Annotated in this window: 50 protein-coding genes, 1 tRNA gene and 4 pseudogenes; 14 read left to right on the top strand and 41 right to left on the bottom strand. The window is 34.0% G+C overall.

Going from position 1 to position 57,671, the window contains the following annotated elements; genetic code table 11:
* Positions 1–269: 269 nt before the first annotated feature.
* From BLV40_RS13375 to BLV40_RS13365, 3 genes are read right to left on the bottom strand one after another with little or no spacing between them, the layout of a single operon-like run.
* On the bottom strand, positions 270–1,670 hold the full coding sequence (locus BLV40_RS13375; protein WP_090690850.1) for a sensor histidine kinase: 1,401 nt from the start codon (positions 1,668–1,670) through the stop codon (positions 270–272).
* A gap of 1 nt (position 1,671) precedes the next feature.
* Positions 1,672–2,343, bottom strand: coding sequence for a response regulator transcription factor (locus BLV40_RS13370; RefSeq protein WP_026591393.1), 672 nt, complete (start codon positions 2,341–2,343; stop codon positions 1,672–1,674).
* Entirely contained in the window at positions 2,340–3,311 is a 972-nt protein-coding gene (locus tag BLV40_RS13365) for a lipoprotein (protein ID WP_090690848.1), read from the bottom strand. Before BLV40_RS13365 ends, BLV40_RS13370 begins: the two co-directional genes overlap by 4 nt.
* Positions 3,312–3,538: 227 nt before the next feature.
* On the opposite strand from BLV40_RS13365, the pseudogene BLV40_RS13360 reads away from it, so the two are divergent.
* Both BLV40_RS13360 and BLV40_RS13355 read left to right on the top strand, forming a co-directional pair.
* Positions 3,539–3,819 (top strand): annotated as a pseudogene (locus BLV40_RS13360) (hypothetical protein); the annotation flags it as partial.
* A gap of 458 nt (positions 3,820–4,277) precedes the next feature.
* Entirely contained in the window at positions 4,278–5,078 is an 801-nt protein-coding gene (locus tag BLV40_RS13355; RefSeq protein ID WP_026591395.1) for a CAP domain-containing protein, read from the top strand.
* Positions 5,079–5,288: 210 nt separating this feature from the next.
* Here the strand turns inward: BLV40_RS13355 and BLV40_RS13350 are convergent, their stop codons facing one another.
* The 11 genes from BLV40_RS13350 to BLV40_RS13300 form a co-directional block, all read right to left on the bottom strand.
* The gene (locus tag BLV40_RS13350; protein ID WP_090690845.1) at positions 5,289–5,894 is read right to left on the bottom strand and encodes a DUF1648 domain-containing protein; all 606 of its coding nucleotides are present in this window, start codon (positions 5,892–5,894) and stop codon (positions 5,289–5,291) included.
* Between the two features lie 99 nt (positions 5,895–5,993).
* Positions 5,994–6,908 (bottom strand): RluA family pseudouridine synthase, encoded by a 915-nt coding sequence (locus tag BLV40_RS13345; RefSeq protein WP_090690842.1) that lies wholly within the window; start codon positions 6,906–6,908, stop codon positions 5,994–5,996.
* A 100-nt stretch (positions 6,909–7,008) separates the two neighbouring features.
* Positions 7,009–7,425, bottom strand: coding sequence for a hypothetical protein (locus BLV40_RS13340; RefSeq protein WP_026591398.1), 417 nt, complete (start codon positions 7,423–7,425; stop codon positions 7,009–7,011).
* Between the two features lie 345 nt (positions 7,426–7,770).
* On the bottom strand, positions 7,771–9,966 hold the full coding sequence (locus tag BLV40_RS13335; protein WP_090690838.1) for an MMPL family transporter: 2,196 nt from the start codon (positions 9,964–9,966) through the stop codon (positions 7,771–7,773).
* Positions 9,967–10,188: 222 nt separating this feature from the next.
* Positions 10,189–10,836, bottom strand: coding sequence for a phosphatase PAP2 family protein (locus tag BLV40_RS13330; RefSeq protein ID WP_090690835.1), 648 nt, complete (start codon positions 10,834–10,836; stop codon positions 10,189–10,191).
* 59 nt (positions 10,837–10,895) lie between these two features.
* On the bottom strand, positions 10,896–11,945 hold the full coding sequence (locus tag BLV40_RS13325; RefSeq protein ID WP_026591401.1) for a polyamine ABC transporter substrate-binding protein: 1,050 nt from the start codon (positions 11,943–11,945) through the stop codon (positions 10,896–10,898).
* Between the two features lie 41 nt (positions 11,946–11,986).
* Positions 11,987–12,787, bottom strand: a complete 801-nt coding sequence (gene potC / locus BLV40_RS13320; protein WP_090690832.1) for a spermidine/putrescine ABC transporter permease PotC — start codon at positions 12,785–12,787, stop codon at positions 11,987–11,989.
* A 6-nt stretch (positions 12,788–12,793) separates the two neighbouring features.
* Positions 12,794–13,639, bottom strand: a complete 846-nt coding sequence (locus tag BLV40_RS13315) for an ABC transporter permease (RefSeq protein WP_026591403.1) — start codon at positions 13,637–13,639, stop codon at positions 12,794–12,796.
* Complete coding sequence (gene potA / locus BLV40_RS13310; RefSeq protein ID WP_090690830.1) at positions 13,636–14,619, bottom strand: spermidine/putrescine ABC transporter ATP-binding protein PotA; 984 nt, start codon at positions 14,617–14,619, stop codon at positions 13,636–13,638. Before potA ends, BLV40_RS13315 begins: the two co-directional genes overlap by 4 nt.
* Before the next feature lie 235 nt (positions 14,620–14,854).
* Entirely contained in the window at positions 14,855–16,222 is a 1,368-nt protein-coding gene (locus BLV40_RS13305) for an aldehyde dehydrogenase (protein WP_090690826.1), read from the bottom strand.
* A 257-nt stretch (positions 16,223–16,479) separates the two neighbouring features.
* Positions 16,480–18,867, bottom strand: a complete 2,388-nt coding sequence (locus BLV40_RS13300; RefSeq protein ID WP_090690822.1) for an immune inhibitor A domain-containing protein — start codon at positions 18,865–18,867, stop codon at positions 16,480–16,482.
* Between the two features lie 365 nt (positions 18,868–19,232).
* Between BLV40_RS13300 and BLV40_RS13295 the strand changes: the two genes are divergently transcribed.
* Both BLV40_RS13295 and BLV40_RS13290 read left to right on the top strand, forming a co-directional pair.
* Positions 19,233–19,364 carry an anti-repressor SinI family protein gene (locus BLV40_RS13295; RefSeq protein WP_026591407.1) on the top strand — a complete coding sequence of 44 codons (132 nt, stop codon included), beginning with the start codon at positions 19,233–19,235 and terminating at the stop codon, positions 19,362–19,364.
* Between the two features lie 90 nt (positions 19,365–19,454).
* Positions 19,455–19,778, top strand: coding sequence for a helix-turn-helix domain-containing protein (locus BLV40_RS13290; RefSeq protein WP_026591408.1), 324 nt, complete (start codon positions 19,455–19,457; stop codon positions 19,776–19,778).
* A gap of 97 nt (positions 19,779–19,875) precedes the next feature.
* Here BLV40_RS13290 and calY read toward each other — a convergent pair whose 3' ends face one another.
* The 9 genes and pseudogenes from calY to BLV40_RS13245 all read right to left on the bottom strand — a co-directional run bounded on the left by calY (position 19,876) and on the right by BLV40_RS13245 (position 26,279).
* Positions 19,876–20,469, bottom strand: a complete 594-nt coding sequence (calY, locus tag BLV40_RS13285; protein WP_026591409.1) for a biofilm matrix protein CalY — start codon at positions 20,467–20,469, stop codon at positions 19,876–19,878.
* 214 nt (positions 20,470–20,683) lie between these two features.
* Positions 20,684–21,340: a TasA family protein gene (locus BLV40_RS13280; protein WP_090690820.1), complete on the bottom strand. Its 657-nt coding sequence runs from the start codon at positions 21,338–21,340 to the stop codon at positions 20,684–20,686.
* Between the two features lie 78 nt (positions 21,341–21,418).
* A pseudogene (locus tag BLV40_RS13275) lies at positions 21,419–21,523 on the bottom strand (TasA family protein); the annotation flags it as partial.
* Between the two features lie 99 nt (positions 21,524–21,622).
* Positions 21,623–22,399, bottom strand: a complete 777-nt coding sequence (locus tag BLV40_RS13270) for a DUF4047 domain-containing protein (protein ID WP_090690817.1) — start codon at positions 22,397–22,399, stop codon at positions 21,623–21,625.
* Positions 22,400–22,580: 181 nt separating this feature from the next.
* Positions 22,581–23,168 (bottom strand): TasA family protein, encoded by a 588-nt coding sequence (locus tag BLV40_RS13265; RefSeq protein WP_026591411.1) that lies wholly within the window; start codon positions 23,166–23,168, stop codon positions 22,581–22,583.
* Between the two features lie 61 nt (positions 23,169–23,229).
* On the bottom strand, positions 23,230–23,805 hold the full coding sequence (locus BLV40_RS13260) for a signal peptidase I SipW (protein WP_026591412.1): 576 nt from the start codon (positions 23,803–23,805) through the stop codon (positions 23,230–23,232).
* Positions 23,806–23,940: 135 nt separating this feature from the next.
* Positions 23,941–25,227: a D-alanyl-D-alanine carboxypeptidase family protein gene (locus tag BLV40_RS13255; RefSeq protein WP_090690814.1), complete on the bottom strand. Its 1,287-nt coding sequence runs from the start codon at positions 25,225–25,227 to the stop codon at positions 23,941–23,943.
* A gap of 154 nt (positions 25,228–25,381) precedes the next feature.
* Positions 25,382–25,609, bottom strand: a complete 228-nt coding sequence (locus tag BLV40_RS13250; RefSeq protein WP_026591414.1) for a hypothetical protein — start codon at positions 25,607–25,609, stop codon at positions 25,382–25,384.
* A 118-nt stretch (positions 25,610–25,727) separates the two neighbouring features.
* Positions 25,728–26,279 carry a hypothetical protein gene (locus tag BLV40_RS13245; RefSeq protein WP_090690812.1) on the bottom strand — a complete coding sequence of 184 codons (552 nt, stop codon included), beginning with the start codon at positions 26,277–26,279 and terminating at the stop codon, positions 25,728–25,730.
* Between the two features lie 302 nt (positions 26,280–26,581).
* Between BLV40_RS13245 and BLV40_RS13240 the strand changes: the two genes are divergently transcribed.
* Positions 26,582–26,654: transfer RNA gene (locus tag BLV40_RS13240), tRNA-Val, on the top strand.
* A 130-nt stretch (positions 26,655–26,784) separates the two neighbouring features.
* Here BLV40_RS13240 and BLV40_RS13235 read toward each other — a convergent pair.
* From BLV40_RS13235 to BLV40_RS13215, 5 genes are all read right to left on the bottom strand, one after another.
* Positions 26,785–29,772, bottom strand: a complete 2,988-nt coding sequence (locus BLV40_RS13235; RefSeq protein ID WP_090690809.1) for a type I restriction endonuclease subunit R — start codon at positions 29,770–29,772, stop codon at positions 26,785–26,787.
* Positions 29,773–29,784: 12 nt separating this feature from the next.
* On the bottom strand, positions 29,785–31,110 hold the full coding sequence (locus BLV40_RS13230; protein ID WP_090690803.1) for a restriction endonuclease subunit S: 1,326 nt from the start codon (positions 31,108–31,110) through the stop codon (positions 29,785–29,787).
* Positions 31,107–33,116 carry a type I restriction-modification system subunit M gene (locus BLV40_RS13225; RefSeq protein WP_090690799.1) on the bottom strand — a complete coding sequence of 670 codons (2,010 nt, stop codon included), beginning with the start codon at positions 33,114–33,116 and terminating at the stop codon, positions 31,107–31,109. Before BLV40_RS13225 ends, BLV40_RS13230 begins: the two co-directional genes overlap by 4 nt.
* A 577-nt stretch (positions 33,117–33,693) precedes the next feature.
* Entirely contained in the window at positions 33,694–34,860 is a 1,167-nt protein-coding gene (locus BLV40_RS13220; protein WP_090690797.1) for a site-specific integrase, read from the bottom strand.
* 69 nt (positions 34,861–34,929) lie between these two features.
* A complete protein-coding gene (locus tag BLV40_RS13215; protein ID WP_090690794.1) occupies positions 34,930–35,139 on the bottom strand; it encodes a helix-turn-helix domain-containing protein in 210 nt (69 codons plus the stop codon).
* A gap of 513 nt (positions 35,140–35,652) precedes the next feature.
* Between BLV40_RS13215 and BLV40_RS13210 the strand changes: the two genes are divergently transcribed.
* The gene (locus BLV40_RS13210; protein ID WP_244525408.1) at positions 35,653–36,756 is read left to right on the top strand and encodes a hypothetical protein; all 1,104 of its coding nucleotides are present in this window, start codon (positions 35,653–35,655) and stop codon (positions 36,754–36,756) included.
* Positions 36,757–37,122: 366 nt separating this feature from the next.
* On the top strand, positions 37,123–38,223 hold the full coding sequence (locus tag BLV40_RS13205; RefSeq protein WP_090690789.1) for a hypothetical protein: 1,101 nt from the start codon (positions 37,123–37,125) through the stop codon (positions 38,221–38,223).
* 152 nt (positions 38,224–38,375) lie between these two features.
* Here BLV40_RS13205 and radC read toward each other — a convergent pair whose 3' ends face one another.
* From radC to BLV40_RS13165, 8 genes are all read right to left on the bottom strand, one after another.
* Complete coding sequence (gene radC / locus BLV40_RS13200; protein WP_090690786.1) at positions 38,376–38,885, bottom strand: RadC family protein; 510 nt, start codon at positions 38,883–38,885, stop codon at positions 38,376–38,378.
* Between the two features lie 181 nt (positions 38,886–39,066).
* Positions 39,067–39,387 carry a hypothetical protein gene (locus BLV40_RS13195; RefSeq protein WP_090690781.1) on the bottom strand — a complete coding sequence of 107 codons (321 nt, stop codon included), beginning with the start codon at positions 39,385–39,387 and terminating at the stop codon, positions 39,067–39,069.
* 369 nt (positions 39,388–39,756) lie between these two features.
* Positions 39,757–40,491: a hypothetical protein gene (locus BLV40_RS13190; RefSeq protein ID WP_090690778.1), complete on the bottom strand. Its 735-nt coding sequence runs from the start codon at positions 40,489–40,491 to the stop codon at positions 39,757–39,759.
* 120 nt (positions 40,492–40,611) lie between these two features.
* Positions 40,612–41,646 (bottom strand): hypothetical protein, encoded by a 1,035-nt coding sequence (locus BLV40_RS13185; RefSeq protein WP_090690775.1) that lies wholly within the window; start codon positions 41,644–41,646, stop codon positions 40,612–40,614.
* 207 nt (positions 41,647–41,853) lie between these two features.
* Entirely contained in the window at positions 41,854–42,885 is a 1,032-nt protein-coding gene (locus BLV40_RS13180; RefSeq protein ID WP_090690771.1) for a restriction endonuclease PLD domain-containing protein, read from the bottom strand.
* A 210-nt stretch (positions 42,886–43,095) separates the two neighbouring features.
* Positions 43,096–44,985, bottom strand: coding sequence for a UvrD-helicase domain-containing protein (locus BLV40_RS13175; RefSeq protein WP_170833660.1), 1,890 nt, complete (start codon positions 44,983–44,985; stop codon positions 43,096–43,098).
* Complete coding sequence (locus BLV40_RS13170; protein ID WP_090690766.1) at positions 44,972–47,068, bottom strand: ATP-dependent nuclease; 2,097 nt, start codon at positions 47,066–47,068, stop codon at positions 44,972–44,974. Before BLV40_RS13170 ends, BLV40_RS13175 begins: the two co-directional genes overlap by 14 nt.
* A gap of 748 nt (positions 47,069–47,816) precedes the next feature.
* Positions 47,817–49,232: a hypothetical protein gene (locus BLV40_RS13165; protein ID WP_090690763.1), complete on the bottom strand. Its 1,416-nt coding sequence runs from the start codon at positions 49,230–49,232 to the stop codon at positions 47,817–47,819.
* A gap of 1,064 nt (positions 49,233–50,296) precedes the next feature.
* On the opposite strand from BLV40_RS13165, the gene BLV40_RS13160 reads away from it, so the two are divergent.
* The 5 genes and pseudogenes from BLV40_RS13160 to BLV40_RS13145 all read left to right on the top strand — a co-directional run.
* Positions 50,297–50,812, top strand: a complete 516-nt coding sequence (locus tag BLV40_RS13160; protein WP_244525407.1) for a tyrosine-type recombinase/integrase — start codon at positions 50,297–50,299, stop codon at positions 50,810–50,812.
* 34 nt (positions 50,813–50,846) lie between these two features.
* Positions 50,847–51,584 carry a sugar phosphate nucleotidyltransferase gene (locus BLV40_RS13155; RefSeq protein WP_170833659.1) on the top strand — a complete coding sequence of 246 codons (738 nt, stop codon included), beginning with the start codon at positions 50,847–50,849 and terminating at the stop codon, positions 51,582–51,584.
* A 93-nt stretch (positions 51,585–51,677) separates the two neighbouring features.
* A complete protein-coding gene (locus BLV40_RS13150; RefSeq protein ID WP_090690759.1) occupies positions 51,678–52,463 on the top strand; it encodes a hypothetical protein in 786 nt (261 codons plus the stop codon).
* A 229-nt stretch (positions 52,464–52,692) separates the two neighbouring features.
* The gene (locus BLV40_RS29630) at positions 52,693–52,824 is read left to right on the top strand and encodes a hypothetical protein (RefSeq protein ID WP_280138901.1); all 132 of its coding nucleotides are present in this window, start codon (positions 52,693–52,695) and stop codon (positions 52,822–52,824) included.
* Between the two features lie 250 nt (positions 52,825–53,074).
* Positions 53,075–53,680, top strand: a pseudogene (locus BLV40_RS13145) (tyrosine-type recombinase/integrase); the annotation flags it as partial.
* 261 nt (positions 53,681–53,941) lie between these two features.
* Here BLV40_RS13145 and BLV40_RS13140 read toward each other — a convergent pair.
* Positions 53,942–54,577 carry a recombinase family protein gene (locus tag BLV40_RS13140; protein ID WP_244525405.1) on the bottom strand — a complete coding sequence of 212 codons (636 nt, stop codon included), beginning with the start codon at positions 54,575–54,577 and terminating at the stop codon, positions 53,942–53,944.
* A 345-nt stretch (positions 54,578–54,922) separates the two neighbouring features.
* Here BLV40_RS13140 and BLV40_RS29795 point away from each other — a divergent pair.
* Positions 54,923–55,015 (top strand): annotated as a pseudogene (locus BLV40_RS29795) (N-acetylmuramoyl-L-alanine amidase); the annotation flags it as partial.
* Positions 55,016–55,063: 48 nt separating this feature from the next.
* On the opposite strand, the gene BLV40_RS13135 reads toward BLV40_RS29795, so the two are convergent.
* The 4 genes from BLV40_RS13135 to BLV40_RS28600 form a co-directional block, all read right to left on the bottom strand.
* Positions 55,064–55,321, bottom strand: coding sequence for a hypothetical protein (locus BLV40_RS13135; RefSeq protein WP_090690757.1), 258 nt, complete (start codon positions 55,319–55,321; stop codon positions 55,064–55,066).
* Positions 55,322–55,445: 124 nt separating this feature from the next.
* Positions 55,446–56,072: an EndoU domain-containing protein gene (locus BLV40_RS13130; RefSeq protein ID WP_244525404.1), complete on the bottom strand. Its 627-nt coding sequence runs from the start codon at positions 56,070–56,072 to the stop codon at positions 55,446–55,448.
* A 374-nt stretch (positions 56,073–56,446) separates the two neighbouring features.
* Complete coding sequence (locus BLV40_RS13125) at positions 56,447–56,704, bottom strand: hypothetical protein (protein WP_090690754.1); 258 nt, start codon at positions 56,702–56,704, stop codon at positions 56,447–56,449.
* Positions 56,705–56,707: 3 nt separating this feature from the next.
* Complete coding sequence (locus tag BLV40_RS28600) at positions 56,708–56,845, bottom strand: hypothetical protein (RefSeq protein WP_244525403.1); 138 nt, start codon at positions 56,843–56,845, stop codon at positions 56,708–56,710.
* Positions 56,846–57,340: 495 nt separating this feature from the next.
* Here BLV40_RS28600 and BLV40_RS13120 point away from each other — a divergent pair.
* Positions 57,341–57,671: VaFE repeat-containing surface-anchored protein (locus BLV40_RS13120; RefSeq protein WP_170833658.1), on the top strand; the 331-nt coding region annotated here is incomplete at its 3' end.

Below are 57,671 nucleotides of genomic sequence, written 5' to 3'. Positions count from 1 at the left end.
AACAATTCAAACGCTTAAATAAGATAGCATCCATAACTATTTTAGAACGAATTAGTAAGAAGTACAAATGTTTTGTTCATAAAATCGCCAAATTTTTGTTATAGGTATCCAATTAATGGATATTTCAACCAGTAATAGTTTATATCTGGTATTTCTCCTATATGATTCGCCTTTATTTCCTATTTATATAGCATCTAAATAAAGTAGACTATCGCCAGTAGAAACTCCACTACTCACAAATAACTTGATAAAAAAGAAGCATGCTTTACTTAAAACATACTTTCTTCTTCATTTACATATAAGTTTATAATAACTGTCGTTCCTTTTCCTTTTTCACTTTCAACTCGCCACTCTCCACCATGGATATGCACAATTTGTTTGACAATCGCAAGGCCAAGGCCCGTCCCGCCATGCTGACGACTTCTCGCTTTATCCACCCGATAGAAACGTCCGCCAAGCTGCTCTAAATGTTCAGCATCAATACCAATTCCGGTATCTTGTATTTTCAATTCACACTGCCTATCTTTTTTCTTCAATTGTATAGAGATGTTACCATCTTGATTTGTATATCGAATCGCATTGTCTAGCAAGTTATGAAGTACTTGTTGCATTCTGTCTTCATCGATCATCACAATAATATCAGGATCAAGATCCTTTGAAATATACAACCGTTTTTCTATACATTTTAATTCATACGTTTCTAACACATCTTCAATAAGCTGTGCAAACACAATCGGTTGTTTTTTTAATGGAAAATGATCTCCTTCAAGTTGCGCCAAATCTAACAAATCATGAACAAGACGTTGCATACGACCAGCTTCTTTATGAATGAGCTGTGTAAATTTTGACTGTTGTTGTCCCTTTGCAACGCCATCCAATATCGCTTCACTATACCCCTTAATATAACTGAGCGGCGTCCGCAGTTCATGAGAAACATTTGCTAAAAATTCCTTGCGCTTTGTATCTTCCATTTCCAATGAATTTGCCATTTTATTAAATGCTTTTCCTAAACGACCTATTTCATCTTCCGACGAAATAGTAATACGTTCAGAAAAATCTCCCGTTGCCATATGATTCGCAACTCGTTCCATTTGTGAAAGAGGCTTTGTAATCGTAATAATAATTTTTCTACCAATCCAAACTGTAAGTAAAATCATAACGAAAGCTAATGGAGCTAAAATCAGTCCCATATCGTATATTAAATCTTTAATACTCTTTAATGGAATATATGAGTACACAATACCAACTAATTTCTTACCTTCTAAAACTGGAATGACAACCCCCATAATATTCCGATCAAAATGTTCTTCATATCCAACTTTTGTAACTGTCTTTCCATCTAACAATGTTTGTCTATCATTCTCACTAATAAGAGAATGATGATGTACATCAAAAGGTAAACAAGCACTTAAATCACGAGGATTGCTCACAAAAAGTACATCCGCACTCGCAATATGATCAAATGCTTGAACTTTTTCTCCAAACGCTAACGTACCTTCTTCCTTTTTATATTGAGATACAAGTCTTTTTCCTTCCATTACTAATGAATCTTCAATGTTTTGAACATATAACTTTTCATATGAATATAAGGACACGAAATAAAGAAAAGAAACTGTTACACATACTGCACATACTACCGTAAGCCAAAGCTTTTGTACCATCGTAAACATGTTACACCTCAAATTTATAACCTACACCCCAGACCGTTTGAATGTAGTTTCCACTTTCTCCAAGTTTTAAACGCATCGTTTTCACATGTGTATCTACCGTTCTCGTACTTCCTGCATAATCATATCCCCATACTTTTTCAAGCAATTGCTCACGGCTAAACACTTGTCCACTATGCTGACAAAGAAAATAAAGTAAATCAAACTCTTTTACAGTCAGAGAAATAGATTCCCCTTCCGTCTCAATCCGCCGGCTTTTTTCATTAATAACGATTGGACCGAATTGAAGTTCTTCTTGTTGCTCACGTTTCGTATATCGTCTTAATACAGCTTCCATACGAGCAATGAGTTCACCGGGACTAAACGGCTTCACAATATAATCGTCTGCTCCCATCCGTAAACCATTGACGCGATTCCATTCTTCACCTTTTGCTGTTAAAAAAATAATCGGTACATCCGATGATTTTCGGATTTCTTTACAGACTGAAATACCATCCATCTCCGGCATCATAATATCTAAAATAACAAAGTCATAATGCTCTGTATCAAGCATATGAAGGGCATCTTTTCCATTCTCTGCTTCTCCCCATTCATATCCGAAATTATCTAAATACATGCCAACAAGTTGTCTCATATCACTTTCATCATCTACAAGTAACACCTTATGTTTATTCATTTTCCTCCCCCTTCTCGCTGCGTTAGTTGAAACGGTCCCTTGCCAACTGCAATCGTTTGTTTCACCTTCATTTTTTGAATATCAATTACATACACTTCATTACTATCATAGCTAGCTACATATCCCTCTTTCTTACTCTTCAAAAAAGAAAACGGATTAGCTCCTACCTCAAGAGCTCCTACTTCTTGATAAGTTTGTGTATCAAATTTTCTTAAGGTATTTGATCCATGACTTAATGTATATACAAACTTTTCATCCCCTACAAGACTAACCGGCATAAATGGTGCATGTAAAGAACGAATCATCTCTCCATTACTTAATGAATAAACTAAGACTTTCTCATTCACTTGCTTTCCATCACCATGTCCACCAATCCAGATCTCCTTTCCATCGCTACTAACCATTGCCCCTGTTGATGCTGGTGGTACCATAAAAGATTGTATAACCTTCTTTTTTTCTAAATCGATTGTAGATAGCTGTGTGTCATAAAAATTCAATACATGTAGCTGTTTATCATTTTGCACCATTGTTAGTGGACCTTTCCCTACAGAAACACTCCCGGTCTCTTTTCCATTTACCGTAAAGAAACGTACTTTTTGTTCATTTTGATCAGCCATAAATAATTGTTTTCCATCATTTGATACTAAAACATTTGTAATCCCTTTCCCTGTTTTCCATTTTCTAATTTGCTTTCCTTCTGCTAACGAGTAGACATATATATCTTCTAATTGTTTACCATACACAAGCATCTCGTCTCCGCCTGGAAGCATTGCAATTCCTGTAATAGGTTCTTTTAATTCCCATGTTGTTACTGTCTTTTTCGACTTTTCATCAATAAAACTAACGCTACCTTCTTTAATATTTGTTGTTATGATGATATTTTTATTTTTAGCAATCGGTGTATATGAATTCCCCTGACATCCTGCTAATAGAAACAAAAAACATAGCAGAAAAAAGTATTTCTTCAAAAGATTCCCTCCATCTATAAATGATTTCGTTATAATTGTAAAATAGCAAATATTTGTGAGGAAAGTGTGAAATCTTCCTATTTTATGAAACTGTATATATAATGTACAACAAATAAAAATAAAGGTGTAGAAATTATGCTTTTCCTGACTTAGCAAACAAAATTATCCGTGAGGTTTGAAGACTAATTACTGAAAATAGTATCATTATTAATATACAAGGTACCATTACTAGTTGTTTAATGAATACGATGTTTTTGGAAACAAAGAACGCTACGATGAAACTCCTCCAGTAATTCCTAAAGAGAAAAGTTGTTACGGGGCACTGCACGATCATGCTGGGGAAAAAGTGGCGCAAAAGAGCTTGCAAAACGGAGCAACAATTGTCACTGCAAATCTAGGATGATTACTACAAATGAAACTCGGTATTGAACGGGGAAAACTCTCGCATAAAATGAGAGGCATTTACATTGTAGACTTATTATTAGAAGCAATTGAATACAATTCGTAATATATGTAACAATATGAAAACGGCTATCTCCTTCTTCTATGTAAAGAGATAGCCGCTTTTTTATGCGCTACAAGATTAAAAATATGTTACCGTATATAAAAAAAGAACAACAAAAAGATTACAGCTTTGTTAAAAAGCATCCATTATATTCCTCAAAAAAATACTAAAACCCTTGATGGGAATGGTTTCTCTCTTTCTCCAAAAGGTAATTATACCCAAAATAATGCATTTATAACTGAGGCTGAAAATGCTGAAAATTCCTTTTACAATCTAGTTTTCTCTCAGTTCACCCCATATTTAAATCTAGGATAAAATAGGAAATTTTATAGTCTATGTATTTTTTTCCATCTTTTTTCCGGCAATTTGTATGCTACGATGAATTTGTCAGTCAGACAGGCTGTTAAAAACAAATCTGTGTAAGAACAGTTACAAAACTTTTATATAGGGGGACACATGTCATGAAAAAACGTGTTTTATTATCTGTCGCAGCAGCAACTGCATTCACATTCGGAGCATCTACTCTTAGTGCGGAAGCAGCAACAATGCAACCATCTACAATGAAGGTTCAAAATGTTCAGCAAACTAAAGTTGTTATGCAACATATGAATCAACAAGAATTACAATCTTTCTTACAATCTATGGGAATTAAATCTCTAGCACAATGGAATCAAGTACAATTCCAGCAAGGGAACTGCTTCATTCCTGGTCAGCAACCAATTGAAACTACTAAACCTGTAGAACAAAAACCAGCTGAAAACAAACCTGCTGAAGAAACAACAAAACCAGAGGCTCAAAAGCCTGCTGAAAATAACAACAATACAAACAACAACGAAACACAAAAACCGGCTGAAAACAAGCCTGCTGAAGAAGCAAAAGGTTCTTTAAGCGAATTTGAACAACGCGTTGTTGATTTAACAAATGCTGAGCGTGCAAAACAAGGTTTACCAGCATTAAAAGTTGACGCTGAATTAAGCAAAGTTGCACGTATCAAATCTGAAGATATGCAAAAAAATAACTACTTCGATCATAATAGCCCAACATACGGATCTCCATTCGATATGATGAAGAAGTTTGGTATTTCTTATAAATCTGCTGGTGAAAACATCGCGCAAGGTCAACGTACACCTGAAGAAGTTGTACAAGCTTGGATGAATAGTGAAGGTCACCGTGCAAATATTTTAAATAGCGGTTTCACTCACATCGGTGTTGGCTATGTGGAAAGCGGAAACTACTGGACACAACAATTTATTACGAAGTAATATAAATAAAAACCTTTCTTTTTAGAGGGGAGAGGATTCGGCTGCACATAGAAGCGGTCGGATCCTTTTTTGTTGTTCCATGTCATGTGAAATCGCAAGGAGACAATGAATGCAGGGCTCCTTGTGTGCTTCATAGCCGCAACTGATATGTTAAAAGATAAGTCAAAATAGATTTATATAAAAGGAATCTCCTGTTACGGAAGACTCCTTTTATATTTCATAATTTTCTAGTATATATGAATACAAAATACAAAACATAAAAGAAATAGATCCACAGCTAATCACACCAATTAGTAGATAAAATCCCCATTGTAGTTTCAAAAACAAACAAATTAATATGATAAGCGACATGTATTGAAATATACGTTGACTAAACAAACGTATTTTCTGTAACACAATCGGCTCCTCTTCTTTTTTTCTTCCTTTTTTAAATCCTTTGCTAACCATAAAAAGAAACGCACTAATTCCTATTATAAGGCCAATTTGAAATGGTATATCGATTCCGATACCAATGACAAGAATAAGCATATGAATAAATAATAAAAATAGAGATACATTCTCTTTAAATCTCATCACAATATTGCGATCATTCTCATTGAACTTATATACGTAATGTGAAATGATATACAACAGGCCATGAAGACAAATAATAAGGCAGGGAATAAATAACATAACAACTTGTTTCCTTGCATATTCATTTGGTTCACCATCCTGATTCCAGTGCACCGCTAGATAATTCGGTAAATATGGAGATAGAAGCAACGTAAATAGAAAACAAGCAAGAAATATACCTATCATATATTTATATCTTACCAAGTAATTTTCACCTCTCTTTTCTATTTACGGCTTCTATTTTCACAAAAAATTTCCTGCAAAAAATATCTTTCTCAACTAAACAAAAAAACTTTACTTGTTCTATTTTTGGAAAGATTTCAGAATGCTATTTAAATGATTTGGAAGCGGAACCTCTACTGTGATCTCTTCTTTTGTAATAGGATGTAAAAAAGCAATCCGCATAGCATGTAAGGCTTGACTTGACATATATGTGGATTGTCCACCATACAACGTATCGCCAATTAACGGATGACCACTATGACTCATATGAACGCGAATTTGATGAGTTCTTCCTGTCTCTAATTGTAATGTTACAAGCGTCACATCTTTGTTTTTAAAATATCCCTCTACCTTATAATGTGTTACCGCATGATCACCCTTTGGAGACACACGGCGCCTCGTTGCATGATGTCGATCTCTTCCAATCGCTGCGTCAATCCTTCCTTGCTTCTTTTTTACTTTTCCTTCTACCAATGCCAAATATGTTCTTTTAATTTTACGTTCCATTAACAATCGATCCATAATAGCACCCGCGATCGCGTGTTTCGCAAATACAACACCACCCGTTGTATCTTTATCTAATCGATGAATATGACGTACTTTCGTCTCTACACCTTGCATTTGTAAATGAAAAGCAACAAGATTTGCAAGTGTTCCTGTTCCACCTTTGCTAGAAGGATGCGTATCCATGTGCGCAGGTTTATTTACAATTAATACATGATCGTCTTCAAATATCACTTCTAAATCACCGAACTCTGGCTGGACACCATACTCCTCCTGGATAAACATATGAACTTGCAATTTATCCCCTTCTTGTAAAGATTCACTCCACCCTTTTCGTTCTCCATTGACGATAATGCCTTTTTCCATACGAAGTTGATGTAATAGCTTTTTTGGGACGCTCCACTCTTCTTTTAACAAGGAATCAATGCTCATTCCGCTCCATTTAGTTGGAACGGTAATTTCACACCATTCTCCCTTTCTTTTCATTTCCATGCTTTATCCACCTTATTTCTATTGATTCTATTATTGTAACGGAAAATGATTGATAATGCATCGTTTAAAACAAAAGACAGTCTACATAATAGACTGCCCTCTAAGCACGTAATTTCTTAATTTCTTGTAACATTTCTTCTGCTTTTTGCTCATAAGATAAATCTTTAAAAAAGTCTGCTAATCGCCTATAGTCGTTGTAAGCATCCAGTAAATTATCTATTGTTTCTTCCTTAGAAACTTTTGGCTTCGATTTCATTTTCACTGGATATCGATAACCGGACATCTCATGTATTTTATAATATTCTTCCTCTACTTGAATGACTTTCACAAGTTCTTCTTCTTCAGCATCCATTGTATACCCATCAAATTCTCTCAGTAATTCATAAATAATATGAGTCCATTCATCTTTTGGGTAAAATCCTTTTTCGAGTCTATAGCCGACAATGCGATACATGTGCCCATCATTTTCTGCAAACTGTACAGTATCATTTAACTTAAATTTAAAATAACGAAACATTGTCTTCACCTGCTTTTATATGTATTGTCCTTACCACATACTATTTGCAAAAAGTGGACAATGCTATTCATAAAAAAAGCACTCATCTATAAGAGAAACTGCTAAAAACTTTTCTTTTTGGATGGGAGAGCATCCGATCATGTAGAGGCGGTTATTGCCTTTTTTCGTTCCATACCTTGTGAGAACAACGGTAGGAAATGAGAAGCGATCTACTTTTGTATTCCTAGCCGCGATTGATATACCAGTAAATTAAAATAAATATATACGGAAAGTCTTATAGATCAACAAAAGGCCACTGAAAAACTTTCGTTTTCCAGTGACCTTTCTGCAAGATGAACATTTTTTTCAATCTAATGATTTTACTTTTTTCTTTCGAAACGGCAGCCACCAATTCCAATCTCCGAACATTTTCATTAAACTTGGCACAAGCATAAGCCGAATAATCGTTGCATCAAGAAAAATAGCAAGTGCTACACCAAGCCCCATCTGCTTTACTGGTAAAATATCAGTAAAGGCGAATGCTCCTGTTACAACAATCATAATAAGAGCAGCTGATGTAATAATACGGCTTGTTGATACAAGCCCTTCTAACGTTGCCACATCATTATCTCCTGTCTCTTCATACAATTCATGGATACGAGAAATAAGAAACACTTCATAATCCATGCTTAAGCCGAATACAAGACCGAATATAAAAATCGGTAGCACGAATAAAACTGAGCTTGCTTCTAATCCAAAATGTCCACCTTCAAATAGCCAAATCACAATTCCAATTGTTGCACTTAAACTAAGTATATTCATCACAATCGCCTTAATTGGAATGAGTATAGAACGGAATGCAAATAATAAAATACAGAAAGTAGAGCCGAATATGACAGACATACCAATCACAACTTTATCTTTAATTTCATCCTCTAGCTCTTGTTGAAATGTTGTCATACCACCTAAATAATATGTAATACCATCATCTTTATAGGTGTCTTTAAAATCACGAACCCATTGCTTCGCAGTCTCCGCTTTAGGCTTTGTGTCTAAGAAAATTTGAATGGTTGTTTTATTTCCTTTTGTATAAGCATCAAATACAGGTGTTATTTGTGTTCGCTGAGGTGATTGTAATAATGTAGCAATCTGTTCCGCTGTCATTCCATTTAGCTCACTATACAAACTCTTTACTTTGTATACATGCTTATCTTTTTCCAGCTTCTGAATAATACCTTCTATCTTTTGTAGACTATCTTTCTCAGTTATTTTCTGCTTCGTCTCTAGTACCAAGGTAACATCAGCATGCGTTTTCACAATTTTATTAAATGCCTCTTCATATCTCTCATATGCCATTCGCGTATCACTTTTCTCTGGCAATGCTTCTACACCAGGAAATTGAAGATTGGCAGTACGAAGCGGTAACAAACAGATGAGAATAAACATTGTAACAACGACAATCATCATAATAGGATGCTTCATTACAAATTGAGCAAACTTACGCCACATATTGGAAGTGCGAGGTGCAGTTTGTTTCTTTTTCAGTAATCGCTTTCCTATTAACGATAGCAAGGCTGGAAGAAGTGTAAGTGAAAATAAAATACTCATCACAACAACAATCATCCCGCTAATCGCAACAGACTGAATATAATCAATTTCAAAGAAAAACAAACCGGATAAACCTACAAATACACATAATCCTGAAAATACAATCGCACGACCCGCTGTTTGATACGTAACAGCTATTGCCTCTTTTACTGTACGATGTGCCACTTCCTCACGAAACCGATTCACAAATAACAATGCAAAATCAATTGATAAAGCAAGCCCAATCATCGGTGCAACATTTAATACAAAAATAGATAATTCTTTATCTACACCGATAAAATATAAAATTCCCATTGTACTAATAACACTAAGTGCCCCATTTAAAATCGGCAAGATGGAAGCGAGCAAGCTACCAAATGAAAATAGTAATACAAGAAAAGCAATTGGCAGTCCAATCATTTCTGCTACTTTCAAATCATTTTGTGTGCGTTCATTAATTTCTTCATTAATCTTTGGAAAACCTGTTGGTGATACTTTCAACGTATCGTTACTTTCCTTTTTTATTTCTTTTGCAAATTTTAATGTCTTTTCATTCCGTTCTTTACTTGTTTTCCCGGAAAATAAAATCGTCGCATACGCAATATCATCTTGTAACATTTCTTTATTTTCTAATGGATGATGGAATGAATCATATGTTTCTTTCTTTTGAATTTTTGTTATAATTTCTTCTATTCGTTTTTGAAAATCCTGGTTTGAAACTCCTTTATTCTTCTGAAAAACGAGAAGGAGCGCATCTTGAGACTGTTTAAAATCCTTATCTAAAATTGCTTTTGTCGTTTGATAGTCTCCTTTTGTTTGAAAACCATCGCCTCCTAATACCCCTGGAAGTTTTGGTGCGAAAATACCGAGTGATATTGCTAACACGACTAATGAAGCAATGACTGTATAACGAAATCGATAAAAAAAAGTACCTAGTTTCCCCCAGTTATCTATTTTATGTACATTTGTCTTCACACATCTTCACCTACTTTATATAATTAGTGAATCTCACTATATTTTAGCACATCTTACCATAGTCAATGGCATAACATAATATAAAGTGAAACTTTAATCAGTAGGTTTTTTCTTCATTCCTCACCGATTATTAGCCCTGATCAATCACGCTTTTACTGCCCACAAATAGCTGAATAAAAAACATCCAAAAATTCCAGTACTCTAGGAATTTCCGGATGTTTTTTATCTTTCTTGATTTGTTCCAAATCGCTCAGAAAGCAAACGATGAAAATAAATAGCAATAATTAATAACATACCGCTTAAACAATAGCCAGCTAAAATATCAGTCGGATAATGTACAGATAAAATAATTCTGCTTAATCCAATCCATATGATTAACAATGCCATCGCAATCGTAATAACAACTTTCCCAGCCACATTTTTTACGTTTGCAGCAATGATATAAGCGAGAAATCCATACGTAACCATTGATAGCATTGCATGGCCGCTTGGAAAACTATATCCAAGGGCATCAAACGCTTCATTTAAACTCGGACGATCTCTTTTCACTATTTCTTTTATTCCTTTATTCACAAGATGTGTGATTAGTACAGCCATAGGATAAACAACCATTGCCACATAATAGCGCTTCTTCCAAAAAACGAAAAGACTAAGCGTAAGCGTACCTATAATTCCAATTGCAGATCCCAATTTTGTAAAATATGAAAAAAATGAAAGTGAACTTTCTGTTTGTAATCCTCTTACAAGCCCTTTCACATATGAATCAATTGTTGTCACACCACCTGCTTGTATCCTCCAAGCAATGAGAGCAAATTCAACAAACAACAAGATGATACAAGCGAGCTCATATCGATGTAATTTTCTTTTCAAACCTTTTCCTCCTATTATGAAAAAATGCGATTTCTATTCAGAAACCGCATTTTTGGTACTTATTCGCCTTTTGTTTTTAACTCCGTCCAGTAACGATCATACTCTTTTAATTTATTATCTACATCAACAAGCCACTCTGTACGGGCCAACTCGTCTTTCGATAAGAAAATCATGTGGTTATTACGATACTCTTTACTGTGAAGTTCCCATGCTTTTTCATTTGGATTACTATATCCAATGGATTCATAGTTTTTCACACTTACTTTTTCATCCATTAAGTAGTTCATAAACTTCTCTGCAAGTTCTTTATGTTTCGCGCCTTTTGGAATTGCTAATGTATCCGCCCAAATTGTACCGCCTTCTTTTGGAACGACATACTCTATATCTTTATTATCTTTTGCAATGAACGCTGCATCTCCAGACCAGACTGTCCCAATCCAAGCGTCCTCTGTAATAAATTTTTGTTTAATATTATCTGTATCAAACGCAAGTAAGTTAGGAAGTAACTTTTGCAGATCAGTAGCTGCTGTCTTCAATTCAGCATCATTTTGTGTGCTATTTGAAAATCCATTCTTTTTCAGACCCATTCCTAATACTTCACGAGAATCATTTAATAAAGTAACATGGCCTTTATATTTCTCATTCCATAGGTCATTCCAACTTGTTGGTGCTTCTTTTACGTGCTTTTTATTGTAAGCAATTCCTGTTACACCCCAAGTGTATACAAGCGAGTACTTATTCTCTGGATCAAATGGAGGTGTTTTAAAGTTTGAAACAAGATTTTTTACATTTGGAATGTTCTTTTTATCCAATGGCTCTAGTAAATCCATTTTTGCCATCGTTTTAACCATGTAGTCTGACGGTTGAATCAAATCATATTTTGCACCGCCAGCTTGCAATTTCGCAAGCATTTCTTCGTTACTTGCGTATTTATCATAATTAACTTTGACATTATATTTCTTTTCAAAATCTTTTATTACTTCTTCATCAAAATTATCAGCCCAGCTATAAATGTTTAGCTCTTCCTTCTTCTCACCACACCCAGCTAATAGGCCGGCAACAAGGCTGAAGCTAATCGCTGCACCAGCTACTGTTTTCATCCATTTCATTGATGAATTACCTCCTCTTTCTTTATAATTTGTTCTCTATGTTATAGCGGAAGATGTCCTCCGGAGTTTTCTTCACCATCTGCACCTTTTTTACGGAAGATCTCTGATGCAACCATTAATCCAACAATTACAACAATTAAAATTGTAGAAAGAGCATTAATTTCAGGTGATATTCCGCGCTTCACCATACTATAAATGTATAATGGCAATGTTGTTGATCCTGGACCGGATACGAAGAAACTAATCACAAAATCATCGATTGATAGTGTGAATGTTAATAATGCCGCTGAAATAATACCCGGTGCAATTCCAGGAAGCGTAATATAACGAAACGTTTGCCACGGAGTTGCTCCTAAATCATTCGCTGCTTCTTCTAAATCGCGGCCCATTCCAGAAAGACGTGCTGCTAAAATGACAACAACGAATGAAATACTAAATGTAATATGGGCAATAATAATGGTTGCTTGTCCAAGTTCAATGCCAAGTTGACTAAATAAAATAAGTAAAGATAATCCCATTAAAATATCAGGAATTAAAATTGGTAAATATACGAGACCGTTAATTGCCCCTTCAAAACGATATTTATAACGATGTAATGCAACAGCGAAAATCACACCAAGAACCGTTGTCACAATTGTCGTCACAATCGCGATTGTAATACTATTTACAAATGCATCAATAACATCTTGCTTTTGAAATAAATCAGTATACCAATGGAACGTAAATCCTTCCCATTCCGCGTTAATACGAGAATCGTTAAAAGAATATACCATGAGAACCATCATTGGAAAATACAAGAACAATAAAATTAACCAAGAATAAGAGACTAAAAACTTCTTCATCTTTGTCTATTCCCCTCCGTTTCCGTATTTATATACTTTCGTTGCACGATAATATAAGTAAATTAACAGAACAGAGAACAGAACGACAATAATGGATAACGCTGATCCAAATGGCCAATCACGTGCACCTAAGAATTGGTTTTGAATAACGTTTCCGATTAACGCTACCTTTGATCCACCCATAACGTCTGATACAACAAACATTCCAATAGATGAAACAAATACTAAAATCGAACCAGTAGCAACCCCTGACATTGTCATTGGTAATGTTACATTCCAAAACGCTTTCATCGGTGTTGCTCCTAAATCATATGCTGCTTCTAATTTACGTTTATCTAGCTGCTCAATTGCTGCGTACACTGGTAAAATCATAAATGGCAGTAAAGAATATACCATTCCTAATACTACAGATGGTGTATTATACAGTAAATTTAGTGGCTCATTAATAACGCCTAACTTTAGTAATACTGTATTTACAAGCCCTTGTGAACGTAAAATAACAATCCATGCATACGAGCGCACAAGAAAGTTAATCCAGAACGGAATCGTTGCTAATAATAGTAAAATCGAACGATATTTACGATCAACAATTGTAATTGTATATGCAAACGGGTAACCAATGAGTAAGCAAAGTACTGTTGTGATCACTGCAATTTTCACTGTTTCCCATAATGTGTTCATATACAAGGGATCAAACACACGAGATATATTATCTAACGTAAATTGCATCTCCACTGTTCCATATGCCCCGCGCTGCAAGAACGCAAATGCTAATACGAATACAAGCGGAATTAAAAAGAAGATTAGTAACCATGTAACTGTAGGTAATGCGAGTAGTTTCCCTTTTTTCAATTTAAGGTCACCTCATCCTCTTGCTCCCAGCCTACGTATACATTATCCCCAATACTCCACTGCGCTGCTCCCTCTGCAGTTTGGTATGCCATTAATAGTTCTGCTGTTTTTTCATCACGTACATAAAGCTTCTCCATATTTCCAACAAACTCGATATCTTCAATATGTCCAAGATGGTATTCTTTTAAAATTGGTTCTTCAACCGAACGTATTTTCACATTTTCAGGGCGAACTGCTACGTAGTTTTCCCCATTCTTTATAATATTATTTTCACCAATGAATGTCGCGACAAACATTGTTTTTGGCACTTTATAAATTTCCTTTGGCGTTCCGATCTGCTCGATATGCCCTTTATTCATAACGACAATACGATCACTCATGCTCATTGCTTCTTCTTGATCGTGCGTTACATATATAAACGTAATTCCTAAATTACGCTGTAAGTTTTTCAACTCACGTTGTAAATCTTTTCTTAACTTAAAATCAAGTGCTCCAAGTGGCTCATCTAGTAATAATACACGCGGATTATTTACGATTGCTCTTGCAATTGCAACACGCTGCTGTTGTCCACCAGAAAGCTTAGCAGGCTTACGATTACGGAATTCAAGTAACTGCGTTAAACGCATCGCTTCTTCTGCACGCTCTTTTTGTTCTGCCGCTGATACTTTTTGCATCTTCATACCAAAACAAATATTTTTCTCCACCGTCATATGTGGAAACAATGCATAATGCTGGAACACTAAGTTCATATGACGCTTATAAGGCGGCAAGTCATTGATTCTTTCTTCATCAAGTAAAAGGTTACCTTTTGTAGGAGTTTCAAAACCTGCAATCATACGAAGTAACGTTGTTTTTCCACAACCACTCGGTCCAAGAATTGTTAAAAATTCTCCTTCTTTAATGTCTAAAGAAAGAGGTGGAATAATCACTTGATCTCCAAAATGTTTTTCTACTGCTTCAACTTTAATAATCTTTTTCATTTTCCCGTCCTATCTATCTCAAATTTTTAATTTTTATATTCATGAATAAATATTAGTTTTTTATAGATTTTTTTGTTTCGATCCAAACAAAAATAATTATTTAACAGCGTCCTCTTCTATTCTTTATGTAGTATGTTTGATTCATTTTCGCATGATACACATGTCGAACAGAAAAACCCCTTCAAGCGAGAAGGGGTTTTTATCATACGGCTACGCCTACTGATAAACACCATCATCATTTTAACAACTTTCGTATAAATTTTAAAGCACTTTTTGTAGAAGAGTAACGAATTTTCATATCAAATACTGTAGATTGAGACAAAATGCTTTTATAGTGCGAAAATGTTCGAAAACTTTGCTCCCCATGATAACTTCCTAATCCACTGCTTCCAACGCCACCAAAGGGTAAATATGGCGTAGCAAGGTGATACACAACGTCATTTATACACCCACCGCCATATGAAATATTACGCGTAATTTGTTTTTGAATTTCTTTACTCTCTGAAAATACATATAAAGCTAATGATTTAGGTTGTCGTTGAATTTTTCCAATGATATCTTCTATATTTTCATACTCCATAATCGGCAAAATTGGACCAAAAATTTCATCCTCCATAATAGAATCCTGCCACGTAATATTCGTTACAACACTTGGCTCTATATGTAGAGTTTCTTCATTGTATTTTCCGCCAATTTCAACACTGCCCTCTTGTAAAAAAGAACATAGCCTTTCAAAATGACGTTTACTGACAATCCGAACGTAATTTTCATTTTGTAGAGGTTTTTCTCCATATTGATTTTTAATTTCCATTCGCAGTGCTTCAATAAGTTGTTCTTTTATAGAAGAATGAACATATATGTAATCCGGCGCAACACATGTTTGTCCCGCATTCAAAAATTTCCCCCAAACAATACGCCTTGCTGCTATTTCTAATTTTGCATCATTATGCACAATACATGGGCTTTTCCCACCAAGCTCTAACGTAAGAGGTGTCAAGCTTTTCGCTGCCGCTTCCATAACAATCTTGCCAACCCCTACACTACCAGTAAAGAAAATATAATCAAACGGCTCTTTTAACAGTGCTGTACTCTCTTCAATACCGCCTTCAACAACCGTAACAAGTTCAGCTGGAAATAACTCTTGTAACATATTTGCAAGAAGACTAGAAACATTAGGTGTCAATTCTGACGGCTTTAATACAACCGTGTTGCCAGCTGCTAAGGCTCCTACAAGGGGTGCAATTGCAAGTTGAAATGGATAATTCCACGGAGCCATTACAAGGGTAACACCGTAGGGCTCTGGAACGACTCTCCCCTTCGAACCAGCGTGTGTAAGTGCTGTACGCACGCGCTTTGGCTTACTCCATGAAGAAAGACGTTTCATTAAAAAGGAAATCTCCTTTAATACGTATCCAACCTCTGTCGTAAATGATTCATGATCTGATTTATTTAAATCCAATTTTAACGCTTGAAAAATATCAGACTCAAAACGTTGAATCCCTTCATATAACTTTTGTAAATGTTTCTTTCTTTCTTCTATATTTCTTGTGCGACCTTTATAAAAATATGACTTTTGCTCGTTCACAATAGAAGTGATATCCATCTACTATCCCTCCCTCTATGTTTATATACATTCATTTTGATTGTTCAACATGTGACCTACACTCATTTTCTCTCTCTGTTTTCACTTCGCATGGAGCTAAAAGAGGAACTGACCGCTTCTATGCTTGACCGTAGCCTCTCTGCCACCTAAAAAACACTTCTTAAAGTATCATTATATATGAGTTTGTATTTCATTTAAAATATATTTACTCATGAAAAAAGCTGTTGAAAGGAAAACTTTCAACAGCTTCTTCATAATTAACGGTATAAGCGAACTGCACCTGCAGATTTATCATCCGATTGGCCAACTACTTCAAATTTCAGGCCAAGTTTTGGTAAGATGCGTCCTGCATCTGGAATTTGTTGATTAATATAAGCTTTAGAATCATCGAATTTTGCAACACCTGGTAGTCCATTGTATTCAAATGTTCCACGAGTTGGTGATACAACTTTCCATGCTGGTGTTTGATCGAAAGAGAACGCTGCATCAGCAATTTGATAACGTGTGCTATCTTTAAATGTTGGCTTACCATTTAAAGTTCCTGCAATTGCTTCAGAATGAGAGTCAACTACACCAAGGAATCCGTATCCTGGATGCACGCCAACCCAGTTATCTGTATAGCTAGAATCTGCATACCATACAACCATACCTGTGTTATATACTGGACCGCGAGCATATTTTAACGCTTCATCAGCACCAGCGTAGTTTCTCCACTCTACATAATAGTTATGGCCCTTCTTCTCAATTCCGTTTGAAACAACAAAACCATTTAACTTAAACTGAGTATCGCCTTCTGCGTCATCAGAGAATGCAACATTACCATCTACTGTTAATTTTGCATTATCAAGGGTAAATCCATTTAATGCTAAACCACCATCAGTAACATATTCAAATACAAGCTTCACTTTCTTACCTTTAAATTGGCTTAAATCATAAGATTTGTCTACCCATTTTCCAAGAGTTGTATCTGCTCCACCTTTTACATTTTTATTACCAATTGTATCGATTAATGTTTTCGATCCATCTTCTGCTACTGCATGTACTTCTAAGAAATCATAGTCTGTTTCGATTTCATATAATGATTTGTAATCAAACTTTGCAGTTGTTGCATTTGTTAAATCAAATAAAGGTGTTTCTAACGTAGTATGAAGATCATCACCTTTTGTACTATAGTAGTACTTCTTACCAAATGCTGGCTCAATTCCTTTTACATCTTTATCTGGTAAATTAACACGAATCATGCCTGGTCGATCCGTTTTTGTTACACTTTGATCTAAGTATGTTGCATAACCAATTCCTCGGTTTAACTTATCATAATCTAATTCCACAATATTCGCCCAGTTTCCACCAATTGTTTTTTGGAAGAACTCTTTGTTTTGCGGAGAAAAACTTGTTGGTGTTGTTCCAGCAATGTTACCTGCCCAGCTACCGCCACTCATAATAGACCATGATTGAATTGGCTCGCCCCCGCCAGAATATTTTGTATCATATTCATCTGGAAGACCTAAATCATGACCGTATTCATGTGCGAATACACCAACTGCTCCATCTTCTGGTTCAATTGTGTAGTCAAATGCTGCCATTTTACCGCCCCAGTACGGTACTTTCGCTTTTGTTCCCTCAATTTGGAATGGCTTTGGACCAACTGTCCAGCGGTGTGACCAAATTGCATCGTCACCTAATTTACCGCCGCCAGCTTCTTGTCCAACACCAGCGTGGATAACCATTAAGTGGTCAATCAAACCATCTGGCTGATTTTTATTGCCGTCTTCATTTACATCATATTGATCAAATTGATCAAATTCTGATAAATCAAGTCCGCTATCTACCGCTGCTTTTAATGCATCTTTGATCAGGTCACGAGGTCCTAATGGTCCTTTATTATCATGACCATCTCCAGCATCTGCACCGTAATCAGCTGCTTTACCTGGAACTGTTAACCATTTCGTAACTGTTCCATCTACTGTATAACTACCGCCAGATTGTTCCTCATAATATTTCTTAAATGTTTCAATGCTTGTCCCATCTTCTAATTTAAATGGTTCGTCACCAAATAACATTTTTTGATAATGTTGTTGGTTAAAGTCACTAGAATACATATAACCAGGCTCTTTATCGATATTATTATGTTTGAAATCAGCATACTCTACAAGCAAAACAAGTACTTTATCCTTACGAACTTCCCCATTATACTCTTTTGCTTTTGCAGGAGCCGTTGGTACTTTACCATTTAATGTACCTCTAACTGGACCTGTCCCTGCACCATTTCCATTTGCTGGATTTTCTAACTTTTCTTTTGTATCTGCCTTAGCATCTTTAACTTTCTTCAGGAAATCAGATGCTTCTTTTGTAACAGTATCCCCAGTTGCTGCTTCTTTTCCAGGTTTGTCACCCTTCTTTTTCTCTACATACTTTTCGACAGCTTTCTTTGTCTCTTCTTTAGAAGCGGATGAATCAATTACTCCACGTTTTTTAAGAGCATCAGCTAAACGCTCTTCTGGAATTAGATGATCATCAATTGGGCTTGTAGCTGCTGCTTTTCCAGGTGTTTCTGCATAAACAGATTGACTACCAGCTCCAAATGAGCAACCAAGAACAGCTGCTACAGCAAGTGTCGATAACACTTTAAATGGTTTCTTTTTCATCCCTATTTTCCTCCCCCAATAAAATATGTACCAATATTAAGATAATAATAAAAATTCAGTAATTTTTCAATATTTTGTTTAATTTTGTTCTATTTTGTAATTTTCGTAATATTTTTGTAAAAATCATATATTTTTCATACAGAAATTTCTCAATATATCAGTTATTTCTGAAGATATTGATAATTTTTGATAAAACTATTACAATTTCTTTATAGAATAACAAAGTAGTAGCTTTTTATTAATTTCACCTGCAAAATATACAATAAATTAACATTATTTTCACCAAATTAACTTTTCGAAATATTATAATGTACTTAAAAGATTGTTTATTTTTTGCTTCATTACACATTAGGGAGGAATACACTTTGTACAAAGAAATGGCAGATACGCTAGATCAGGATTGGATTGATTTAATGCTTGAAGCTTTAGATGCGGGGATCGCTATTCAAGATATCGAACACTTTTTCCAACGTATGAACCAATCTACCAGAAACTAGCAGAGTAGTAGAAACGTTCTTTTTAACGAAATTTGTGTTATAATAATGACATCATAAGCCGACTACATACTTACAGAAAGGTGCGCAAAGATGATAGGAGAACGTATAAAACGCCTTCGGTTGCAAAGAGGGATTTCTTTAACAGAACTTGCTGAAAAAGCAGGTGTGGCAAAGTCTTATATTAGTTCCATTGAACGTAATTTGCAAAAGAACCCTTCCATTCAATTTCTTGAAAAAATCGCAAATGTTCTGCAAGTACCAATGGACACACTCCTTCATGACGAAACATCATCCGAAAACCAACTGGATTCGGAATGGACACACCTCGTCAAAGAAGCTATGAATTCCGGTGTCTCAAAAGAGCAATTCCGGGAATTTTTAGAGTTTACAAAATGGAAGAAAAACCAGAAGTAACATATACGCGAAGGAGTGCAAACTGGGGAGCACTCTTTTTTTATTTATAAAAAAAGCGAAAAAAAGCGGGGAATCCCCGCTTTTTTGGTGTTATTTATTATTTCTCTTCGCCTTCTGTTTGATTTGCATTGAATGTCCATTCTAAGTTTAATGCATCGCCTTGGAATTTATTTTGATCTTGACCATTATCTACAAACTCAAATTGTACCCATAGGTAGTCTTCTGTTCCAGCTTCTAAGCCGCCTTTTTCAGCCCACTCTGGAGCAAAGATATCTTTTGCTAAAACATCTGGATCTACGTTCTGTAAATCCGCTAAAGTTGTTTCATATACAGGCTCACTTTGCTTATCCCAGTTCCAAAGGAATTTTACTTTAATATGTTTACCGAAATCTTCACCAGCGTTATCGCCTTTTGCATCTACAACTGCATATTTCGTTGCTAATTTAACATCTTTAATTGCTAATGTACCACTGTTCTTTAATAAGAACTCTTTTTTAACAGTATCCCCTGGTTTAAGGTCTTTGATATCTACAATTGTTTTAGGGTCCAAAGTAAGGTCTAACGTACCAGCTGCAAATGTATTGTTCGATACTTCTTTGTCACTAAAGTAAGCAAATGTTCCTCCACCGATTAAAGATAATCCTAATGCTGCAGAAGCGATTCCCATACCTAATTTTTTCTTTAAACTCACTTTAAATTCCCCCTAGCTATTTTTTATTGTTATCTCTTAAGGATAAGGATAAGAGGTATAACTAATAGAATGACTGTTATCTTTCTATATCCAATGTATGTACAATACCCCTTGAATTCTCTTGTTCTTTAAAAAGCTACCATAAGTTCATTATAAAGAACATAGGGGTATAATTGCAACTATAAAATAATATTAATTTTGTTATCTACAAAACTTAATTTTTCCCATACTTCATTTGCATATATCTTTTATAAAAATAAAACGCACACCCTACTAAGCCAATACCTATTAAGACCATACTGCTTTGTTGTACGCCTGTACGCGGCAGCTGCCAGTTACTATTAGTAGGTGGTTGTGCTTGATTGCTTCCCGTTTCATTTTCTGTACCTACACCATTTCCCTCTGGTCCTTCCGCATAGAAAATGAACTTCACTATTGTTTGTAACCCTTGATACTCATTTCCTAATTCTTTCGGAACATGTATCGTATAGATAAGCTCGTCAGTTCTATCAGCTACTAATGTACGATTTTCCATACTTTGAAGTTCTTTTAGACTCCCCTCGTATAACACCTCTTGCTTCTCTTTTACAGTGACCTTAAGAGCTTCATACAGTTTTGTAGACCCTTCCGAAACCTCACTCTTTATACTATATGATAATTTCTTTGTCCCATCATTACTAATACGTATACTTCGATTTGCCCAATCTCCTGGCTTCATATTCGAAACATGAAAAAGTACTTCTTTTGGTTCAAGGCTTATATCTATTTCTCGCCGCTCCTCCGCATAGACTTGGTCAATATTTTTTGTAATACCAATGAATAATACTAAAATTAGACATATACTCATAATAAATATCCACTTCTTATTCATCTGCATCCCTCATATAACACGAATTGCTATGGAAAAAGGCAGGAGAAACCTACCTTTTTTTTATCAATTCGATTATTTTTATGACCCTTCTGTTCTGTCTGCTTCAAAAGTCCATTTCAGCTGAAGTTGATTACCTTGGAATTCACTTTCATCTTGTTTATTGTCTACGAATTCATATTGTACATAAAGTTAATCCTACTGTTCCTGTTGCCTCCTTCCGCATTTTTCTTGAATTACATTTTTATGTTAACCTCTATATTTCTAGAAGGTATAACCAAAAAATTAGTGATTTTCATGTACAGTGTCTGAATCTTGTTGCGGTACTTCTTCTTTCTTCTCCTCAGGTTGTTGTAATACTCGATTGGTTTCTTCCGTTTGCTCGATTTGATTGATCTGCTCTTGTTTAGGTTTTAATGGTTGCTTTATTTCTTCTTGTTTCTTTAACTCTTTTTGCTCAGAAGGAGGTATAACTTGTTCTTGCTCTACTTTTTCAGGCGTGTTAGGAACCTGTTTCACTTTTTCATCCTCAATTTTCTTTTGCAGAGTTAGAATAAATTCTTCTATTTTTGGTACCGATATTTTCTTATCAACATTATCCTTCATACTTTTTACTTTCGTAAAACCAACTTGTACATATTGAAGTACTTCCTTACTTGAGTCGCTATTATTTACTTTTACATTTTCTATTGATTGGTTATAATAATCTTCTATTTCTGCATATATGTGTTGCAACGTTTCACGTTCGACTTTTACTTGTTCAAGCTGTTCTCTCAACTCTTTCACTTTTGGTTCAAGTATTTCTATAGAATCAGCGTGTATTTCCTTATTCATTCCTTCATCTACCTTTAAAATCAAACTCTCATGCTGCTCTGCTTTTTTCACCAAAGTATCAATCGTTTTTGGAAATACAATTGCAGTTGAAACAGTAGAATGTATTTTTGTCTCATTTACAAAAGCAGCCTCCGTATACGTAACTACTTGTGATCCCATATAGAAGACTATTGAACACATACAAGGAAACATAAGCATCGTTTTTAATTTTTTTGATGATTTTAGCATTCCAACCTCTCCCATTACTCGTATCTGATTCTTTATAAAGAACATACTTTCATTATAAATAATAGAATCCGAAAATCATAGAAAATTTTCCTGTTTTTGTTATATATAACTTTTGTATACTAGTTCAAAAATAATACCTATAGTAGGAGCAGGCTATCAATCTGATAGCCTGCTCCTATGATTACTTCTCTATACCAGCTGTTTGCTGTGCATCAAATGTCCATTTCAATTCAAGTGTATCCTCTTGGAATTGATTTTGATTTTTCTTATTATCGACAAACTCAAATTTCACTTTAAACTTGTCTTTGTTCCCAGCTTTAATACCTTTTTCATCTAATTTTTCAGCAAGTGCATCATTATTCACTATTATTAATGGTTTCCCAACTAATTCAGATAGTTTCTTTTCCTTTATAATATTATGACCTTTATCGGTATTCTTTAAGATGGTTACCTTAATATGATTACCAAAATCTTCAGTATTATCACCTTTCGCATCTTTCACAATATATTCCGAGTTTAATAAGACTTTTTCAATATCTAATGTTCCGCTGTTTACCAATTCAAAATCACGTACGATTGTATCACCAGGCTTAAGATTATTAACATTAATAATTGCTGTTGGATTTGTAGTTAAATCAAGTGTACCAGCTGCAAAGGTATTATTTGAGACTTCTTTATCGCTAAAGTACGCAAATGTTCCTACTCCAATTAAGGTAGCTCCCATAATTGCCGATGTAATTCCCATTCCTATTTTTTTCTTTAAGGTCATGTCCATATCCCCCAATGACATCTATATATTTATAATCTCTATAATAGAGAAAATAACGGAATTACACGGATTGTCCAACATCTGTAGATTTATTTTTCTTTTCATTATCAATGCTGCGAATTGCACTGAAAATAGTAATAACAGAATACATGAGTAAACATACACCTGGAATAATTAATAGTAAGGCAGCTCCTGCTTTTGAACTCGCATAACTTAACAAGTATCCTACATATGGAACTGTAATATCTGCATATTTTCCAATAACATTTTCCGCTAAGACTGGTTTTAAATCTGGCCCATTATTATTGTCACCCTTTGTTTCATACATGACTTTCCCATTTGCGTTTTTCACACCAATAATACGGTGAGTTACAATTTTTTTCTCATCTTCTTTAAAAGTAATTACATCACCTTTTTTATATTTAGATCCATCTTTCGTTGGTTCAATCGCAATAATTGATCCTGTTAAAAATGTTGGTTCCATTGATCCAGATAGTACCGTTTTAAATTGATATCCCATTACAGTCGGATCCCCGCCGCTTGCTTTGGATGAAATAACAACAAACGCCAAGCAAACCATCAACGCAAATAAAACAAATGAGATGACGTTACTAATAATCTTCCAAACTAGTTTCACCCGTATCTCCTCCTCTTTATTATGTATATGTACGTAAAAACTAGGATATCCTAAGCCGTTCTTAACAGAGAACTTAAATTAATACTATAATGAACGAACAAAAAACACAATAAAAAATAGGCAATTGATCATTGCCTATTTCACTTCTGAAGCCGCTTTCTTTTTAGCCCGTCTTACCACATATAAACCGATTATCATTAAACTAATAATTCCAGCTCCAATACCTATCATCCATCCAAAAGGATACGTAGGTTCAGTTGGTTTTATATTTGTTTTCGGCATTGCAAATGTAACATCTTCTTTAGAAAGAACATTAATACTGCCTATTGTTTGATTATTTTTTGTAACATCAACTGTTCCAACTACTTCACCACGGTGAATTCCATTTTGATACAATGTGCTTTTCTCAATAGGAGTAGTTCGAAAAACAGTTTTAACATTTTTTCCTTCATCTTTCTTTAACATAAACTCCGCACTTTGTTCTAGTTCACAATCTATGTCTTTATCTAAATACGTTGCCTTCTGATGCCAATTATTTTTATCTATCACCATTTGCTTCGCAAATTGCGAAAAGGAATGATCCGCAATTTGACGCATATCTTCGTAAATTTCTGGTTTTTGTGATGCCATCACAACATTAACAATACGGTTACCATCTTTCTCATTTAATAATACAAGCGTATTGCGAGCTTCATTTGTAAAACCTGTTTTTCCGCCAATACTATATGGATTTTCAAAATAATTCGCTTTATTAAAAATAGAAACCGTTTGTCTAGACGTAGTAACCGTTGTCCGTTTCGTATTCATAGCTTGTAAAATTTCAGGATATTGCTGAACCCCTCTTGTGATCATTGCCATATCATATGCCGTCGTATAATGATTCGGATCATGTAAGCCATTCGGCGTTATAAAATGACTATCCTTTGCCCCTAACTGCTTCGCTTTCTCATTCATCATCTTCGAAAAGTTTTCTATGCTTCCGCCAATCCGTTCACCAATCGCATACGCAACATCATTTGCACTTAATACCATTAAAACTGTTAGCGCTGTATTACGATCGATTGTTTCACCTACTTGAAATTCAAGTTGATAATTACTCTTTTCCTGATCTAATGCAAGTTGTGAAAACGTAAATTGATCCTCTGGCTTCGCATGCTCCATTAATAAAATAGCCGTCAACACTTTCGTCATACTTGCCGGAAATGCACGTTGATATGCATTTTTGTCGTACAAAACATCTCCTGTTTTCGCATCAATTGAAACTGCAAATTGACCAAATACATTCGGACCCGGACCAGGTGTCGGTGTAGGTGTCGGTGTCGGCACCGCCCCAGTACCAGTTTCGGCGTACAATGTCATAGGTGTTAAAAAGAAGACACACATCACCACCATAAAAACCATAATTTTCTTGCAATTTACCATATGACTCTCCCTCTTCTATTTTCTTTTGCCTTATATACTAATTCTACCAATCCGACATGAAATTGGTATTAAAATGGAAACTCAATTACCATTGTTCACTATATCATAATTTTACATAGAAAGACATAATCATACGAATAAAAATAAGAAGGACTCATTCTTTCTTATCCTTCTCATCGGCCAATAAATCTATTAAATTATTCCCGGCTTCCTCTTCTGTAATCTCATCGGTCATTCCCATAAAAGACCACCCTTTTGAATCTATCCATTCAATAAACTCATCTAAAAACTCATCATGAGAGACATCAACATCAAGAATCGCACCATTGATTGAAATCGTTCTATTTCTGGGCACACGCATCTTGAAAGATTTTCTTACCATTTGTATATACCTCTTTAATCTATAATGTATTTATAAATCTATTTTCTATTTCTGTTATACCCTATTTCCACGAAATTGTAAAAAGAAGATCCTACCAAAACAAATATAAATTTTATATTTACTTGCTATGTTGCTTAATATAATCATCATATGCAGGTATCGCACTAGCATCACCATCACCAGCACCAGCTTTCGCACTGTTAAACACATCTCTCGATTGCAATCTGTTCTGTACGGTATCAAGATCGTGTAAAATACGGTGAACATATACTAAAGCTGTGGTATCATGATTTTGAATTGAAATACGAAGCAATATTCTAGCTCGTTCTAAATCTTCCTTTAAATTGCCTTTAGACAATGAAGCAGCTTCTATTAAAGTGGTATCAATTAACTTGAATCCCGATTCATTCTCTTCCCAAGCTGGAGCATCCGTTTTCTCAAAATTCTCATGTCTTTCCCAACCTGTAATCGAATTTAAATCACTATGCATTTCTCTTATCTTCATTCCAATATCTTTTGATTTATCTACCTCTTCGATTTGCTCAGTTTCCCCAGCTTTCATTTCCGCCTTATCTGTTTTAGTAAAAAACATAATGCTACCAAATATCAATCCACTTAAAACAAGCCCACCCATGACAAAAACAGTCCATTTTCCACTCCTTCTAAACAAAGTGACACCCCCCTTCAAATTATCCCCTATTTTAAATTATATCAATTTCAAATCACATTATAGGATAAAGCTACTACTCAATCTGATAAAAGGCGAAAAATCCCTTCAACTTTATGAGTAAATCATTCGCTTATTTACTATTAAACTACATGAAAATGTGCCTTCAATAAAATATAGGCGTGGTATTCTATCAAATTCCATTTTTAATATTGTAGTTAAAAACTATTGTAAGGTGACACTTAATTTTGTATAATCAACCTAACAGAATTATCAGATATATCAAAAAGAAACTTTTTCATCATGATCCCGTAGCTCAGCAGGGAGAGCGCCACCTTGACAGGGTGGAGGTCGCTGGTTCGAACCCAGTCGGGATCATACGAAAAACCCCTTGGTAGTCAAGGGGTTTTCTTTATGTAGCAAACTTTTGTCTCTTCTTGAAAGGTAAATTCTTTGCTTCTTGGTCAAGATTTGGTCAATAACTCTCTTTTGGTCAACGGTTGCTTTTTTACCCATTCACTTCCGCATACACTTCATTCATCATATCTTCCATAATAAAGTTTTTGAATTCCTCATTCTCTAAAATCTTCATAAAGAATTTTTCGTTACTACCCATACGATCAATTACGAAGTCCATGAATGATTTTTCGAAAGCGAACTTGAAATTGTCTTTTGTATTGTTTTTCGCTTTTTGTTGAATGTCTTCACTGTTTAACATGTCTTCTTTTACTTGGTCCCGTGAAAGAAAATCAGTTTTCGTAAACTCTGTACCAAAGCGCTCATTTAACTTCTCTAAAATAGATGATAACCGAACCTTCTCATCTTCCACTGCACCACCTGTACCATGTGAAGTTGGCTTTAAATCTACGCCACCCGTTTTCTCTAGTTCGATGCTGCCTTCAAATACCTTCTGATTGCGATAGTATTGAAGTGCAACATCATCTGCCATATATACGTCTTTATCTTTACTACTGCGCGGCAGCTTACGTAATAGATAGTTTAAATAAATATAAAGCTTGTGCAAATCAACATCAATGAACATCGCAATTTGTAAAATAAATGCATATGTACGTACGAACTTCGTTACCGATGCTTTAAACGCTTCTTTTTCTTCCTCATTTAATTGCTTAAAGCGTTCCACACCTTTATCAATCCATGCATTAAGTTCCGTTTGTGCCTTCGTTGACTTTTTGAATCCACCTTTTATCTCCAGCTCATTTACAGCTTGCACTTCTTCCTCTGTAAAAATTTGATACGGTTCTAGTTCTGCTTGTAAGTCATATAAAATATTCGGATCCGTCACTTCCTCCAAACCTGTCGTTTCATAATAAGGCTGGAACGAAGCTTTAATATCTTCTGTATCATTAACAAAGTCGAGTACAAACGTATCTTCTTTCCCTGGACAAGTACGATTCAAGCGAGATAACGTTTGAACCGCTTTAATTCCGCTAAGCGGTTTATCCACATACATCGTATGCAGCAAGGGCTCATCAAAACCTGTTTGATATTTTTCCGCCACAAGTAACACTTTATACTCATCCGAATTGAACTTATCAGGTAATTCTTTTTCACTAAATCCATTCATATCTGGCTCTGAATAAGGAATTTCACCATCTTTGACAATACCAGAGAAGGCAACAACCGTTTTCAAATCATCATAGCCCATTTTATCAATGTACCTGTCAAAAGCGATTTTATAACGTACCGCATGCAAACGACTTGCTGTTACAACCATCGCCTTGGCACGACCACCAATTTTATGACGAGTAAAGTTACGATAATGCTCAATGATGATTTCTGTCTTTTGGGCAATATTATGTGGGTGTAGGGACACATATTGAGCTAGTTTTTTGGTTGCTTGTTTTTGCGAAACTAATGGATCGTCATCGACCTGCTTCGCTATTTTATAAAATGTCTTATACGTTGTGTAATTACTTAACACATCTAAAATAAAGCCTTCTTCAATTGCTTGACGCATCGTATATTCATGGAAGGCATGCGGTTTGCCATCTGTTCCCATCGTTCCAAACTTTTCAAGTGTTTTCGGCTTTGGTGTTGCCGTAAAGGCAAAGAATGAAATATTATCCTGCTTCCCACTTTTCATAATCGTTTCAACGATTTGTTCATCTAAGTTGTCCATATTTTCTTCTGCAATACGGTCTTCCTCATAAGCATCTTCCAATGTTTTATCTGATAAAATATTCGTTAATGCAGTCGAAGCTTTCCCACCTTGTGAAGAATGCGCTTCATCGATAATTACCGCATACCTTTTACGGTCAAAATCCGATACTTTCTCCATAATAAACGGGAACTTTTGCAGTGTTGTAATAATAATGCGCGTCTCACCTGTAATAGCCTGAGCGAGCTGATTCGAATCTTTATTAATACGCTCAACCATACCAGCTTTATGCTCTAGCTGATACACCGCATCTTGTAATTGCTTATCTAAAACACGACGATCTGTAATCACTATAACACTACTAAACACCGCATTATTCTCTTCATCATGCAGCTTTGCTAAACGATGAGATAGCCAAGAAATAGAGTTCGTCTTCCCACTCCCTGCACTATGCTGAATAAGATAATTTTGACCGACTGATTTCGCTTGTACATCTTCCTCAAGCTTACGCACAACATCTAATTGATGAAAACGTGGGAAAATCAACATTTTACGCTCACCAATCGTTTCACCATTGGAATCCAAAATATCGTCCTTCTTCACAAAGACAAAACGGAATAAAATATCCAGCAAACTATCAGGAACTAACATCTCTTCCCATAAATAATGCGTGCGGTAGTTATTGTAAACAGTTGGATTCCCTTTTCCACCGTTATTTCCTTTATTGAATGGTAAGAAATATGTTTTTTCCCTTTTTAGCTCTGTTGTCATAAATACTTCATCTGGATCAACAGCAAAATACACAACGACACGCTCATTGAATGTAAACAATTGCTCTTTTGGATCTCGATCCATTTTCAACTGCTTCATCGCATGCTCAACTGTTTGGCCTGTCAATGGATTTTTCAGCTCCATCACAACAAGTGGTAAACCATTTACAAATACCACCATATCTAAACTATTATTATGCTTATCGCTATAATATACTTGGCGACTTACTGTGAATCTATTTTTTTGATACAGATCATTCATTAACTGATTCATCGTAGTTGGCGGCTTGTTGTAAATAAGCTTCAATGTTACACCACGGTCTTTAATTCCGTGGCGTAAACAATAGATCAATCCTTGCTTTTTCAGTTGGTCACAAATGCGATTTAGCACCTTTTGCTTATACTCTGAACCATACGATTTCTCTAACGCTCGAAGTGCTTTTTCTTGTGTATCTTCTAAAAATGCAAAAAGCTGCTCAACATCAAGCGCATATTGCTTAAATAGACGACTTGCTTCCCCTTCAAACGTACGTTTCGTATACCCGTTCGCTATGAATGAATCTTCAATATTCGTCTCAAATCCTTTTTCCGTTGCATCAATCGCCATACCATCACCTCATTACGATTCTACTTCAAAATCCCGCACATCAATCTTCCCCGTCACGACCTCGTAGATTAAGGATTGGCGGTATTCTTTTAATTTTTGGATTTGCTCTGTTACTAATGAAATAAATGAATAAATATTAGTATCGATTTCTTCAATATGCTCAACAGTTTGATTCATCTCACTTAAAGCTGGTATAGGAATCTCTAAGTTAGCATACTTTTCAGCACTTACATTTTGAATAGTCGCCTGAATTAAAATAGATTGAATCCACTCTTTATAAATGCTTGATTGTGTATAATAGTATAAATACTTAGAATTATACTCTTTACGAACCCTTAATCTTATCAAATATCCTGCAAAACTTGCTATCTCCTTAGAGCCATGATAATAAGATTTCCCTACAGTAGCGCCACTTCTAGCAAATAAAATATCCCCTTTAATTACTGGATATTGGTCAGCAACCTCTTTCGACAAAGACTTAAATGTATCATCTTTTAATTTTCCGTGCTGGTCTATATCAGTTATTCGAATATAACGTGGTAAGGTACGATCATCTAACTCTGCCGACTCGTTTGCACCATACATTAACTTACTTTGAGTTAAATACTTCATTTTTTTGATATCCCAATGCTCTGGTATCTCACCAATCCACTCTACACCTGAATTTTTCATTTTTACATTTGGATTTAACCCCTTTGTTACAGCTTCTGTAATCATTGATTGGCGTTTTTCTTCAAAAAGACTAATCATTTGTTCTTTTTGAGCTATTAAATTATCAATTTCCTGAACTTTGTTGTCTAAAAATATAACAATTTGTTTTTGTTCAGAATACGAAGGAAGTAAAATCTGTAAACTTGACAATTTACTCGCTTTAATACCCGCAGCAGTAGATCCTGTAGCAAATGTTCTCAAATGCGACTGAAATCCGTGCGATTGAATCCAATATTTAAGGTAATAGTTATCTAATACATTCTCTATTCCTCGAAACTTGATTATCCGCTGAGCTAATGCAATATCAATTCTATCTACATTCGCTACTTCACCTAAGGGTGCCTCAGTTGTAAAAAGAACATCTCCTATTTCAGGTAAACCTCTTCTCATAACCTCTTCATATTCTTCTAATTTTACAAATTCTTGAGAAAGCCAATAATTGATTTTACCATGCTTTATATTCTTGGCTGTAACTAAAAAAATACCTTCTTCAACTTTCTCAGGAGTCTTACCTCGATAATCCACAATACTATCTAGATACTTAGTTAACCCTCCATATTCCCATTCAGAAGGAATATCTTCCAACCATTCTAAACTTGTTTTCTTATATTGAGGATATCCCATCATCCCATCACCTTCTTCAACTTCTCTAAAATACTCGCTTCCAGCGCTTTAATTTCCGCCATAATTTCCGTTGAACTACGAAGCGCTGTATATTTATAGAATTGGCGTGTAAATGGGATTTCATAGCCTACTTTTGTTTTAGATCCATCAATCCATGCATCTGGGACATGAGGTGTTACTTCACGTTTGAAGTATTCATAGATGTCTTCTTTTAATGGTACATTTTCTGTATCACGTAAGTCTGTATCTGGCTCAGCGTCTGTTTTATTCTTCATACAAATATCCGCTGTTTCATCCTTTTCAGAAAGGCCTGTTAAAATCGCTTTTAACACTGGTGCACCAATTGTTACGTCTGCCTTTTTAAAGGCATCTTTTAATAATTTCGTAAACTCGTCACGATTTTTAAATAATTGGTCACTTTCTAAACTACGTAACACTTCTATGATTTTTGCTTGTATAGCCTTTCCAGCTTCTATTTCAGCAAGTCCGTTATCACCTTTTTTCTTTGACGTCGCAAGGTTTTGAAATGCTTTTTGCTCTACACACCGCTGAATTCGTTCTTCAGAAATAAGGACGTTTAAACGTAATGGACGTTCGACTGTGATTTTACGGTAACCAAAGTCTTCATTATCAAAGGTTTTGACGTACTCACCTTCTTTAAAGTCACCATATAAGCGAACGATTTCATCAATCTGCTCTTGTGCAATTTCATTACGCTTATTACCCATGCTTTTCTTCATCTTTTTCGAGAAGTCTACAGCATTCACAAGCTGTACTTTCCCTTTACGAATTGTCGCTTTATTGTTTGTTAAAATCCAAATATATGTTGCGATGCCCGTGTTATAGAATAAATCATTTGGCATTGCGACAATACCTTCTACTAAATCATTTTCAAGCATGTACCGACGAATTTCGCTTTCACCTGAACCTGCATCCCCTGTAAATAACGGCGATCCATTCATAATAATTGCGAGCCTGGAACCTTGTGGATTTTCCGCTGTTACTGGCTTCATTTTTGAAATTAAATGAAGTAAGAATAATAGCTGCCCATCACTTGTACGAGGTGTACCAGGACCGAAACGTCCGTTATATCCTTGCTCTTCATGCTCAGCTTTAATTGGCTTTTCGTATGATTTCCAGTCCACGCCATACGGAGGGTTTGAAATCAGATAGTCAAACTTCTCTCCTTTGAACTGATCGTTTGATAGGGTATTCCCTAAACGAATGTTTTTCGCATCTGCACCTTTTATTAAAATGTCAGCTTTACAAATCGCATACGATTCATCGTTAATCTCTTGAGCGAAAAATTCAAGGTCAGCGGTAGGATTCAGCTCTTTTAAATACTCTTGTGCAACGGAACCCATTCCACCTGTTCCAGCAGCACAGTCGTATAATGTTTGTGTTAAACCAGTTTTTGTTAACATGTCATCGTCATGCATGAATAATAGACTAACCATTAAGCGTACAACTTCACGAGGTGTGTAGTGATCCCCTGCTTCTGCATGCTCTGAGAAACGACGAATTAATTCTTCGAAAATATAACCCATTTCTACATTGGAAACGACTTCTGGATGTAAATCAAGCTCACTAAAGCGTTTAATCGTTAAGTATAAAAGATTGTTATTATCTAATTTATCGATTTGACGGTCAAAGTCAAAGTGCTCCATAATATCACGAGCTGTTTTTGAAAAACCGTTGATATAATCACGTAAGTTATCAGCGATGTTATCTGCATCACTTAGTAATTTTGTGAAATTATAGTTGCTTACGTTATGGAAGTTTTGTTGTGCGATACGATTTAAAATCGGCTCACGAGCATCTTCATTCATCGCCTTAAACTTTTCAAAGTTTGCTAGTACTTCATCTTTTGTACTATCTAATACGCAATCAAAGCGACGTAACACGGCTAAAGGTAAAATTACCTTTCCGTAATCCTCTGGTTTATACGGTCCACGCAAAACCTCTGCGATTGACCAAATGAAACTTACTTTATCTTGGAAATTAATCATTCTATATGTCTCCTCTTTTTTATATAGTCCCATTGTCTTCACAAAGACATAGGATAAATGACTTATACATGTCAATTATATTTTATCAAAAAATGTCTATAAATGTCGCTGCTTTTAAATATGAAGATGTTTTTATTACCATGAAAAGTGACTTAGTAATATCACTAAAAATTCGATAATAACTATACCCTTAATTCCTATGCAGTAGATTTTAACCAAAAATTAGATGTAAGAACTAATACATTTCACCATATCGATGTTATTTAATATTATGAGTGATATTAAAATTCTACTTTGATAGCGCACAAGTCTTACAAGCCTTCTTTACTGTATAAAAAAAGAAGAACCTTGAAAAATTAAGGTTCTTCTTTTTCTCTAACAGCTACCCCAAATAATTATTTCTTTAAAATTGCCCCATCGCTCATAATTTGGTCATATCTTTGTTCTATTTTCCTTAGTAATAATTACCTTTACTTTAGCGTCTAACAATTCTCCATAGATAAGAATAAAATAACTTTGTTTAATATGAAAAAATGAGTACCAAAAACTCATCTCTTCTAAGAGAAATTGGGCCAATTTAATCTAAATTAATTTCTACATAATACTTATCATCCTCACCAAACAGCATTTTGCCAAATTTGATCGCCGTATCTTTCTGCATGCTCGGCAGTAAATGGCTATATGTATCAAGTGTAATTCTTACATCAGCATGACCCAAACGTTCTGATACAATCTTAGGATTTACTCCTTGTAACAGCAGCAGTGTCGCGTGAGTATGACGCATATCATGAAATCTAATCTTTGGAATTTTAGCTTTTTTGATTATAGAATTGAAGCTCCTCCGAATATTACTTTTATTGGTTGGTGTACCTAGCTCAGTGCATACAACTAGATCCCAGTTATTGTAGACTTCTGATCCTGCCCCTAACTTTTCTGATTCTATTAGCTTCTGATGCTTTTTTAATTGAATAATAGTTTCCTCTGGCAAATCTACTGTCCTTGATCCTGACTTCGTTTTGGTATACGGCAAGATTTCTTTTCCATCACTACTTAAAGTTTGTGTAATTCGTATACAGCCTGTTTCAAAATCAACATCTCTCCAGCGAAGTCCTAATATCTCCCCCTGCCTCATTCCTGTTGTCAACGCTAACAAAAAAGCAATATAGTATCTGCTATGGCTTTGAGCATGCTTTAAAAAAGTTTGCACTTCTTTTACATCCCAAACTTTTATTTCTTTCTTCTCCGCTTTGGGTCTATCAACTAAAGAAGCTGGATTTTTAGAAATGAGTCCCCAACGCTCTGCTTTTTTTAAAGAGTCATTTATTAATGTATGTATTTTTTGTATATTTTCATCAGATAATACTTTCCCTTTAGTTAGTTGGTTATACAGCTTTTGAATTGCCATTGGTGTGAGTTGAGTAAGTTCCATATTACCTATTGCAGGTATAATATGCTTTTCTACAAGCCATCTATATGTTTGTAGCGTTTGTTTCTTTACTTTAGTTTGCTTATCTTCAAGCCACTGATTTAATAAGTATTCTCCATAAAGCATCTTTGTCGGAGCAATATATGTTCCTGTCATTAATGAATGTTCAAGTTCATGAAGCGCTTTAAGAGCCTCCTGCTTTGTTTTAAATCCACGTTTTTTAAATTGTCTAGGTTTACCGTCTTCTTTTTTTCCATGTGTCAAAACAAAATACCAAGTTTTTGTCTTATCATCTTTCTTTACCGTTCTACCTGCCATTTCGTATCCCTCCTGTTTTACAAGAAATTAAAAACAGCGACTATTAGCCGCTGTTTTTTTAGCAAGATATTAATTTTGTTGTTTATACTCTTCTATTTGAATTTGCACTTTAGCAAGAACAAAATTTTGAATACACATCTTAGGTATCCTATACGATTTTCCAACTTTAAAAGATTTAATTTGTCCCGATTGTAGTAATTCGTATGCCTTATTTCGACCTATATCTAACATTTCCATTAGATCTTCAATGTGAACCACATCATCGTATGCATCAAACATAACACAATCCTCCTTTTTTATTTAACTCAAACTAATAATATACATTTCAAATTCTTGTATTTACTCTATTGTTTATTGAAAATTAAATTTAATTATTATTTACCTGTTAGCCTTATCCTTATTTACTTTCAACTACTTTGCATAATAAAAAATTGACTATGAAACAAATTTTTTTATTTATCATGACGATTACCTCCCTGATGTTTAAAAGCCATTCTATAATAAATGATTTATATTAAACTTCTGTTTTTTTACATTATAATCATTGCTTCGTATTACCTATATAGATAATATATGTATAAGAAAGCCGTTGGGACTTCAAGGGAACTGGTTGGGACTTTTTATTTTTAATAAAACAATACCTTCCTTCTTAGGGTAGCAAAAATGGGTATTCCCGCATTCCCAAAGTTCCTTTGTTCCCAAATTGAATTATGCTACCTTTATAAACCATCATATAAATAAGAGGTTTAGTCGATTTATTATTAAGTTGTACAACTATTAAAATTTAATAACATGGAGCTGATGAATAGGATGAAAGGTAACAGCAAACTCTCCCACTACTTTATTGATAAGTACGTAGAAAAGATTAATCTCAAAGACTTCCCAAATGAGATTCGGGATAATCGTCGACTCTTAAACCGTGCCCTCAAGAGGGAAAACTTAGGTATTGATTCGTCTGGCAACACAGTACTGTATAATCCTACTGTTCAAGGGAATATAAATTACGAAACTAATGATACTGATGAACCTGAGGAGATTATAGAAACAAAACTCTCCAATTTTTTTGTTGTTCCAACCCATAGACTCTATATAAAAAATGGTGACACCATACAAGAAGATGGCATAGGCGTAAAGATATATACGCAGATTAGTAAGAAAAAATATAAATGTATTTACCTTAACCTTAATAATGAAATGATTGAGAAGGGATTTTGGATAAACTCATCTTACTTAGATCATGATTTATATCTTTATAATAAATCCTTTCAACAATACTTAAAAATGGCTACTAAACTTTCAACAAGAATACTTTCCAAAAATGATTTTAAAATATTTGATGGAGAATGGTGGTTAGAAAATCGATTTGCAGATGTTACAATTTCTGATTTTGAGGGATATTCTGATTCTAGACATACACGTGCCCTTGCACACCCCTCAATAACAAATAGATCCTTAAAGCCATTCCATGATGATTTGGATAGTGAAGAGCCCCTTAAAGAAACTGACAGAGTTATCAAAAAAGATATTTTTCACTTCCTAAAGGCATTATTAGAGCTTATTAGTGAGCAGGATTTGCTACAATTCGGAACTATTCCCGAAAATAGTGAAGAAAACGCAGGTTGGGAAGATGAACAAAAATACTATTTACCTTACAAGAAAACGTGGGAATGGATTGCCAACTGGTTACAAGCTTCAAAGTATCCTATCTCTGTAAAACAGAAGGAACTTGACATCTTTCTATATGAAGAAGAAATTATTGAGATTGAGGTGGAAAAAGGTAGAGGCAGGAAAAGAGCCGACTGTAATGTTACCTTGTATCCCAAACATAAAGAACGGGTTTTTAAAATTTCAAAGGCCCGCATTACCGAATATATTAATACATACTCCAATTTATAAATCGTAAAAAATACAAAGATAGCTATTAAGCCGTCTTTGTATTTTTTCAATTTCATATTAACAGTACTTTGACTTAAATAATATCCCCCCCTCCGCTAACCATGTCTGTACGATACGGCATACCGCGATTATTGGGGTTTGAGTGAGGTATTGTTATATGATTGATATGATGTATGTAAGTTATAAATTGACGAAATTCGAGTATTATAAGGCGATTATCAGTATATATATAAATGTATTATATATATCATTCTATTCTATTTACTTCTTGTCTAAGGTATAGATTTTACTGGTGTATATGAATATTTATAAAAAACAAAAATGCGTATAACAACATCCTAAAAGAGCTTTTAGGATGTGATAACTATGTACCATACAATATATCTATATTTACCAATGGACGGTTTATCTTATAGTCATTTGTTTAAATCTTTACATAACCTTTCTATTCGAGAAGGGAAAAAATTTTTCAAATCTCAAACTAAAAAAGATTGTTATGAATGCCATCTCTTTCAGGATAATGGCATACTCATCTATTTACGCAGCACTGAATATACAATTGGGAATAATCACGTTCATTATCATGCTATGGAAATACGGATGAATCCTAAGATGCTATTACAGCAAAAAGAATACATACAAATTTCTAGATTTAATGATTATCCTGCAATTGAACAAATGTTCTTTAACCTATTTGCAGAAACACAAGAAAATATGTTAGATAATGATGATATTATCAATCAATTTCCTCTAATCAATTCAATAGCTGCTTACAAAGTTAATAGAATAGATTATTGCGTTAATCTATTCTCAGCTAATGCTGCTCAGTATATAGAGCTAATTAAGAGAGCAAACATTCCAAAAAGATTTGAACCTGTCATGGTCTATGATTCAAAAAGCAAAAGAAAAAAGCTCTATAAAAATGCATATTATGTAAAAAATAAATCGGTATGCTTAAATTTTTACGATAAACAATACCAGCTACTACAAGTAAGAAATGACATTGTAGCTGCTGATGCTAATGGAATTATTCGTTTCGAAGTACAATGTGAGAAATCAAAGGTAAAAAATTTATGTAGAAAACACTCCATTTCCAATTCTTTGTATCATCTATCTAATGATGAACTATCACAATCTATTCTACTTAAATATTATGTGCAGTCGATCGGAATTGGTGACTATTACACATTAACAAAAGCTAAAGAAATTATACGCGTTGCTCAGAACCATACAAATAAGCAAAAACAGCGCATGATTACGGTCCTTGATCTCGTTTCCCAAAAAAAGTATGTATGGAAAGCTAGAAACGAATCTAATATATGTCCAAAAAAATTTGATAAGACTCTAAAACACCTAACAGAATTAGGAATTAATCCAGTAACGATACCTTCTAGATGGAAGATACAATTCTTACCCAATTTGCTTCCTGATATTACAAAAGTAATGAAGGGAAATAAATGTTCCTGAAAATACTTTGTATGCCCCTACTCTCATGAGGACTACCTATCAGTATAAGTATCAAGTGTATAATATATATTTAAAGATTGAACTTATACAACAAAAGAATATGTAAAAAAATAAAAGGAGCGGCTACACATAACCCTCCTTTTCCATATGTTTTAGATATATCCCTTCTCTTTTAAAGAAATAAAACTATCAGAGCAAACTATTACATGGTCTAACAATTCAACACCAATAATCTTTCCTGCTTCTGCCAAACGTTTTGTTACTTCAATATCCTCACGGCTTGGTGTTGGATCATTACTAGGATGATTATGTGCAACGATAATGGAAGCAGCATTTGAAATAATTGCTGGCTTTAGCACCTCTCTCGGATGAACGATACTGGCATTTAAGCTTCCAATATGACAAACATTAATAGCTGTTGGTTGGTTTTTAGTATCTAGACAAAGTACGATAAAATACTCTCGATCCACCTCTCCTAAAAACTGCTTCAACAATACACTGGCATCTTCTGGAGATTTAATTCTTCTTTCCTTATAAAGAAGACTCCCCTCTTTCACCATTTTTAAATGGACGATGTTTACTCGTTTTGCTGGCTGTTTCAGCAATGCAGGTGATTCCAGTAAATTTAATTGCTTATCTAAGTTTGCACCATAATTTTTCATTCTTATCTCCTCCAATATTAAAAGAACAGTCAAGTTCTTGTATAAGAGCTAGACTGTTCTTCTATGTTATTCTTAGAGATAATATATATTTGAGACGTTTAATTTTACTCTAAAGTCATTAATATTTAATCCGTGTCATGACTACCACCTTCAATAATTTTAGTATTACCCCACCTTAGAATTAAGGGCATTGGTTACCACGCCTATTCCAATAATTAAATAATTTAATTGTAATAATATTTATTTCCTTTAAAAGGGCCTCATACTTTCCTTTTCTTTGATAACTACAGAACTGATAAAGTTCATCAAAAAAAGCTTTTATTTGTTCTACATTTTTTCTTTCTTCTTCTGAATTAATAATTAGAACATATATACCCACTTTGAACAATTTCATGTAAAAGGACCTTACATCTTTTACGATTTCTTTAAATTCCTTTTCTGTTATCTTATGAAATTGTATACCTTGATATTTCAAAGCAGGATTATTTTCAAATACATTCATTTTTTATCCCTCCTTAAGGTATTTGAGATGAATCAAGGCATATTATCTTCCTCCCATCTCTTGTTTATACCTCATTTTTAAAAATCTTCAAGGGACATAACATTGAGCTATTCATTTTGTAGCCAGAACGGTTTTGATATGGAAAAGAGGTGCAGTAAAACCAACTTCCACTCCGAAACACCTTTACAGGTCAATTTCCGATCATTAGCTCTTTTTAAATTGAATACCTTACAGAATTAAAATAGGAAAAAACTTATAAAAGTTTTTTCCTATTTTAATTACTCTTTTTATTATTAGGGTTAAAGTTTACCGTTATTGATGATACTGCTCACTGTAATGTATCTAAATGAGTTTTTTAGAAATTACACTTTAATCATTATTCCAATTTGGTTGTTTTATAAGGTAAGGAATCATAAATTCTTTCCCTATTGATCTATCAGGACTATATATCACATCAGAATAATTTTTATCTTTTCCATAAACCCCCATTATAAGGGGGTAACCAACTGTTCTATCGTTAGAAATATGTGAATCAATCGTCTGTCTAGCCCACTGTTCTAAATTAAATTTCTTAAAACCAATTAGTGATTTAATCTTATCAAGTAAACTTGGTTTCATGACATTATAAACAGATTGGGCAGCTTCCAAATATGAATTTTGATGCGCTCCCAGAAAATATGTCTCTCCTGGTTTTACTTTTCGGCTTATTTCAAAATTAGGACTTTTCAATTCATATATAAAGCCTTTTTTTGTTTTCGGATCTTGTCCAAATAAAACTATAACTGATTTGCCCCCATCTTTTACTTGTTGATAATATGCCATTTTGAATAGACTTTGAGTGGAATTAATGATTTCTTCCAAAGATGGTTTACTTTTTTTATTTATAATTTCACTTAATTGTATTCCTAATCTATACTTTTTAGTCGTATCTAACTGATGGTGAAGCACTTTACCAGCAGTTGCAAATGACATATTAATATTTGCAAATTTCATCATTTTGGGGATTTCATCTTCATGTGAATTTCCATATGTTGTACGTGTATCAGATACTAAAAATGCAGATTTCTTTGAACATATTCCAATTAATATTGTAATTGTACTCACTCCTTGATTTATTTATCCTTATAGAAGAAGTTCTACTTGTAGTTTACTTTTTAATATTTGTTGAGTAAGTTAATTTCAAAAAGAAAAATCTTTTGCCGATAATAATATCTCAATTTCCACCTATCTTTTAATTTCAGGTACAGAATGGTAACCTATGTCTTGAAAAGTTTTATTATAGCGCCCTCCATCTGTTTCCAAAATAAAAGCTCCATACTTTAAATCCGTCGCAAATTCCTCGAACCTAGCTTGATTAATTGTAATTCCCCTCCTGTAATCAAAACGCCTACTCTCAGAAAACATCTTGCCTAACCAAGGATTTAATATAAAATTTTCTTCTCCATTTTCTTTAACTTCAAATAAACCAATTATATGTTGAGGCATTATTCCATCTAATAACATAATTTCTTTATGGGCATTCTCGTACCATGTGACCCCTAACTCCTCTAACTCCATATTTAAATCATCCGTTAACTTTTCAAATCTTCTACCTTCAAATGGAACATAACCTAAAATGATAAATCCATCGTTTCTCGGGGTTCCATCTCTTAATGCATTAGTTGCAAAATTCTTTGCTGTTTCTTTTTTTCTTATACCATAGGAAAATGAGAGTAGTGGACTAGAGATTTTTCCTGACCATTTCCGACCTATATTATGTAGGAAAGCAGTTAAAAAAATCTTATTATATTGTAATTGAGACAATGGCGTATCATCAGTGAACTCTATGAACCTAGAACTTATTGTTCCATTCACCTGAATTGTTTTCAAAATTTTATTAGCGTCTTCATAAAGATTGAATATTTCATGTATTAATATCATTCTGTCGCTCATGTTATAAGTATATAACTCTCGTCTTTCCCTTAATTGTTCCTCTAAGTAATGCGCGCCTTTTTGCCCTACAATAAAAAATTTATTTAGTTCATGATTAAAAAAATATCCATGTTCTTCATGAGAAAAGTGGTTATTATTATCTCTAATTGAAAAACCACGCGTTATTACTTTAATTTTATTATGAACTTCTAACCTGTTTAATGTTTGTATTAAGTTAATCAATTTTTTTGCTTTATTAAAATTAATTTTATCTAACTGATAGGTTTCTCCTTCTACTTCAAAGCTATAAACTTCTTGAACATTTTTTAGTAAAGCCTCATTTTTCACCAAAAGCTCCCCTTATAAGTAATTGTAATTAAAAATAGCATTCTATTTTAATGAATTGCGAAAATTTACACTCTGTTCTTATGCTTTTACCAACCGTTTCATTGAGCTTTCTTAATTAATATATAAAACCCAATACCTAATAAAAGATGTTGGGTTAGTTTAACGAATTTTCAAATCATCCCATAAATTCAAAATAACCGTCCTGATTTATCTAGAGTTTTTGATAACATTTATTACATGATTAGCAAATTCTTCAGTTAGTCTAATTTTATCTGCTCCGAAGTTTAATGCTCCTAGAGATTTTCCACCAACAAATGTAATTGGTTCATTTGAATTATATGTAGCTTGAATGCTTGAAATTGTATTCTTGAAGAAATTCCATCTTTTACTGTAGTCAATAGAAAGATTCTTAGCTTTAACCTCCCATGGCCATCTATCAGCATTTTTTAAGAAGACAGGTTCCTCAATAACTTCATAGTAACCCAACAATCTGGTTGTCCCTACAGCATAACAGATTAGTATGTCACCAATTCTTACTGCAGCAGGCCTTCTTTTAGAAAAATGAAGCTTTTCAATATCATTTCCTAAACTTCTACTAGTGGAGAAAGGTCTATCAGACCAACCTACTGGTTTAATAAAATATCGAATGCCTGATTTACTTACATTAACCTTTTTCTTAATTAGGTCACTAACCTTTAAATCAATTTTTGGTTTCTTTGTTTCTCCCGAACTACCAGTGTAACTATCTATTCTTGAGATAATATTTGAAATCTCTTCATTAGTAAGCGCATGACTACTAACATTAGATAAATCATCAATAATTTTTCTAATTTGGTTGGAGTCATTTATTTGAACACCCCATTCATGATTAAAACCTAAACCTGCTTCAGTAAAATTAGCAGATGTAATTATTGCCTGATAGGGCACACCATCTTGTGTAGATATATATATTTTTCCATGTAATTTATTATTAATGAATACCTTATAATCAATAGCATGATTAAAACAATTAAAACAGAATGAATGTAATGAATTTGACTTTTTTAACAAGTCGAGATTATCGTCTTTTAATGTAGTTATTAATGAAATTTTTTTTAACCCCATATCTTTTATTTCTTCAAAGAATATATCAAATGATTCCATTAAAAACGGGCTAATAATATGCAGCTCATCTGCATCCACTAATATTTCCTTTATGTAATTAAAATGGTTTGAACTTAAATTGTTTATAATCTTCATTAAAACTCATCCTTTTACTTGATAATTATAGGAAGTTTAAATCAATCTGCTTCATATTAATTGAATGAAAATTACTAATCCCCTTAAAAGAACAAGCGAACGCTTACTTTAAAGGTGTTATATAAGAGACTATGGTTCATTACCATAGTCTCTTTTTCAAAAAGTAAAGTCTTCACTTTTTGAAAAACAATCTGCCTAACATACTTTCATTCAATAATTAATCTCTTCAACAACCTGAGATTTTTTTAGGATTTCATAGAATGGTTTAATTTTATCTCTTTTTTGGCTTGTATAATATGGAGATGTCACCTCTCTATCGCGTGAAAAAGTAAATATTATTCTCCTTTTAGCCCTAGATAAAGCAACGAAAAATGCACATGTATCTTCTTCTTTTTGCTTTAAATAATTCCAAAATGCACTATCCTCTAATCCAATAAAGATTACGGTATCATATTCCAAACCTTTGCTTTTATGAATAGTCATAATAGGTATTGAGTTTAAACCTCTTACATTTTCTATTGAAGTAAGCCAATTATTGGTTAAAATATACTCTTTCCAAAGGAATCCTATCAAATCAATTATAAGCTCATCTAGAAATGTTCCTTGTTTATACTTTGGATATAGTCCCTTTATTGAGTTTATATCGTAATAATTTATAATTCCCCAGATAACTTGTTCTAACTCTTTTTCCGATTTTAACCCTTTGAGTTGATTGTCAATTTTATTAAGAAAATCTTTTATTTCCCTTATTAAAGAATTTATCTTTTCAAAATCTGTATTACTATCATAGCCACGTATTAATTTTGAGAAACTAAAATAACTAACCCATGATTCAGTGTCTTCTTTTTCTATAGCACTAATTAATACATTTAGAAGAATTTTTACAATTTCCTCTTTTAAAAAATCCTGATAAACTACTTCATTTCTTGCAATAATTCCATATTCCTTTAGAGAGTTGATGATTATTTCTCCATATATGTCGGGCAATTGTTTAACTAATATACAAATATCTCTTGGATTTATTTCTTCATTATTAATAAATTCCTTTAATTTTTCTGCAGCGACTTCAGCTTCTCTTTGTGCATTATTAAATGTCCATATTTCTGATATACCATCGGACTCTGACCACTTTTCACTAGTCTTAATATCATGTTTAATATCATTTAAGTAACCATAAACTAATTTTTGTATTTCAACTAATCTTGGAGCAGACCTATGGTTCATTAATAATCGTTGTTCACCTGCAGAAAAATCCCTTTTAAATGCCTCAAATACATCTTTTTTTGCCCTAGCCCATAACATAATCCTCTGTTTATTATCTCCTACAGCAGTAATGGTAGAAGAAGATTTATAAAAACATGCCTTTAATAAATCGTACTGAATATCTGTTGTATCCTGAAATTCATCAAGAAAAACGTGACTATAGGTTTGCCTTAGAGCCATTTTTATTAGTGGATTCACTCTAATTAGGTACTCTGCTAGTCTGGAGATCATTTGGAAACTCAATGTAGGTGGAAGCTCATTTACTTTTCCCTTTAGTAGAATGTCCCAAGCTTTTTTAACTATTTTTCCATTTCGATTGTCTTCCTCTATTGGTAAACGCTGTTCTATTAATCTATTATTTAATAAATCGTTATAATCCTTATTAGATAATTCACTAATCGGTAGAGCTCCAGCTAAATCAAATGCTTTACGGATATCATTTTGTTTCCTATTTTGAATAGCTATCATATAATGAGCCATCGGTTTATATTCATTTGGGAGTCCATGGATAAAATTGTCGAGTAGATTTTTTGCAAATGAATCATATGTTTTGGAAACAAACCTCTTAGATAACTCCGTACCGCACCTTTTTTCTACACGTTCTGCCAAATTTTCTGCAGCATCCCTTTTAAAGCTGATTGCAAGTATTTTTTTAGGATTTTTACAGGAATTTGTTCCCAGTAAATAACTTGCTTTTTGTGCCAATAGCTCTGTTTTTCCAGCGCCTGGACCAGCAATAATTAATAAATTCTTGTTACTTTTTACTGAAATTAATGCATTTTCTTCTAATATAATATCACCAGATGGTTTCCAATCACTTGGGTTAAGATATTTCATTATCTTCAACTCCAATTTCATCATTAAATTGACCTAATATATTCCTAGAAGCCTTAAGTATCTTCTTAAATATTTCTGGTAGTTTATCTGAAAATATTTCAGGTTTTATTTTCGAAGTAGCCAAGATATGGGTGCTTGGTTTACCTCTGCTTAAGAAAAAGTAGTTATACCAAATCATTAATTCTTTTTGGTCATCTGAATAGGTGCTTCCATCTCCGCCTTCTGGCTTAAGAGTCTTTCTAATATCTTCAAGTACTCTATCCTTATACCTCGATTCACTTTTTTGTTTGTTTGAAAGATCTTTGATTTTACCTAAATCTTTTATAAATGGTCCCTCTTGTCCGCTTATTGTCTCCATATAAAAGTCTTTAAATGTTTCTAACATTAAAAAGTCTATATCTAGAGGATTAGAGAAGAATACATTGTGAGTTTCTAAATATTCTACCCAAGAATTTAGTAGAGAAACTCCATCTTCCTCTAAACTTAATTCATGCATGCTTTTAAATTTTCTATCTGAAAGAACGCTTCCATCTTCCAATTCAAGTAGTTTTTCTTTTTCAAATCCTATTTCTATTAATTGATTTAAAACATATTGTATCCTTCCCCATCCTCCACCATGTCTTTCTCTATCAAGATCCAACAGTGTAATATAGGGAATATCTAATTGACTCAATAATCTCCAAAAATGATTGACGTGCCTGCCACCTAACGGAACAACTGAAATTCCATTTGAATCTAAATCACTTCCTGAAAGTTCCATAACTTTAGGTAGTATTATCTCTTCACTATCACCTTCACCTAGTATTACTAAGGAAGCAAAGTATATCTCAGGATATGCTCGCACTGCCTCTTTCACATACTTAAACTCCGCTGTTTTGTCTGAAGGCAGAGCTATTTTATTTATAAGTGTTTTGGATGTTTTCCTACACAACCTAACATGGCGTATATTCCTAGGATCTATCCTTTTAACAATGGACGGATTATGTGATGTTAATATTGTTTGAGAATTTTCTCTCCCAGCTATTCTTTCCAGGTTATTTATTACTCTACCTAATAACTGTGGACCAATATGATTTTCAGGTTCCTCAATTGCAATAAGAGTTAATGCAGGAGGCTCAATATTAAATATCCTTTCATCCGTCTTTTTTTGCTTATCAAATATTTCTTTAATGGCTTGATTTTCTATTTCTAAAAGAGAGTCTACAAGAGAAAGATAAAATAAAGATCTTAATCCGTCACCTAGCGAATCAATTTTGTAGGCTCTTTCAATTTCTGTAGGAGTAAATTCTACTTCTACTTTTTTCAATATATTCTCTAAGTCCGTACTATTAAATTTTAATGATGCATTCTTGTAACGCTCTTCATTATGGTAATTCTTCCATTGGCCCTCTATTGTTTTTTGTATTAGAGACACCCCTGGTTGTTCTCCAAATTTTTGATCAACAAGACTAATTTGTTGTTGAACTCCCTGCTTATCAGCATCTGACCAATTTATTCCTTTAAGTGTTCTCCATAATAATGTTCCTGAAGCATTTTTCAACTGTGAAGAAGGCTCCCTAACAGCAGGCACATATATTACCTTAATGTGTGACCTATCATATTTTGACATAGGTTTTTTATTTATTTCAGTAACCTCTTCATCTTCTTTGGCTGTTATAAAAAAATACTTACTTTCAATAATACCTTCAGGACTACTACTTTGTTGCCATGTGGCTTCTAATAACACCCTCATAAATGGAGGATTTCCTGGAGAAGAGACTACAAAGTTTTCGTAATAAATAGGTACGGCATAACTCTCCGCCCCATTATTTTTCTGTAATTCAGGAAACTCAAAAACTGCTTCGATACTCAAATAGTTCTTTAAGACTTCATCTGGAGATTTATCAACAGGAATATGAAAGTCAGCACGCGTTACCTCTTTTTCATTTCCTGTATCACCGAATAGTTTTAGTAATGCATGCATTATTGCTGTTTTCCCCGCACTATTAGCACCAATAATGGTTGTCAAATTATCAAATTCTATTTTTTCCTCTTCTAGACCAAAACATTTAAAATTCTTCAATTTAAGTTTGCTTAGTTTCACAATAATAAACTCCTCATATTTTTTATAACTATTCTCTCAAAGAATAAGGTGAAAATATGTAGAAAATTGTCTAAATATAAAATTTTATTTGGAATATACTCATATTTAGAGCGAATGCAATAAATATACTAGTACATAATTTATAGAATAATTAGCTCTTTTTAAATTGAATACCTTACAGAATTAAAATGGGGCTGTCCCAAAAGGGTACGCTCCTCCAAAATGTAGGAGTAGAAACATTGATATATCAACGTTTCTAAAATAAAAAGGAGTGTCACATAGTCGGAAATTTAACTTATGGGACAGCTCCATTTTAAATACTCTTGTTATTATTAGGGTTAAAGTTTACCGTTATTTATTATACGGTTCATCCCTATTAATCCTAAACAACATACTTATCCCTCAATTTGATTTTTCAACACATCAACACCTATTCAATCAATAGGTAAAAACCAACCTGAAATCTACCAAAACTGTATTGTGTACTTTCCATGTTCCCCATGCGTTCTTATATTCCTAAAACCAACCATTGTTGTTCCATAGAAAATTCATAAGTAGGAATTCTACAGTAAAATCCGGTGCAAAAAAGAAGATGTGGAAAACTTTCCACACCTTCCTGCTGATACATAAAATTATATGATAGTTCAACCTAACAATAGAACTATCGATACACGGTAGAATCTCACCAATATAATTCAAAAAATAAAAGGGGCAATACTAATTATATAGAGGCTTAGTAAGTCACATCCTATAATTCTGATAAAACACGCTTTAAAGCTTTAATAATATTTTCATCGTAATCCTTTAAAGTAACAGCCATTTCTTCTAACTCTTCCGCTAGGTCTGATAAGGCCTTAGTGTTATACTCACCTAATGGTTGTATCCCATTAAAATTGTTTTTTATTCTGTAAAAAGTATTACTATAAGGAGTTCCACCGCTTTTTTGTAATTCTTCACTTAATTTTTCCAGTCTCAGGACTATTGAATTCATGTTCATTCTGACACCAAAACCGTGTTTTACTTGTAAAGAATATCCTTTATTAGCATCACTCAATTTTTCAGTCCAATCTTTAAATAAAAGTTGATCAAGTTCACTTGGAAAATCCTTCTCAACAATTTCCATTCGGTACTCTACAATCGGATTTTCAAAAGCAATCTCTACTAATTCGGCTAGTCTATTTGGGTTTTCTGGAGTCCATGTTTTTTCTTTTTCATCCCAAACTTCACCGTACTTATGAAGCTTTTCTTCCATGTCCTCACTTATATTCCCCTGCTCAAGCAATTCCATCTTCTGAAGGAAATTCTTTAGACGTGAATGGCTAGAAAACATAGATGTCGCTACCTCACTAATGCTATTACTTAGATGCTCCAAGTTTTCTAAATGAATAGCATTAGTGATACGAAACTGCGTACTCTCTAAACTTTTCCCATTAGTGAGTAGTGAGTACATTTCTAAAGACAGTTCGATAAGTCTTTTTACATCTTCGCGTGTTTCCAGAGTTGCATCTACAAGATTTATAACTGCGAAGTTAATTTGATTTAATATTATTTCACTTTTTGCTTGTGATTGAGCTGTAAAAATCCGGTACACTTTCTCATTTTCTTTCAATTCTAAACTGAAAAAGCTGCATATGTACTTAAATAAATGCTCTTCTAATAATTTTTTGTATAAAATCGTTGGAAGTTCAAACTCAAGTGCATTTCTGACTAATTCTTCATTAATCCTTTTCTTATTCTGATCGTTTAGGTTATCTACGTGAAAGATAAGCTCTTTAATATCATCGTAATCAGTAATAGGCAGTTCTGGATTAGGATCGAGTTTTAAAGCATCCAGCTTTTTCCCTATCTCAGTCTTAATGCTTTTAACAGCCTCATTAAGTAGTAGTATATCTTCCTTATCATCACCCGCTTGCTGAGTGCTAATTTCTAAGCAGTCCTCACCTATTTTGATAATAGACTTATAGTAAGAACTTACGACAGCTCTTTGCAAGTCATGATTCATAAATCTTTGCTGAAAATCTTTCTTTTTTCGAGCCTCATTGAAAAATTCATCTGCTCTTCTTTCTATAATACGCTTGACACCATAATCCGTAACCTTTCCTGCTACTTTGGTTGTCACATTAACAAGTGTTACACCTGCAACATAAGTTGTGAATAGCCCCATTGATAGACTCCCTTCAAAAGTATTCCGTTTTATTTTAATATTGAATATAGAATAAATAAACCTTTTTAAGAGAGAATACATCCCTTATCGTTTATGTAAATATGATATACCTATAATAGGGGCTTATCTCAAAAAAGATGTAGGCGTTTCCACAGTTTTTTCAACAGTACCTCGACTTCTTTCTCATACCCGTAGCGACGTAAATATTCAATGGTAGCTTTTTGACTAATATTCCGACTCTCACAAGATTCTCCCCTAAGCGTAGATAATAATTCAGACATGTAGACGCTCTTCGTCTTTGTACTGTTAAGAACAAGCAAAGCAAAGAATGATTCCCGTTTTAGATGCAGGGGAAAGAAGATCCAGGAAACGTTCTTTGTTCACCTCCAGCACATCTAATAATGGAAGATACTTGGCTAACTCTTCTAATTCCGGTGTTGTGAAAAACTGTCTTGCATCGGGAATTGTTACTTATCCAAGTAGCACTATTCTTTATCCATTTAACATAGATTTCTTAGTACTGATTGAAGGGTAGCATACTCCTAAGTGGAGGTGATTCGCACTATTTTTTAAATACAAAGATAAACCTACCATCTTCAGTTAACTCCTAGTTAATCTGCTATATTGAAAAGGTAAGTACTAATATCACTATTTTTTCGCTTTACCTGTTATAACCTAAAACGATATTCTGTATAGCTATCCTCCCCTGACAGAAAACTGTTTTTTAAATGTGCAAAAGTAATTAAAAATGGTCAAGATTCTGGTCAAGAAATTTCATTTTTCTACGTTACAGGATTTACATGAGAAAGTATAGAACACCTTATAAACCCTTGATACAACTGACTTTACGTTCGAGATTCCCGAACCTTAAAATATATGTTTCTTATCTTGACAGGGTGGAGGTCGCTGGTTCGAGGCCAGTCGGGGTCATACATGCTTGATATCACTGGATTTCTAAGCAATTTAGACGGTAATAAAATATAGTGGTTGCTGGCAAACACGCTATGCAATCGAAGAACCACTTTCTTCTAGTTTATAAACTGGAAAGGAAGTGGTTTTTTTTGTTGCTTAAATTTGCTATTCAAGACTTCAAAGACGACAGGGAATTTAAAAATTTATCATCTCGAACAATCGGTTCTTATCTCCTTACTCTTAACGAGTTTCAAGGGTTTTGTTCTGAACGTGAACTTATTGACGTTAACGATATTACACCTAATATAATCAAAAGCTACCTATTATATTGTCAAAAGCAACGTAAGAACAACCCTACTACAAGAAATACCAAACTTCATTTGTTAAAGATTTTCTTTAATTATCTTCAATATCAAGAAATCATTGAAGAAAAGAAAAATCCTACTCGAAAGTTTGCGTATGCAAAAGAAGAAATCAAAATCGAAGTTTTCAACGATCAACATATTAAACAAATGCTGGGTTATTACAGACGATTAAAACAACGAGATAAACAATATTACGCATACAGGGATTACGCTATTATGCTTGTTCTTCTTGGTACAGGTTGCAGATCAGGAGAGTTATGTAACTTACAGTGGCGAGAAGTTGATCTTGTGCATAGATTATAGTATAAAACATTTAAAACGTGAGGAGTTGATATTGTTGGAGAAAATTGGTTTAATTCCTTGTGCAGGAAGAGGAAGTAGACTTTCCTTGCCCTTTTCTAAAGAATTATTTCCAAATGTCTATACTTCGCACTATAGCCCCATTATCCTATATACAATTAACGCTTTAAAAAAAGCTGGAATAGATCATTTAATCATTACAATTAATCCTCAAAAAGTGGATATCCTTAATTTTTTAGGGAATGGTAATCAATTTGGTGTAAAAATCTCTTATTGTGTCCATCCCAAACCTCTGTCCCTTCCTCATTCGATAAATGAAGCTTGCCACTTGATAAAAGATAAAATTGTAGTATTTTCCATGCCGGATACTTTTGTACAACCATCGGATTTTCTTAAAACTTTGTTAAATACTCACCAGAATGATGAGACATCTGAAGTGACAATGGCAGGATTTAAAACTGATAATCCTACCAAGTTTGGTATGGTTGAATTCTCAGAATTAACTGGAAAGGTTAAATGTATAAATGATAAGCCTTCATCTACTAATTTAAAGTGGATGTGGGGCGCGATGGTATGGAATCCTGAATTTACAGAAGTCCTTCATCAATTTATTGCTAATGAAAGTAATAAATTGAGTGAAAAGGAACTTATACTAACTGATGCTTTAAAACCCTTAATAATACAGAACAGAGTGAATCTTCACTGTTACGATGAGGGCAGATATAGAGATTTGGGTACGTACGACGAAATTAAAAAATGGAGTAAAGAAGAATAAAGTTTGTGGAGTAGGCTTTATTCTAATAGACCTATACCCCTAATCATCTTAAATTAGAAATTTATCAACTTACTTTTGGGGAGAGAATTTAAAATGAAAAAAATATGCTTTGCTATCCCTGTTCACGAAAATAGAGATGTAATTAAAGATCAATTAGAGAACATCCGTTACTTTTGTCCAAATGCTTCAATTGTCTTTTTTCAGAGTGGAAAAGATCCTAATTTATGTAATAGATTAGGTATACCTGTTTGCCCAACTTCGTTTCCAATGGTATGGGGACAAGATTTTTCGTGGTTCTTTTTAAATGTGATGGAGCGGCTTGAAAATATTGGCTATCAATATGACTATTTCATCAATTTAGATTCAGATTCTCTTTTTGCGAAAAAGGGGTTTGAGGAATTTATCATATCAGAAATGGAAGAATTTGATTATATGAGTGCCGATATTAAAATAATACCATCAGATGATGATTGGTGGGGCCCAGCCCAGATCATGAAAAAAGTATGGCATTTATGGCAGCCAATATTTAATACAGAACATTTTTATGGATGCTTTGGTTCTCAAGTTTTTAGTCGAAAGTTTGTTAAGCAAATACTATCTTTTAATAAGTTTGAAGATATGAAAAAGATGATGAAGCAGACTGAAAAGGAAGTATTTGCTTTAGAAGAAATATTATTTATAACTTTAGCAAATTCACTAGGGGTAAAATCAAAAGCGTATCGACATAATGTAGGTAAATGGATGCGCTACGTGCCTAAATATACGGAACAAGAAATTATGGATGCAATAAATAATAATGAGGAGTGTTATTTATTGCATCCAGTACAACGATTAATGAATGACCCTGCAAGAAAATTTATTAAAAGCTTGATTCAATGAGGTTAATGACAGGCTGAGGCAGGATAAACAGGAGATAATATCTATAAACTAAACCTCATATAGATACAACCTTTTATTTTTTAAATGGAGAACGTACAAAACGTTTGCTGCCAACACAACTTTTAAATCATCGTTTAGGTACACACGTTTATTTCTGTGGTCCCGAGAACATAACCCAAGATTTTAAAATCGCACCAAAACATATGGTTATCCTTCCTTTACTATTCATTTGGAACGATTTGCACATCCACTAAAGAAGGAACAGCATGCGTTCCAAGTAAAAGTTAAAAGAAGTGACATACAGCTTGAGGTTCCGACTTGCGAAGTAAAGGTAGTAGAGGAGCAGATTGGTGTTGGATAAATATTGCTACATATTTATCAACCTGTTTATGCTTTTTTCAAACTTTGCAACAGAACCAGTTTGAGCCTCTCCGGGGTCATAAAACTCAATAGTATCAAGGCTTGAGAGAACATTCTCAAAAGCTAAAACTGTGGAGGTCTCCATCAGACTCCACAAGTGACAAGAGGACTACTTCTAGTCAGCTAACTAGCTGGCTCAGGGGTAGTCCTCTTTTTTGTGCCTATAAAACTGAGAAAGGACTAATAAGAAAATGCTACTTAAGTTTGCTATGAAAGATTTCAAGGAGGAAAAAGAGTTCGCTAATCTGTCCCCTCATACAATTCAATCTTATATGGCTACTCTGTATGAGTTCCAGATTTTTTGCTCTGAGAGGGAACTGATACATACACGAGACACTAGAGGAGCAACTGTTAAGAGCTATCTCATGTATTGCCAAAAGACAAGAGGGAACAACGTAGTAACTAGAAATACCAAGCTTTACCATCTCAAGATTTTCTTTAACTATTTACAACATGAGGACGTTATCGCTGAGAAAGAAAATCCTATTCGTAAAATGAAGCTGGCTAAAGAGGAAATAAAAATTGAGGTATTCCAAGATGAACATATCAAACAAATGCTTCGCTACTATAGGAGACTCAACGCAAGAAATAAAAGCTTCTACGCTTATCGAGATCACACTATTATTGTTTTCCTTTTAGGAACTGGCTCAAGGTTCGGAGAGCTAGTCAACATTAAATGGAGTGAGCTAGATTTGGTCTACCAAACAGTAACACTATTCGGTAAAGCTCGAAAGCAACAAACTATCCCTCTTACAGATAAGCTTACAAAAGAGCTTTGCGAGTACAAAGTGTTTGTATAGCGTGAACTAGGTAGGTAGCGTACTCGATGAGATGCTATGCACTAAGTAGCTCATCCTTCTCAATCAAAGATAAATAACAAATCCTGAGAAGGCAGATCTATTAGTTTAACTCTTTGTTCTTCTCCATAAGTCTTTATATATATTTCTTTTTATGAGCTGGCACTCCTCAGCCTTGCTTACAAGTATCAACTTACGTATTCACTTATCAGCTCCGCACATGAGTAGCAATACTGTTAAGTACACACTCAAGAAGTGCAGCTACATTATCCGTACTCGTATGCAAACAAAAAAAGAAACAACAGGGCAGTAACTTAACTGTTTCCTATCTCGTGTTCCTTCTTGTAATTTTCTCTTATTAATCTCTTTATATAGCTTACCTTGAGATATCCCCACTTGACTAACAATGTCCTTGATGGAATATTCTCCAGAGTCGTACATCTTTAAAGCTACCCTTATTTTGTCGTTATCGAGTTGAGGCCTACCTAGTTTAACTCCTCGTTTCTTTGCGCTTGCCAGTCCTTCTTTTGTTCGTTCTGCGATTAAGTCCCTTTCGAGCTGGCTAATGACTGCCATCATAGAGAACATAGCTTTTCCAGTTGGTGTTGAAGTATCCATATTTTCCTTTAGTGATACGAAAGTAACACCCATATTATTTAACCCCTCAACAGTTGTAAGGATATCAAGAGTGTTTCTCCCTAGTCTGCTAATGGCTTCTACAATAACGGTATCGCCTTCTCGTACTGTACCCATGAGTTGGGTTAGTCCTGCTCGATCTTTTTTAGTTCCTGTATATTTCTCTTGGATTAATCTATCATAGCCATACTTATTGAGTGCTTCTAGCTGTCTATCCAGTAACTGCTCATCAGTTGAAACCCTAGCATAAGCGATTCTCATCAGGCTCCCCCATTACATTTATTGCACCTTTAATGTAATACGAGAGTTCATTAAAGGTTTTATGTAATCTTTTTTGCAATAACTTTATGTAACAAACAAAAGGCTTAACAATAAGGTTTAACTCCCTAGTTAAATGATTACACTTATTTATCGTTTTATGTAATCTTGGAGTATACTACAGAACTGGCTATCTCAGATTTACACAACATAGAGCTATCACTACATTGGTTACTATATAGTTCTGATTCGATTATACGTACTCAATTCCGCTGATAATTCTCTAGGAAAATAGCGTTAAAATGGACGTTAGCCCTTCCCAAAGTAAACAGCTTAAACTTCTATATGAAAGTAAATGTCGGTTGATATCCGCAGTATAAGGTGCATAATTTGAAAGGGTATACGTACTACATTACGGCTAGCGAAAATTATGTGAGTTGACTTAGATAATTTGAAGGGAAATATAAACCTTGTCCTCTAAGTTTATATTTATTTCGGATTTTCTTCTCTAAATTTTTTAACTGCATCTGTCCAAATAAGAATTAATTTCCTTAATTCTTTTGTATCTATTTTACACCAATCACCCATACCATCATCGGCAAGATTGTCATAAATACTCGTTTCTTCTTTTCGAATCTCAAGACCACACACATTACCACTTAATTCTGTATATTCGATTTCTTCATTTAATACAGCATCTATCGCATTTATTGCGTAAGATGGAGAGGCACCTTGAATATCAGACATCAAAAAAGTTGCTATTAAATATTTTTTTCCTCCCCCATTTTAATTATTAATGATTTATTGCCACTCTTAAATTGTATTGTATCAAATTGATATGAAATCATTGTTGTGTTCTCCTTTTTGATATTTAATATAAAGGGTATGCAGAAATTATCTTTCCGTCCCCATTAATATACATTTGAATTTCCATGCCATTTGGTAGATCTCTAACATAAGTATTACGAGTCCCTGGAACAAATTGTTTATTTCTATAGGCTTCATTAATTGCATTAACAATTTCTTGTGTATCCCAGTCTTCGGGAAAGAACGTTGATATTCCTCCATTTGATGTTTTAGGAACACCATTAACCTCAATTTCTGCTCTATATACACCGTATTGGTTTGGAGACGATTCTGTTCCAGATATTGGTCTACCTGGCGAATTTGGCATAACTTCTGAATGGTATCCTACTGCTTGACCTCTTGCATTAATTTCTCCTTCAAAAACATGTTTTACGGCTCTATCACCCCTAAAATCACCTGTATCTTTGAGGTCGTCGATTGAATCAATAAATTTTTTAACTTTGGTCTCTTCACCTATAGTTATTTTTGTATCACTCTTCAAACCACCTCCACCAGCAATAGTAAAGTTGTCTCCTTTGTTAAATAACTGTGGAAGTTCCGTCATTCCTTGTGACATTTTTACTCCTTTTGCTACCTTAACAACTTTACTTACTCCTTTATCGCCCAGGACACCCAATGCTAATTGAGTCAATCCGTATGTAAAGATTCAGAGATTGCTTGCCCCATCCCTTTTAGTGACCTAGAAGGTATTCTAATTGGATTTTCTTGTTTAAGATACAGGTCTGATTCGTTATACACAAAAGTGAATCTATCGAGGGGGAGGTTTTCAGAAATCGCCAGTGTATTCGTTGTGTTTCTTACGTTATAATTCTCTTCTGTGTATTTACATTGCCACGAATATACGTACTTAATTTGGCTGATAATTATCTAGGGAAATGAAATTTAAAGATTAAATTTGAAAGGGAATATGTACGGTATTATGGTAAGTGATGTCAACTCAATAACATAATGAAAAGAAACCGGCTCTTTATTTGAGCTGGCTTTTTAATATGTTCGTTTGTTTGACTATACTCCGTACGTCATCTCTTCCAAGAATTCTCCACCACTCTTGATACATTTCATTATTCTGCTACATGCACAATGAAAGTAATGTTCACTTGTTGCAGCTGATTTTACCGGAACTGGATCTATTTCATGAAACATTTGATCTTTTTTATGAAAATACATTTTTCCAACTTTATCTGGATATTCTGAGGGATAAAATTGATATACAACTATTTCCTCGTCTTCAAATTCTTTATTCATTGTAATATGAATTGCCATAATTTATCTCCTCCATTTCAATTCTTCATCTATATTGAGTACTTTCCAAGGGTGACCTGATCTTATAGTTGCGTTATGTGCTGTTTTGTAATCTGTTTTAAAAACACCTTCAAATCTCGATTCAGAAATTTCAAACTTCATTTCTATACCCCTTGCTCTTTTTCTATTTTGTTACCCCTATTAAATTACCATATATAACCAATGGTTTATAACATAATAGTTTACTAGTCATCATTAATCAAATTTAATTACCCATATCTTATATTTTGTGTAACTAACCCAAACGCTAGAATCCTCAATATTCATAGCTTCATAATACTTTCCTTTTTGAGTTACACAACACAATAAAAATGAGTAACTATAAATTAGCCTCCTTGTCATTCCTTCCTATCTACCACATGAACCCTCCTAAATTACTAAATTGGATTAAACTTTATTCCAAACCAACAACCATCAAATATTTGATATGCTTCATGTCACAACAGGTCATTGATAAATCCCTATAATTTAAATTTCAAAAAAACTAAATAAAATGTTAAAGTATATATTTTTTGGTTTATAATGGAACTGCAGTTCATTACAAATATTTTAGATATTAAAATATTTGTAATCTAAATCAAGCAGGAGGTTGGAAATATGGGGGGAAAATATGTAATTAGGATTCTAGCTTTACTCTCGGTAGTAGCTCTTTTCTTTAACTTAATGTTATCGAAGGCTAACGCAGAGGTTATGGAAAACGAAAAGATTCCATCAATAAAAACAACTGCTACTAACAAAGCTGATGGTGGAAAAGAGATTCATTCAAAAGTGGATATCACTATCCAAGACAAGATAGAATATACTAACTTAGTTGTTGGTAAAGAGTACACTTTAAAAGCTAAACTAATGAGCAAAGCTACTAAAAAACCATTAATAATTGAGGGGAAAGAAGTAACAGCTGAGACTAAGTTTACTGCAAAAGAAAAGA

The sequence above is a fragment of the Bacillus sp. 166amftsu genome (genome assembly GCF_900107445.1).
GTDB classification, from domain to species: Bacteria; Bacillota; Bacilli; order Bacillales; family Bacillaceae_G; genus Bacillus_A; species Bacillus_A arachidis.
Note: the sequence above shows the minus strand (reverse complement) of the source record. Positions and strands in the feature narration are given on the sequence as shown.

Coding starts and splice junctions, on each gene's coding strand:
- BLV40_RS13375 (WP_090690850.1), bottom strand. CDS start 1,670: ATGTTTACGATGGTACAAAAGCTTTGGCTTACGGTAGTATGTGCAGTA.
- BLV40_RS13370 (WP_026591393.1), bottom strand. CDS start 2,343: ATGAATAAACATAAGGTGTTACTTGTAGATGATGAAAGTGATATGAGA.
- BLV40_RS13355 (WP_026591395.1), top strand. CDS start 4,278: ATGAAAAAACGTGTTTTATTATCTGTCGCAGCAGCAACTGCATTCACA.
- BLV40_RS13345 (WP_090690842.1), bottom strand. CDS start 6,908: ATGGAAATGAAAAGAAAGGGAGAATGGTGTGAAATTACCGTTCCAACT.
- BLV40_RS13340 (WP_026591398.1), bottom strand. CDS start 7,425: ATGTTTCGTTATTTTAAATTTAAGTTAAATGATACTGTACAGTTTGCA.
- BLV40_RS13325 (WP_026591401.1), bottom strand. CDS start 11,945: ATGAAATGGATGAAAACAGTAGCTGGTGCAGCGATTAGCTTCAGCCTT.
- potC (WP_090690832.1), bottom strand. CDS start 12,787: ATGAAGAAGTTTTTAGTCTCTTATTCTTGGTTAATTTTATTGTTCTTG.
- potA (WP_090690830.1), bottom strand. CDS start 14,619: ATGAAAAAGATTATTAAAGTTGAAGCAGTAGAAAAACATTTTGGAGAT.
- BLV40_RS13305 (WP_090690826.1), bottom strand. CDS start 16,222: ATGGATATCACTTCTATTGTGAACGAGCAAAAGTCATATTTTTATAAA.
- BLV40_RS13300 (WP_090690822.1), bottom strand. CDS start 18,867: ATGAAAAAGAAACCATTTAAAGTGTTATCGACACTTGCTGTAGCAGCT.
- BLV40_RS13290 (WP_026591408.1), top strand. CDS start 19,455: ATGATAGGAGAACGTATAAAACGCCTTCGGTTGCAAAGAGGGATTTCT.
- BLV40_RS13280 (WP_090690820.1), bottom strand. CDS start 21,340: ATGAATAAGAAGTGGATATTTATTATGAGTATATGTCTAATTTTAGTA.
- BLV40_RS13270 (WP_090690817.1), bottom strand. CDS start 22,399: ATGCTAAAATCATCAAAAAAATTAAAAACGATGCTTATGTTTCCTTGT.
- BLV40_RS13265 (WP_026591411.1), bottom strand. CDS start 23,168: ATGACCTTAAAGAAAAAAATAGGAATGGGAATTACATCGGCAATTATG.
- BLV40_RS13255 (WP_090690814.1), bottom strand. CDS start 25,227: ATGGTAAATTGCAAGAAAATTATGGTTTTTATGGTGGTGATGTGTGTC.
- BLV40_RS13250 (WP_026591414.1), bottom strand. CDS start 25,609: ATGGTAAGAAAATCTTTCAAGATGCGTGTGCCCAGAAATAGAACGATT.
- BLV40_RS13235 (WP_090690809.1), bottom strand. CDS start 29,772: ATGGCGATTGATGCAACGGAAAAAGGATTTGAGACGAATATTGAAGAT.
- BLV40_RS13230 (WP_090690803.1), bottom strand. CDS start 31,110: ATGATGGGATATCCTCAATATAAGAAAACAAGTTTAGAATGGTTGGAA.
- BLV40_RS13225 (WP_090690799.1), bottom strand. CDS start 33,116: ATGATTAATTTCCAAGATAAAGTAAGTTTCATTTGGTCAATCGCAGAG.
- BLV40_RS13220 (WP_090690797.1), bottom strand. CDS start 34,860: ATGGCAGGTAGAACGGTAAAGAAAGATGATAAGACAAAAACTTGGTAT.
- BLV40_RS13215 (WP_090690794.1), bottom strand. CDS start 35,139: ATGTTTGATGCATACGATGATGTGGTTCACATTGAAGATCTAATGGAA.
- BLV40_RS13210 (WP_244525408.1), top strand. CDS start 35,653: ATGGAGCTGATGAATAGGATGAAAGGTAACAGCAAACTCTCCCACTAC.
- BLV40_RS13205 (WP_090690789.1), top strand. CDS start 37,123: ATGTACCATACAATATATCTATATTTACCAATGGACGGTTTATCTTAT.
- radC (WP_090690786.1), bottom strand. CDS start 38,885: ATGAAAAATTATGGTGCAAACTTAGATAAGCAATTAAATTTACTGGAA.
- BLV40_RS13195 (WP_090690781.1), bottom strand. CDS start 39,387: ATGAATGTATTTGAAAATAATCCTGCTTTGAAATATCAAGGTATACAA.
- BLV40_RS13180 (WP_090690771.1), bottom strand. CDS start 42,885: ATGAAGATTATAAACAATTTAAGTTCAAACCATTTTAATTACATAAAG.
- BLV40_RS13175 (WP_170833660.1), bottom strand. CDS start 44,985: ATGAAATATCTTAACCCAAGTGATTGGAAACCATCTGGTGATATTATA.
- BLV40_RS13165 (WP_090690763.1), bottom strand. CDS start 49,232: ATGGGGCTATTCACAACTTATGTTGCAGGTGTAACACTTGTTAATGTG.
- BLV40_RS13150 (WP_090690759.1), top strand. CDS start 51,678: ATGAAAAAAATATGCTTTGCTATCCCTGTTCACGAAAATAGAGATGTA.
- BLV40_RS13140 (WP_244525405.1), bottom strand. CDS start 54,577: ATGAGAATCGCTTATGCTAGGGTTTCAACTGATGAGCAGTTACTGGAT.
- BLV40_RS13135 (WP_090690757.1), bottom strand. CDS start 55,321: ATGTCTGATATTCAAGGTGCCTCTCCATCTTACGCAATAAATGCGATA.
- BLV40_RS13125 (WP_090690754.1), bottom strand. CDS start 56,704: ATGGCAATTCATATTACAATGAATAAAGAATTTGAAGACGAGGAAATA.
- BLV40_RS28600 (WP_244525403.1), bottom strand. CDS start 56,845: ATGAAGTTTGAAATTTCTGAATCGAGATTTGAAGGTGTTTTTAAAACA.